Annotated in this window: 52 protein-coding genes, 1 tRNA gene and 3 pseudogenes (2 of these 56 cut by a window edge); 20 read left to right on the forward strand and 36 right to left on the reverse strand. The window is 33.6% G+C overall.

The features are described 5' to 3' along the window. The 3 genes from OPR29_RS02865 to OPR29_RS02875 form a co-directional block, all read right to left on the reverse strand. On the reverse strand, nt 1–1,078 hold the beginning of the coding sequence (locus tag OPR29_RS02865) for a lipase family protein (protein ID WP_265025431.1). 1,712 nt of this gene lie to the left of the window's left edge; 1,078 of the gene's 2,790 nt are visible here — the first part of the coding sequence; it begins with the start codon at nt 1,076–1,078; its stop codon lies beyond the left edge, outside the window. Nucleotides 1,079–1,213: 135 nt separating this feature from the next. Next, entirely contained in the window at nt 1,214–1,831 is a 618-nt protein-coding gene (locus OPR29_RS02870) for an RDD family protein (protein WP_265025033.1), read from the reverse strand. A 23-nt stretch (nt 1,832–1,854) separates the two neighbouring features. After that, nucleotides 1,855–1,937, reverse strand: a tRNA-Leu gene (locus OPR29_RS02875). A gap of 102 nt (nt 1,938–2,039) precedes the next feature. Between OPR29_RS02875 and OPR29_RS02880 the strand changes: the two genes are divergently transcribed. The 3 genes and pseudogenes from OPR29_RS02880 to OPR29_RS02890 all read left to right on the forward strand — a co-directional run bounded on the left by OPR29_RS02880 (nt 2,040) and on the right by OPR29_RS02890 (nt 5,868). Continuing rightward, the gene (locus OPR29_RS02880; protein ID WP_265025034.1) at nt 2,040–3,482 is read left to right on the forward strand and encodes a replicative DNA helicase; all 1,443 of its coding nucleotides are present in this window, start codon (nt 2,040–2,042) and stop codon (nt 3,480–3,482) included. 191 nt (nt 3,483–3,673) lie between these two features. After that, nucleotides 3,674–4,092: pseudogene (gene tnpA / locus OPR29_RS02885) on the forward strand (IS200/IS605 family transposase). A 276-nt stretch (nt 4,093–4,368) separates the two neighbouring features. Beyond that, nucleotides 4,369–5,868: a proton-conducting transporter transmembrane domain-containing protein gene (locus OPR29_RS02890; RefSeq protein ID WP_372436128.1), complete on the forward strand. Its 1,500-nt coding sequence runs from the start codon at nt 4,369–4,371 to the stop codon at nt 5,866–5,868. A gap of 14 nt (nt 5,869–5,882) precedes the next feature. Here OPR29_RS02890 and OPR29_RS02895 read toward each other — a convergent pair whose 3' ends face one another. The 5 genes from OPR29_RS02895 to OPR29_RS02915 form a co-directional block, all read right to left on the reverse strand. Next, nucleotides 5,883–6,533, reverse strand: a complete 651-nt coding sequence (locus OPR29_RS02895; protein ID WP_254229674.1) for a VirB8/TrbF family protein — start codon at nt 6,531–6,533, stop codon at nt 5,883–5,885. Nucleotides 6,534–6,562: 29 nt separating this feature from the next. After that, a complete protein-coding gene (locus tag OPR29_RS02900; protein ID WP_265025035.1) occupies nt 6,563–7,357 on the reverse strand; it encodes a hypothetical protein in 795 nt (264 codons plus the stop codon). 36 nt (nt 7,358–7,393) lie between these two features. Then, nucleotides 7,394–8,245 (reverse strand): DNA polymerase III subunit delta', encoded by an 852-nt coding sequence (locus OPR29_RS02905; RefSeq protein ID WP_214303400.1) that lies wholly within the window; start codon nt 8,243–8,245, stop codon nt 7,394–7,396. 17 nt (nt 8,246–8,262) lie between these two features. Continuing rightward, nucleotides 8,263–8,850 (reverse strand): L-threonylcarbamoyladenylate synthase, encoded by a 588-nt coding sequence (locus OPR29_RS02910; protein ID WP_006013379.1) that lies wholly within the window; start codon nt 8,848–8,850, stop codon nt 8,263–8,265. Between the two features lie 147 nt (nt 8,851–8,997). Continuing rightward, entirely contained in the window at nt 8,998–9,468 is a 471-nt protein-coding gene (locus OPR29_RS02915) for a hypothetical protein (protein WP_019236353.1), read from the reverse strand. Between the two features lie 75 nt (nt 9,469–9,543). On the opposite strand from OPR29_RS02915, the gene miaA reads away from it, so the two are divergent. After that, nucleotides 9,544–10,437: a tRNA (adenosine(37)-N6)-dimethylallyltransferase MiaA gene (miaA, locus tag OPR29_RS02920; protein WP_265025036.1), complete on the forward strand. Its 894-nt coding sequence runs from the start codon at nt 9,544–9,546 to the stop codon at nt 10,435–10,437. Between the two features lie 358 nt (nt 10,438–10,795). Here miaA and OPR29_RS02925 read toward each other — a convergent pair whose 3' ends face one another. The 5 genes from OPR29_RS02925 to OPR29_RS02945 all read right to left on the reverse strand — a co-directional run bounded on the left by OPR29_RS02925 (nt 10,796) and on the right by OPR29_RS02945 (nt 17,659). Beyond that, entirely contained in the window at nt 10,796–12,358 is a 1,563-nt protein-coding gene (locus OPR29_RS02925; protein WP_265025433.1) for a Mur ligase family protein, read from the reverse strand. After that, on the reverse strand, nt 12,327–13,559 hold the full coding sequence (gene metC, locus OPR29_RS02930; RefSeq protein ID WP_264376785.1) for a cystathionine beta-lyase: 1,233 nt from the start codon (nt 13,557–13,559) through the stop codon (nt 12,327–12,329). Before metC ends, OPR29_RS02925 begins: the two co-directional genes overlap by 32 nt. 7 nt (nt 13,560–13,566) lie before the next feature. Then, nucleotides 13,567–13,851: a BolA family protein gene (locus tag OPR29_RS02935; protein WP_012481743.1), complete on the reverse strand. Its 285-nt coding sequence runs from the start codon at nt 13,849–13,851 to the stop codon at nt 13,567–13,569. A gap of 72 nt (nt 13,852–13,923) precedes the next feature. After that, a complete protein-coding gene (gene dnaK / locus OPR29_RS02940; protein ID WP_052264747.1) occupies nt 13,924–15,837 on the reverse strand; it encodes a molecular chaperone DnaK in 1,914 nt (637 codons plus the stop codon). 73 nt (nt 15,838–15,910) lie between these two features. Further along, nucleotides 15,911–17,659 (reverse strand): Rne/Rng family ribonuclease, encoded by a 1,749-nt coding sequence (locus OPR29_RS02945; RefSeq protein WP_265025037.1) that lies wholly within the window; start codon nt 17,657–17,659, stop codon nt 15,911–15,913. Between the two features lie 149 nt (nt 17,660–17,808). On the opposite strand from OPR29_RS02945, the gene rpmG reads away from it, so the two are divergent. Beyond that, a complete protein-coding gene (rpmG, locus tag OPR29_RS02950; protein WP_012481745.1) occupies nt 17,809–18,009 on the forward strand; it encodes a 50S ribosomal protein L33 in 201 nt (66 codons plus the stop codon). Between the two features lie 549 nt (nt 18,010–18,558). On the opposite strand, the gene OPR29_RS02955 is transcribed toward rpmG, so the two are convergent. Then, entirely contained in the window at nt 18,559–19,434 is an 876-nt protein-coding gene (locus tag OPR29_RS02955) for a zinc ABC transporter substrate-binding protein (protein WP_007302707.1), read from the reverse strand. Here OPR29_RS02955 and OPR29_RS02960 point away from each other — a divergent pair. Beyond that, the gene (locus tag OPR29_RS02960; protein ID WP_019236357.1) at nt 19,426–20,157 is read left to right on the forward strand and encodes a metal ABC transporter ATP-binding protein; all 732 of its coding nucleotides are present in this window, start codon (nt 19,426–19,428) and stop codon (nt 20,155–20,157) included. The two genes, OPR29_RS02955 and OPR29_RS02960, sit on opposite strands and share 9 nt — an antisense overlap. Next, nucleotides 20,154–21,575, forward strand: coding sequence for a 2-polyprenylphenol 6-hydroxylase (gene ubiB, locus OPR29_RS02965; protein WP_012481747.1), 1,422 nt, complete (start codon nt 20,154–20,156; stop codon nt 21,573–21,575). Before OPR29_RS02960 ends, ubiB begins: the two co-directional genes overlap by 4 nt. A 144-nt stretch (nt 21,576–21,719) precedes the next feature. Here the strand turns inward: ubiB and OPR29_RS02970 are convergent, their stop codons facing one another. The 4 genes from OPR29_RS02970 to OPR29_RS02985 form a co-directional block, all read right to left on the reverse strand. Then, a complete protein-coding gene (locus OPR29_RS02970) occupies nt 21,720–23,375 on the reverse strand; it encodes a TomO hydrophobic C-terminal domain-containing protein (RefSeq protein ID WP_265025038.1) in 1,656 nt (551 codons plus the stop codon). A 91-nt stretch (nt 23,376–23,466) separates the two neighbouring features. Next, on the reverse strand, nt 23,467–24,414 hold the full coding sequence (gene trxB, locus OPR29_RS02975) for a thioredoxin-disulfide reductase (protein WP_213863721.1): 948 nt from the start codon (nt 24,412–24,414) through the stop codon (nt 23,467–23,469). Next, a complete protein-coding gene (locus tag OPR29_RS02980; RefSeq protein WP_007302702.1) occupies nt 24,401–25,000 on the reverse strand; it encodes a peroxiredoxin in 600 nt (199 codons plus the stop codon). The genes trxB and OPR29_RS02980 overlap by 14 nt, the downstream gene beginning before the upstream one ends. 157 nt (nt 25,001–25,157) lie before the next feature. Continuing rightward, a complete protein-coding gene (locus OPR29_RS02985) occupies nt 25,158–26,342 on the reverse strand; it encodes a hypothetical protein (protein WP_265025039.1) in 1,185 nt (394 codons plus the stop codon). A gap of 223 nt (nt 26,343–26,565) precedes the next feature. Between OPR29_RS02985 and OPR29_RS02990 the strand changes: the two genes are divergently transcribed. Next, complete coding sequence (locus tag OPR29_RS02990; protein WP_019078579.1) at nt 26,566–26,718, forward strand: hypothetical protein; 153 nt, start codon at nt 26,566–26,568, stop codon at nt 26,716–26,718. Between the two features lie 185 nt (nt 26,719–26,903). On the opposite strand, the pseudogene OPR29_RS06020 reads toward OPR29_RS02990, so the two are convergent. From OPR29_RS06020 to gap, 4 genes and pseudogenes are all read right to left on the reverse strand, one after another. After that, a pseudogene (locus tag OPR29_RS06020) lies at nt 26,904–27,056 on the reverse strand (IS630-like element ISWpi11 family transposase); the annotation flags it as partial. 189 nt (nt 27,057–27,245) lie between these two features. Next, entirely contained in the window at nt 27,246–28,406 is a 1,161-nt protein-coding gene (locus tag OPR29_RS03000; protein ID WP_265025040.1) for a WD_0033/WD_0034 family tandem repeat-containing protein, read from the reverse strand. A 155-nt stretch (nt 28,407–28,561) separates the two neighbouring features. Beyond that, nucleotides 28,562–29,320 carry a twin-arginine translocase subunit TatC gene (gene tatC / locus OPR29_RS03005; protein ID WP_149168864.1) on the reverse strand — a complete coding sequence of 253 codons (759 nt, stop codon included), beginning with the start codon at nt 29,318–29,320 and terminating at the stop codon, nt 28,562–28,564. Between the two features lie 3 nt (nt 29,321–29,323). After that, on the reverse strand, nt 29,324–30,295 hold the full coding sequence (gap, locus tag OPR29_RS03010) for a type I glyceraldehyde-3-phosphate dehydrogenase (protein WP_265025041.1): 972 nt from the start codon (nt 30,293–30,295) through the stop codon (nt 29,324–29,326). Between the two features lie 151 nt (nt 30,296–30,446). Between gap and OPR29_RS03015 the strand changes: the two genes are divergently transcribed. The 6 genes from OPR29_RS03015 to OPR29_RS03040 all read left to right on the forward strand — a co-directional run bounded on the left by OPR29_RS03015 (nt 30,447) and on the right by OPR29_RS03040 (nt 33,914). Then, nucleotides 30,447–30,806, forward strand: a complete 360-nt coding sequence (locus tag OPR29_RS03015) for a hypothetical protein (RefSeq protein ID WP_019236364.1) — start codon at nt 30,447–30,449, stop codon at nt 30,804–30,806. Nucleotides 30,807–31,015: 209 nt separating this feature from the next. After that, on the forward strand, nt 31,016–31,876 hold the full coding sequence (locus tag OPR29_RS03020) for a hypothetical protein (RefSeq protein ID WP_213863723.1): 861 nt from the start codon (nt 31,016–31,018) through the stop codon (nt 31,874–31,876). A 264-nt stretch (nt 31,877–32,140) separates the two neighbouring features. Continuing rightward, entirely contained in the window at nt 32,141–32,269 is a 129-nt protein-coding gene (locus OPR29_RS03025; protein ID WP_019078577.1) for a hypothetical protein, read from the forward strand. Next, nucleotides 32,244–32,453, forward strand: coding sequence for a hypothetical protein (locus tag OPR29_RS03030; RefSeq protein WP_012481750.1), 210 nt, complete (start codon nt 32,244–32,246; stop codon nt 32,451–32,453). Before OPR29_RS03025 ends, OPR29_RS03030 begins: the two co-directional genes overlap by 26 nt. Nucleotides 32,454–32,628: 175 nt before the next feature. Beyond that, the gene (locus tag OPR29_RS03035; RefSeq protein ID WP_007302694.1) at nt 32,629–33,162 is read left to right on the forward strand and encodes an HK97 family phage prohead protease; all 534 of its coding nucleotides are present in this window, start codon (nt 32,629–32,631) and stop codon (nt 33,160–33,162) included. Nucleotides 33,163–33,263: 101 nt separating this feature from the next. After that, nucleotides 33,264–33,914 carry a hypothetical protein gene (locus tag OPR29_RS03040; protein WP_265025042.1) on the forward strand — a complete coding sequence of 217 codons (651 nt, stop codon included), beginning with the start codon at nt 33,264–33,266 and terminating at the stop codon, nt 33,912–33,914. Here OPR29_RS03040 and OPR29_RS03045 read toward each other — a convergent pair. After that, a complete protein-coding gene (locus tag OPR29_RS03045) occupies nt 33,892–34,905 on the reverse strand; it encodes an IS110 family RNA-guided transposase (protein ID WP_264376686.1) in 1,014 nt (337 codons plus the stop codon). The genes OPR29_RS03040 and OPR29_RS03045 overlap by 23 nt on opposite strands. 276 nt (nt 34,906–35,181) lie before the next feature. On the opposite strand from OPR29_RS03045, the gene OPR29_RS03050 reads away from it, so the two are divergent. Further along, nucleotides 35,182–36,867, forward strand: a complete 1,686-nt coding sequence (locus OPR29_RS03050; RefSeq protein WP_265025043.1) for a coiled-coil domain-containing protein — start codon at nt 35,182–35,184, stop codon at nt 36,865–36,867. On the opposite strand, the gene OPR29_RS03055 is transcribed toward OPR29_RS03050, so the two are convergent. After that, complete coding sequence (locus OPR29_RS03055; protein ID WP_265025044.1) at nt 36,860–38,086, reverse strand: CCA tRNA nucleotidyltransferase; 1,227 nt, start codon at nt 38,084–38,086, stop codon at nt 36,860–36,862. The two genes, OPR29_RS03050 and OPR29_RS03055, sit on opposite strands and share 8 nt — an antisense overlap. Nucleotides 38,087–38,419: 333 nt before the next feature. Then, nucleotides 38,420–40,249, reverse strand: coding sequence for a translational GTPase TypA (gene typA / locus OPR29_RS03060; protein ID WP_007302691.1), 1,830 nt, complete (start codon nt 40,247–40,249; stop codon nt 38,420–38,422). A 222-nt stretch (nt 40,250–40,471) separates the two neighbouring features. Between typA and gltX the strand changes: the two genes are divergently transcribed. Then, the gene (gltX, locus tag OPR29_RS03065; protein ID WP_052264733.1) at nt 40,472–41,806 is read left to right on the forward strand and encodes a glutamate--tRNA ligase; all 1,335 of its coding nucleotides are present in this window, start codon (nt 40,472–40,474) and stop codon (nt 41,804–41,806) included. Between the two features lie 231 nt (nt 41,807–42,037). Here gltX and OPR29_RS06070 read toward each other — a convergent pair. The 6 genes and pseudogenes from OPR29_RS06070 to OPR29_RS03100 form a co-directional block, all read right to left on the reverse strand. Continuing rightward, nucleotides 42,038–42,973 (reverse strand): annotated as a pseudogene (locus tag OPR29_RS06070) (IS5 family transposase). A gap of 142 nt (nt 42,974–43,115) precedes the next feature. Next, entirely contained in the window at nt 43,116–44,135 is a 1,020-nt protein-coding gene (holA, locus tag OPR29_RS03080) for a DNA polymerase III subunit delta (RefSeq protein WP_007302689.1), read from the reverse strand. Nucleotides 44,136–44,140: 5 nt separating this feature from the next. Further along, nucleotides 44,141–44,323, reverse strand: coding sequence for a hypothetical protein (locus tag OPR29_RS03085; protein ID WP_007302688.1), 183 nt, complete (start codon nt 44,321–44,323; stop codon nt 44,141–44,143). A gap of 114 nt (nt 44,324–44,437) precedes the next feature. Continuing rightward, complete coding sequence (locus OPR29_RS03090) at nt 44,438–45,247, reverse strand: metal ABC transporter permease (protein WP_015588476.1); 810 nt, start codon at nt 45,245–45,247, stop codon at nt 44,438–44,440. After that, on the reverse strand, nt 45,241–45,558 hold the full coding sequence (locus OPR29_RS03095; protein ID WP_265025434.1) for an Mth938-like domain-containing protein: 318 nt from the start codon (nt 45,556–45,558) through the stop codon (nt 45,241–45,243). The genes OPR29_RS03090 and OPR29_RS03095 overlap by 7 nt, the downstream gene beginning before the upstream one ends. 34 nt (nt 45,559–45,592) lie before the next feature. Further along, nucleotides 45,593–46,459, reverse strand: coding sequence for a 4-(cytidine 5'-diphospho)-2-C-methyl-D-erythritol kinase (locus tag OPR29_RS03100; RefSeq protein ID WP_007302685.1), 867 nt, complete (start codon nt 46,457–46,459; stop codon nt 45,593–45,595). Between the two features lie 74 nt (nt 46,460–46,533). Here OPR29_RS03100 and OPR29_RS03105 point away from each other — a divergent pair, with 74 nt between their 5' ends. Continuing rightward, nucleotides 46,534–49,803: a UvrD-helicase domain-containing protein gene (locus tag OPR29_RS03105; protein WP_265025045.1), complete on the forward strand. Its 3,270-nt coding sequence runs from the start codon at nt 46,534–46,536 to the stop codon at nt 49,801–49,803. A 59-nt stretch (nt 49,804–49,862) separates the two neighbouring features. Here the strand turns inward: OPR29_RS03105 and OPR29_RS03110 are convergent, their stop codons facing one another. The 5 genes from OPR29_RS03110 to dnaG form a co-directional block, all read right to left on the reverse strand. Then, the gene (locus tag OPR29_RS03110; protein ID WP_010401557.1) at nt 49,863–50,264 is read right to left on the reverse strand and encodes a cytochrome c-type biogenesis protein; all 402 of its coding nucleotides are present in this window, start codon (nt 50,262–50,264) and stop codon (nt 49,863–49,865) included. Beyond that, complete coding sequence (locus OPR29_RS03115) at nt 50,248–51,261, reverse strand: hypothetical protein (protein ID WP_254229716.1); 1,014 nt, start codon at nt 51,259–51,261, stop codon at nt 50,248–50,250. Before OPR29_RS03115 ends, OPR29_RS03110 begins: the two co-directional genes overlap by 17 nt. A gap of 7 nt (nt 51,262–51,268) precedes the next feature. Then, nucleotides 51,269–51,616: a ferredoxin family 2Fe-2S iron-sulfur cluster binding protein gene (locus OPR29_RS03120; RefSeq protein WP_254229717.1), complete on the reverse strand. Its 348-nt coding sequence runs from the start codon at nt 51,614–51,616 to the stop codon at nt 51,269–51,271. Nucleotides 51,617–51,970: 354 nt separating this feature from the next. Continuing rightward, on the reverse strand, nt 51,971–53,269 hold the full coding sequence (locus OPR29_RS03125) for a Na+/H+ antiporter NhaC family protein (protein WP_254229718.1): 1,299 nt from the start codon (nt 53,267–53,269) through the stop codon (nt 51,971–51,973). Between the two features lie 98 nt (nt 53,270–53,367). Then, nucleotides 53,368–55,101, reverse strand: coding sequence for a DNA primase (gene dnaG / locus OPR29_RS03130; RefSeq protein WP_254229719.1), 1,734 nt, complete (start codon nt 55,099–55,101; stop codon nt 53,368–53,370). Nucleotides 55,102–55,246: 145 nt separating this feature from the next. Between dnaG and ubiG the strand changes: the two genes are divergently transcribed. The 3 genes from ubiG to tsaB form a co-directional block, all read left to right on the forward strand. After that, nucleotides 55,247–56,413 (forward strand): bifunctional 2-polyprenyl-6-hydroxyphenol methylase/3-demethylubiquinol 3-O-methyltransferase UbiG, encoded by a 1,167-nt coding sequence (gene ubiG / locus OPR29_RS03135; RefSeq protein WP_149168875.1) that lies wholly within the window; start codon nt 55,247–55,249, stop codon nt 56,411–56,413. Nucleotides 56,414–56,520: 107 nt separating this feature from the next. Continuing rightward, complete coding sequence (locus OPR29_RS03140) at nt 56,521–57,651, forward strand: cation:dicarboxylate symporter family transporter (protein ID WP_007302676.1); 1,131 nt, start codon at nt 56,521–56,523, stop codon at nt 57,649–57,651. Then, nucleotides 57,651–57,671 carry the 5' end (the start) of a tRNA (adenosine(37)-N6)-threonylcarbamoyltransferase complex dimerization subunit type 1 TsaB gene (gene tsaB / locus OPR29_RS03145; RefSeq protein ID WP_007302675.1) on the forward strand. It continues 585 nt past the right edge of the window, so only the first 21 of its 606 coding nucleotides appear in the window; the start codon lies at nt 57,651–57,653; its stop codon lies off the right edge, out of view. The genes OPR29_RS03140 and tsaB overlap by 1 nt, the downstream gene beginning before the upstream one ends.

A 57,671-nucleotide genomic window follows, 5' to 3' on the forward strand; every position in this document is an offset into this window, starting at 1 on the left:
ATGGTACCGGGTCTGATTGACAAGCTACCCTAATAGTCTTATTTCCAAGACACTTATCGTAAACGTCAGCTGCACCATTGTAGAATACTCTTGGGGAGCCAAAAGTTGCAACATGAACATCTTCGGCATCTTCTGTTTTATTAAGACATAAAGCAGCTATACTAGCAAGAGCACCTCCCATGCTATGACCTGTAACATTAATTTTCAAATCTTTGATTGCTAATCCTTTATCATTAGCATGCCCTTTTAATATCTTATGCACACTGGGCCAAGAGCGTTTGAATAAAGAGTAAAAACCAGAATGGACGCGATGATCTTCAGGTAAAAATAACAATTTAGCTAAAGATGCACGAAGATCTTCCTTTACATCATTTAAATCACGAGTACCATGGTAAGCTATAGTTACTTCCTGACCTTTAATAAAAACATAACCAGCATCTCGATTATATGAATTGCTACTCATTAAAGCATAACCGACATCTTGTTGCTCTAATTTATAATCAGTATCCGAGCAATATTTGTCTTCAATGAGTTCATTGTCGTAAAATTTTACAATTTGATAACCTTCTTCTTCAAATTGCCTTTTAGTTTTGTACTCATCTTGCTTTAATTTTCTGTCCACATTACCGTACGAAATCTTGCTAAAAGTACACATTTTTCGCAATTTTTCTTTATCAAATCCTGCAATTTCTCTTTTTATCAGATCAGCAAGATCAGAAGCATAGTTTAATTCAGCCTGTTTTGTATTTAAACCTAGAACTTCGCATAAAGCAGCATGATCTAAATCAGGTTCTTTATCTAAAGACTCTATTAAACTCTTATATATTTCATTTATAAAGAGAGGACCAGAGTTATCATTATCTACTTTACTAAGAAATAATTTTAACCGTTCAAGAGAATTTCTGTATTGCAGAGTTTTTGCTTTATTTAAAAGTAATTCTAAAGCGTTACGTGTTTTTTCTATTTCCTCATGATTAACATACTCAAAACTATTACCAATAGAATTCATTGAACTTTCAGCAACAGTTGATCCACTCAAAGAAGTATGTAGATCATTCTCTAGATTAGGAGGCGCCATATTTCTCATCTACTATAAGCTTAATTAATTTAAGTATACTACTTAGGTAAGTATTTAGTCAAGTAATGTATTTAATTTATTTAGTGAAATTACTAAAATTCTCTTATTTTTAACGATATAAGTAATACGTAAGACTTAATCCACTCTATTATGTTCTGAGACCATACATCTAAGACTTTTACTTGTTACAACTACTGTGTCTGCAATCTTATCGTGCCAAGTTTGGCAACGTTTGTCGAAGCTTGCCCATATGAAACCTAAGAATAGTGGTGCAGTTGACAATATAAAGGAAAAAAACCTCTTTATTGCTTGTTTTAGAGTCAATTTTTCAAAAGTTTGTGCATTTACAACTCTGAGTCCAAGTAATAACTTTCCAGGTGTAGCGCCAAATCTTATCCACATATATGCTACATAACTAAAAAGTATAATAAATTGAACTATCTGATTTAGAACTAGTAACTTTATTAGTTTACTCTGCATTGCTGTTTCCTCTGCAGATAGTGGCACCTGCATTTGATATTTTGCAGCAATTTGGCCTAATATTTTACTGCTCTCCGAGCTCATAAAGAGTTGATTTAAGGCCTGACCGCAAAACTGTAAAAATAAAACGATGATGATTAAATCAAGCAGCACTGACAAATAGCGTCTAAGTCCTGTTACATAGCATATTCCATTATCATCCTTTTTCACTTTTTGAATAGCATTTATAGAAGAAAGAATGGAAAATAAACGATTAAAAAATTTATGTAACATATATGCATTTTCCAATGTTTGAGTGCCCCTGGCCGGACTTGAACCAGCATGCTTTTGCAAGCAACAGATTTTGAGTCTGCCGTGTCTACCATTCCACCACAGGGGCCTACTTTAATGCTATAAGCAACACAAGATTAGTCAAATTTTTTATCTTTTAAGTAAGGACTGAATATTCTACAATAATCAATCATTACTCTGAAAACTTAAAATGAATGAATTAGCTAATCTTATTGATTCAAGAGAAGAAATATGTAAATTGCCACACAATTTAGAAGCAGAGCAAATGCTCATTGGTGCAATGATTCGTGATAATAGAATTTGTGATGCAGTTGAAGATATAATTGCAGCAGACAATTTTTATGATCCACTACATCAAAGCATTTTTACCCAGATATCTAAAACCAGAAAACACGGCATAGTTGCCAATGAACTAAGCCTTAAGATGTTTTTTGAAAATGATAAAGCATTTGCCGAATGTGGTGGAGTTGAGTACCTAGCAAAACTTGCAGCAAAGGCAAGCATTGCGCTTGATATCTATAGCTTGACCAGAATAATCCGTGATACTTATTTAAGGAGATGCTTAATCAAGCTCGGGCAGGAGATAGTTGACGATAGTTACAACTACGACATTGAAAATCCTGCACAGTTACAAATTGAGCAGGCAATGACAAAATTGTTCAACTTAGCAGTAAAAAAGCAAGGTGATAAGACATATATAAAGCTTGCAAGTTCAATTAAAGATGTGGTTGAGAAGATCAGCAAGCTGAAGAATAACCCAGAGGCTCTAGGTATTACAACCGGACTTCAAGATCTAAACCAGCTTCTTGGTGGTTTGCAGAAATCTGATCTGTTAATTATAGCTGCAAGGCCCTCAATGGGAAAGACAGCATTGGCACTGAACATCGCACTTAACGCTTGTAAGATTTTGCAAAAAAGAACAGATAAACAACATTACGTAGCTTTTTTCTCACTTGAAATGTCAGCAGAGCAATTAACCGCAAGATTGATTACTATAGATTCAGGCATTGGTTATTATAAGGCACTGACTGGGAGAATTAGTGATTTTGAATTACATGAATTCATTAATGCTAGTACAGATCTATCAGAATTACCTTTCATAATAGACGATACTCCTGCTCTATCAATTAGTGCCCTTCGTACCAGAATACGACTGCTATATCAACTATACAATGTAGAGGTGGTATTTATAGATTATCTGCAATTAATTCGAGGAACAACAAAAAGGAGTAGTGAAAATAGAGTGCAAGAAATCTCAGAAGTGACGCAGGGTTTAAAAGCAATTGCAAAGGAACTAAATATTCCCATTGTTGCACTATCACAGCTCTCTCGTTCTGTTGAGCAAAGGGATGATAAAAAACCACAACTTTCTGATTTACGTGATTCAGGAAGCATAGAGCAGGATGCAGATATAGTAATGTTCCTCTATAGAGAAGAATATTATGAATTAAGAAAGCAACCAAATGAAGGAAGTAATAAACATCGAGAGTGGCAAGAGAAAATGGAGAAAATTAGAAATATTGCAGAGCTGATCATTGCAAAACAAAGAAACGGGCCAATTGGCAGTGTGAAGCTACATTTTGACTCCAATAGAGGTGCATTTAAAGATTATACAGAAAGATATAGTCTGTAGCGGTTTTGAGTAATTCTGGAAGTGTTTAACAAACCATACGTGCCAAATTAAGAAGCTATCGTGAAACATAGCAATATTTAAGATTGGCATTTTATTTGTTACATTTATTGTCCCAAATTTGGGAGAAAAACCCTGGACTTGAAGTCCATCCTTTTAAGAATATAATTTTAAGGTGAAAAATCTGAAAGAATGTGGAATATTATAGAAAAAGCAGTCACTCTGTATATATATCACATAGTGTGGATAACAAAATATCGATATCCAGTACTAGTTGGAGATATTGGACAGAAAGCTAAAGAAGTTGTACAAGAAGTATGTGCAAATAATCAAGTAGAAATTATCAGAGGTAGAGTTGCGTCAAGTCATGTACACGTATACGTTTCTGTACCCCCATACTTAAGTATTAGTAAGTTAGTGCAGTTAATAAAAGGAAAAAGTTCCAGAAAAATCCAGCAAAACTTTCCAGAGCTAAAAAAGAGATATTGGGTTGTGGGCAGTAGGCTACTTTGTCAGGACTAGCGGAAATGTAACTGACGAAATGATAAAAAATTATATTGAAAATCACTCTAAAAAAGAAGATAAATTTGGTGACTTTCAAGTCGAAAGTTAGCATTCTATGCTCTCTCTCAATCTTTGGATTTTAATCCATAGTGGTTGAATTTTTTAGGAAATTCTTATCTAGGATAAGATGATTTTTTAGAAAGATCTATAAATTACTAACCTTATTACTTAATATATAAAATAGTTTTTTCTTATTTCCTTTCTTCCTTACGCCACTTTTTCTTAACTTGATGCGTATGGTTTATTTAACATTTCCGATATACAACTAAAAAATAGCAAATTCTCTATAACTTGAATATAATTTTAGCTTTACCTAAACAGAAAGATGAATTACTTAATGGATTTTGTTTTAATATCTCTTTCCTTGCCACTTTTTATTACTGAGAATTATTTGTTAATTACTGCGTTGATCCCACTTTTAAGTGCATTAGCTATTTCTTTTACTAGTAAATGGCCCAGAGTGAACAATAGCATTACTGTTGTTTCTTCTATGCTTCTATTTGCGTATACATCTCTATGCACTTTATATTTGGTGTATGGTGATCATTCTCAATTTATTCTCATGGACTTTGGTAATAATTTGCATATTAGTTTAAAGTTAGAGTCTAGTGGAGCAATATTCAGTTTATTAATATCATTTTTGTGGGTACTAACCAGTATATATGCAATATGTTATATGCGAAATAACTATGCTGATAGTAACTACTCGAGTTTTCTATGCTTTTTTTCAATAGCGATTAGCTGTGCAATGTTTATTGCTTTTTCTGGAGATTTGCTCACTACATTTGTCTTTTACGAGCTTCTAACTATTAGTACATACCCTCTGATTACTCACAACTCAACAAATGAATCAGTAATTGCAGGACGCTATTACTTTGGTTTACTATTTTTCTCTTCTTTAGTGTTATTTTTTCCTGCAATAGGTCTCTTATATAATGAATTCCATACTTTAGACTTTGTAAGAGGTGGAATATTCAAGTTTGATACTTCGTTCATAACTTTTATTGCAGTGTGTTTTGCTATGCTGATTTATGGAATAGGAAAAGCTGCATTAATGCCAATGCATTTTTGGTTGCCAAAAGCAATGGTTGCACCAACTCCTGTAAGCGCACTACTACATGCTGTTGCTGTTGTGAAATCAGGAGTGTTCATCATCATCAAAGTTATATTATACACTTTTGGCATCGATAATATGCAACGTTTTGCACAGCAAAGTTGGTTTGCTGGAGGATGGCTTCCGTACGCTGCTGGATTTACTATTATTACTGCATCGTTAATTGCATTAAAGCAAAAGGAATTAAAGAAATTGCTTGCTTATTCTACTATCTCTCAGTTGTCATATATTATATTGTTCGCTTCAATTTTTAGTGAATTTAGCATGAGGATTGCAATTTTTCAATTAGTTTGCCACGCATTTGCAAAAATCACTTTATTTTTCACTGCTGGAGCAATAATAACGAAAACAGGTGAGAAATACATAGATAGAATTCACGGTATAGGACGTAGTATGCCAATTAGTATGATAGCATTTACTATAGGTGCATTGTCCATGATAGGGGTACCACCTGCTCCGACTTTTTGGAGCAAATTTTTCATTTTTCAAGCTGTTTTTAACTCTAGTAATGTAACACTTTCTGTATTTGTAGCTCTGGTGTTAATTGTCAGTACTATACTCAACGCTCTATACTTCTTACCGATAATTTACAATGCCTTTTTCTTAAAACCTTCTAGAAATTATTTTATTAAAAAGACACCAATGCTTCTAATTTTACCTCCAGTTGTTACTGCTGTATGCACTTTAGTTATTTTTTTAGCTACCAAGTAATTTTTTAAATGTAATCAGCTGTATTTATAGCCGTTAACAATAAATTTAAATGGTATTATACCAGTTAGAGTTGCTTTCATGTTTGATAAAGTAAAGCTAACCTCCACAGCATAGTCTTTCATTTTCTTATTTTGCTCAGCTGCAAAAAGTACAGTGGCATTTCCAGCAAATTTAACTAAGTCCTTGATCGATCGGTCAATAGATAGTGTTGTTACGTTTATGTTGGTAATTTTTTTTGTGGATGAAACAGCTTCATTGTTTACTTTTTCCTGAAAGTCTTGATAGATTTTATATATAGAATTGTTTTTTATAAAATTTTCTTGATACTTTGATTCAACGATCTGAGAGGACTCGTATGCTTCGACGTATTGACTTACCAAGTACCTTGCTATGGAAGTGTATTCATCTTCTTTTTCACTAAAACTAAGTTTATGTATTGTAGAAAACTCATCTTCTGTGTGGTTCGTGTACTTCACAAAATTTAAATCTTTTTTAACAGGAAGTAATAGGTATATGTTTAGTAATGATAAAAATAAACATACTAAGAGAAGTAACGTTATTAACGCCATCCAAGATCTTTCTACAACGCAGAACAGGTATCTGTGGCAATACCATTCTACTGCTTTCCTGAAATAACTTTTGTTTTTTACTGATTCAACTTCCATAACCTAATTATAATAACTCTAAAAAAACTTTAAAATATGTCTAAATTTTCCAAAATAGTATGAATGATTATATCACCTTGTTCTGCAATAAGATGAAATTTATCAATTTTCTTCACATCTAAATTTATCATTTTTACACTGAAGCTTTCAGGATCATAAGTATTACTTTCTGCACTTTTGTGATAATTATAGTAGTGTAATTTATTTTGATCATCAAAATAACCAAATTCATCAGCAAGGGTTCCCACTTTTCTGCCTTTACCGTCTCTGACTAGCTCAAATAGATCAATTACATGGTTTTCAGATCCAGGCTCAATAAGACCTTCTACAGCAAAAAATTTAGGTGCATGACCAACATACTCCTTAAATTTTAGATTATTAGTCTTTTTTACACTACCAAAATCCACGAATTTATATTCATCTGAAAGATCAGAATATTGTGGATCATACTTTTTATATTCAAAAAACTCATTACCTAAAAAATTACAAAACGTTAGTTTATAGTTATCATGATTGAGTTTAATAACTTTAAGATAATGAAAATCTCTAGGAATCTTTACTTCTTCTTTCGTAATATGATTAAGTATGACTAACTCGCCACTGAGCATGCGATGGCCAATTTTTGGCAAAGTAGCTATATTGATTGCCTTATTGAGCTTAAAATTTGCTTCATAGATACCACTTGACAGCTCCTTCCCTTTTTCTAAAGTGACGTCTTGGTCTAAAGCTGTATTCTTGAGTAAACTCAATTCTTTCTGCATGTTCAATATGGTTTTTGTTAAAACTTCTATTGATTGCCATAAAGTTAATTTATTATCAGTCAAACTATATACTTTAAGTATTAAATTATCAGGATTTTATCATGAATTTATGTTAAAAGTATTATATTTTTGTGTCATGATGTTAACTACATTAGCTAAAACATGCTTTTTATCTAAGCGAAATTGCTTTGCAGCAACGAAAAGTTCATCTATTTCTTTCCATTGACTTAGCAAAATTTCAACATTATTTACTTCTTTCTTTATACTTTCTAAAATGGAGGTTTGAATGATATGTGATGCTAGTTCTAGCTCAATTTCACTATTAATTATTTTATTAACTATATCAGAATTATTTAGATTACGGAAAAATGTATAAAAATGCTTATGTGACTCATAAGCACCACTGTTTATTGCATTTATTATTACTCCCGGAGTTCCAGGAAACAAAGTAATGATCTCACTAAATATTTTATCGTCGAATTTACACTGAGATGAAACAACCTGCTTTGTTTCATCGTAAGTTAACGGAAGTAAATTCAGCTGAAAGCACCTACACCGGATGGTGGTTTGTATATCATATGGTTTATGGCTAATTATAAGTATTTTAGAATTTTGTGGCGGCTCCTCTAATATCTTTAATATTGCATTTTTAGCATTGCTAGTCATTGCCTCCAAGCTATCTATTATAGCTATCTTATATTCTGATTGAATGGGGCTTAGGTACAGAAAATTTTTCATTTCTCTCACCTTTTCCACTCCTATTGTATCACCTTCAACAATGTGTAAGTCTAATGCTACTTCATCGTAATTTTTGATAAGAAACCAATTAGAAAAGGATTGTGCAAGTGTTGCTTTTCCTATGCCTTTTTTACCACAGATCAGCCAAGATTGAACAGACAAGTTGTTCATTATCTTTTTTTTTGCTTGGTTGTGGCCTATCACCTTTTTCATTCTTTCTCCTATAGATCTTAGTTTGAAAATTCGTTATTTATTGTTTGTAATGAAATTTTACCTTTTCTTAAAACCTTAATCTTGTCTCCAGTTAAGTCAATAATAGTAGATTCTATACCAGAAACTAATTCATCATCTTCAATTACTGCAGATAAGTGTTGCTTAATAGACTGAGGTATATCTCTTGCTTTGCATATACTTTTTTCTCCTGAAATGTTAATACTAGTTGCAACTACTGGAGTTTTCAGTTCATTTAATATTGAAATCGCAATAGGATGATCAGGAATTCTTATGCCTATACTATCTTTAAAGAACTCATTTGGTAATATACTGTTATCTTGAAGTGGTAAAATATAGGTCATTGGTCCAGGAGAAAAATAGTTTATTAAATCGATATACTCTTCCTTTACCTTTGCTATATTTATCAAACTATCAATATTACTAACAAATACAGAGAGCGGCTTGTTTTGAGAACGCTTTTTTATTCGATATATTTTTTCTATAGATTCGTTACCTAGCGCATTACAAGAAAGAGCATATACTGTCTCTGTTGGAAAGCATGCTAACAAATTATTTTTTATTGCATTTATTACTTCAAATACCATATATCTAAAACTTATGTCTACAATAGCTCTGGGTTTACTGTTATCTCGCTATATGGTAGCAATTAAGATACCGAAATGGCTAGCACGCATCTGTTGTATACTTACAGTAAATTTTATTAGCAACTGCTCGTTTTTACAACAGATTTACTACAATCCGAACTCCTCATTGATTTTATCGACTATCGTCTGTGGTGGATCATCTCCCCATCCTGAATATAAAATCTCTCCATAATCTGCAACATCTATAGAGCCAGTTCTACTTTTTGCCAGAAACATTTCTCTTTTATCTTTATCAACTAATACATAGTGCCAAGCTGATCTTCCTCGATCTTTACCACGAACTAGATATATGAGATCTGATCTACTTCTTCTTGTTGCATCAGCAAAGGATCTTTCATTGATAGTTCTGCTTTTACTCTTTATGCCGCCACTTTCAGAAAAAGCTTCCTTGGCTTCAGCTTTTTTGTTTGCCAATTCAGAAATTTTTCCTTTTGCTCCTAGTGCATGTTCTTTGGTATTTTGAGATGAATACTTACTGGAAAAACCTCCTCTTGTCTCATTAGAAGTCCTATTTGTAAAACGCTTAGTAAACGAGTTATCGTTATCATTTTCTGCCATAAAAGTCTCCAAATTTTAGATTGTAGAATCCAAATTTTTACTACACCCTATCATAGGTTAGTTAAATTAATATAAATGAAAGATAATATAGTAATTATTACAGGAATTACAGCCTCAGGTAAATCAGAATTATGCGATAACTTGATAAAAAAGCATAAAAACATTAGCATAATAAACTGTGACTCAAAGCAGGTATACAAAGAGATTCCCGTAATTACTGCTCAACCACCAAAGCAGAAAGAATTTTATAGGCTATACGGTTATGTTTCAGCAAGAGAAAATTATTCCGTAGGTTTATGGATAGAGGATTTAAATAGGGAAGTTAACAACGCGCTGAAAAATTCACGAATACCGATCATCACTGGAGGAAGTGGGCTTTACATTAGCAGCTTAATCAAGGGATTATCATCGATTCCACAAATAAGCCAGGAAGTGAGAGAAAACGTAAATGAACTTAGAAAAAATTTAAGTAAAGAGGAATTCTACAAATTAGTGCTAAGCAAAGATCCAAGGATTCAAGGTAAAATATTTATTAATGACTCACATCGCCTCTCAAGAGCACTTGAAGTTATCACTGAAACTGGCAAGACAATCTTTGTATGGCAAGAAAATAGACAGCCTCCTTTGTTCAATAATTTTAAGGTATATACAATTCTACCTAAACGTGAGGATATATACCGAAAAATAAATTCTCGTTTTATTGAAATGGTTGAAAATGGAGCAATTGATGAAGTAAAAAACCTACTTAGCATGAACCCATCTCCACATTTGCCAGCTATGAAAGCACATGGAGTACCAGAAATTATAAGATACTTAAAAGGGGAGATTACTTTAGACGAAGCAATACAGATTGCTCAAACAAACACAAGACACTACGCAAAACGCCAGTACACTTGGTTTAAAAACCAGTTCCCAAGTTCTGAAGTAATTGACTGTGCAAGCAAATTGACAGAATTTGGAATATTTTGATTATTATGTATTATATTGCTATGCCTATGCAAACTTTTCTTGATAGTATTAAACTTTTTTCTTAAAGAACTTTCATCATTGCCTAAATTGTGATTATTAAATTCTTTGTAAAAATATTCTTACTTATGAAGCGCTACTATACCTGTAAGAGCCTTTATCACTAAATGAACTATATCACGCAATATTTCATCCTCAATTTTTCTATATTCTCTCACTAATCTTGTAACCACAATCTCCACTTTCATATCCTTGTATAGCTCTTCTCATAATAGTAGGAACAAGATAAGATAGTGATTTAGTGTAACAAGAAGGTAAAAATGCCAGCAGCGTACAGTTATGACTTAAGGAAAAAAGCCATTCAGGCATTGGATGAAGGAGAGAGCAAAACAGCAGTAGCAAATTTTTGGCCCTCTCTAATAACTTCAACATCACTAAATTCAAGGGCTTGGCCTTCTATTATTTGGAATCTTTCATGTCCTTTTCCTGCAACTAGCAGAATCATATTTTCATCATGTGCTATATTTATACCTTTCTCTATAGCTTTTTTTCTATCTCCTATCTCCAGTGCATCAGGGCAATGTAACAAAATATCGTGACGAATTTTCCCCGGATCTTCATCACGCGGATTGTCATCTGTGACTATAACTTTACCTGCAAGCATTTGTGCTATTTTACCCATCTCTGCACGTTTTGTTTGATCACGATTCCCGCCACAACCGAACACTAGAACTATCTTTTTATTGAAGTGCCATTTTAAAGACAACAGAGCTTGTTTGAGTGCACTTGGAGTATGAGCGTAATCGACAAATGCAAAAGTGTTCACTTTTTCCATTCTTCCAGGTGGAGAAGCGAGTTTATCTATACACATTCTTTGATAGTCCATACCAGATGAAATAACTATACCGATTGCACACAACAAATTATATGCTTGAAATTGCCCAAAAATCGGAAAAAATGCGTTATAAATTTCATCACCGATTTGAATTGTTAGGTATTGACCATTGGCAGTGGGTATCTGCTTTAATAAAGTAATGTCAGAGTTTTTTTTTCCATAGGTTATAACTTTGTTGCCACGCTTTTCAGCTATGTTGAGCAACTCTCCATATTCGCCTATATCTGCATTTAAAATCGCTGTTTTTTCTTTTGGCAATACCTCATCAAACAACCTTTTCTTGGCCTCAAAATACTCATCGATACTTTTGTGATAGTCCAAATGATCTTGAGAGAAATTAGTAAAAGCTGCAGCATTGAACCTGAGTCCATGGATTCTGTATTGATCGATTCCATGGCTTGAAGCTTCTAATGCTAAGTGTTCTACGTTCTTATTATTTATGTCACGCAATGTGGAATAAAGATCATCTGCACTTGGCGTTGTAAGGCTATTATCTTTTCTATTATTATTGACACATGTTCCCAGTGTTCCTATAGACGCTGCATTATCTTGCCAAATCTGGCGACAAAATTCCACCACTGAAGTTTTACCATTCGTACCAGTTACAGCAGCAACATATTTAGGTTGTTTGAATTGATAAAACCTGCTGACTATTTCACTGTATATTCCTTGAGGGTCCGAGTGGTAAAGCACTGCAAAACTTGGAGTACTTGTCATTCGAGTAGCGGACACTGAAATCCAGTTTTTATTATACAATTGCCTAGTGTGCTTGTTTACAATTAAATTTTCTGGATCCCAGTGTCTGGGCACTGGGATGACATCTTTCTTGGCCCCTTGTATCACAACGTCTACACAGTTGTGTACACATCCATTAGGAAGACATGTTACGTGTTCTTTACTCCTTTCTGACACACAAACAAAAAGGTAACCTTCTTTAACTCTCTTAGGATTACATGTGACGCCTTTGATTTCAATATCAAAGTCAGCATTTACAATGTTATGCAGTAGCTCTTTCAGTCTCACAATCATCTTTAACACTTGAACATGGCAGTCTTATTAATGCAGTATTCAAGTCAAAAATCAAATCTTCAGGATCTTCTAGTCCGCAAAATATTCGCACAAAACTTCCACCATAATCTGAATTCATTACAGATCTTGACATAGATCTATGTTCTATTGGTAATATCAAACTGTCACATCCTCCCCAAGAAGCACCGATGCCAAAAATTTTCATGTGATCAACCATGCAGCTTAGTTCCTCACATGAATATTCTCTATCGAGTACTATACTAAATACGCTACTTGCCCCTTTGAAATAACTTTTCCATAAATCATGCTGAGAATAGGAAAAAAGTGCGGGGTATAAGACTTTTTTGATTTTTGGATGTTTTTCCAGCCACTTTGCTACTTGCATTGCTGTACTTTGATGCTTCCTCATGCGTGTTTGCAGTGTTCTAAGTCCCCTGTGTGCAAGGTAACAGTCATGCGATTGAATGGTGACTCCATAATTTTTATAGCTCTCATAAAGCAATTTAAAAATTTTACCTTCAGCAACCATAGCTCCCATCACTAAATCTGAGTGACCGGCTAGATACTTTGTCACCGCATATAGTGCAATATCAATTCCATAATCAAGCGGCTTAAACAACAAAGGAGTGGCCCATGAATTGTCACAAACGGTTACAATTCCACGTTCTTTAGCAACTTTTACTATATGCTCTACATTCGAAATCTCAAACGTTATAGAACCAGGCGTCTCAATCATGATGAGTGAAGTGTTACTCTGAACTAAATCAGTTATATCCTGTGTCGGATCATAAAAAGTTACTTCTACTCCTCTTTTTGGTAGTTCATTTTCGGCAAATCTCTTTAGCCTATAATAACTATTATCTTGTATCAGAACATGCGAACCTGCTGTAGTGAAAGTCAAAATAGCAAAAGTAAGTGCAAATAATCCAGAAGGGTAGATGAGTGCTTGTCCCCTACCCTCAATTTCAGCCAGTGCATTTGAAAAATAATGAACAGTAGGCGTACCAACATTACTATAGCTGTAATCCCTTGCAACACCATCATTGATCACATCATATATACTCTCCCCATTCGCTGCACTTAAGTAATCCTTGTAAGTAGGAAATAATATGGTAGAAGAATGATAAACTGGTGGGTTCATCGATCCTTTATAATCATTAAATTTTCTTCCTGCTTTAACTAATAAAGACTCTTCTCTCACGTTTCTACTATTTATTTTTTAGATTGTATTCGCTTTGCGTATACAAGTGAAGAGAAATCGCATGTAATCGCTCTATTTCACTCTTTAATAATTCATAGATCAATTTATGCCTCTTTAAAGAGCTCATTCCAGAAAAGTCGTTAGATATTAATACTAATTTGATATGTGAAGGTAGTGTCGAAGAAGAAACAAAATAATGATCTACATGCTTTGCTGATTCATCGATAATATTAATATCAATTACACCTATTGAATCGCGTAATTTTTCTTCTATTGTCTTAATAATATCCACAATAGTTCCTTTAAGCAACAATACGCTCCTCTTGTCATCCCACAGTATCTGGGCACTGGGATGACAATCGAATTACTTATTCTCTTCTTTATTATCCATGTCTTGATAATCAGAATCTACTACTTTTTCTTCCTCATTATTTGTTGTGGATGAGCTTTCTCCACCTTGTTGTTGTTGAGATTCCTTATACATAGCTTCTCCAAGTTTCATAGATAACTGAGAGAGGTTAGTAACTTTCTGTTGTATTGAATCAGCATCATCAATGTTGTCAGATTTACTCACTTCCTTTAACTCATTAACTGCATTTTCAATAGCAGATTTATCTTCTGGAGAAATTTTATCACCATATTCTGTCAGAGATTTTTCTGTAGAATGAACTAAACTATCCGCTTGATTCTTCACTTCAATAAATTTCTTACGCTTTTCATCTTCTTGTGCTTTTTCCTCAGCTTCTCTCACCATCCGATTTATTTCATCCTCCGATAAACCACCTGAAGACTGAATACGTATTTTTTGCTCTTTTCCAGTAGCTTTATCCTTTGCAGAAACATGCGCTATTCCATTTGCATCTATATCAAATGTCACCTCAATTTGAGGAACCCCGCGAGGAGCAGGTGGTATTCCTTCTAAACTAAACTGACCAAGCAGTTTATTATCAATCGCCAATTTTCTTTCACCTTGATGTACCTTAATTGTAACGGCTGTTTGGTTATCTTCTGCAGTTGAAAACACCTGAGATTTTTTTGTGGGAATAGTAGTATTACGTTCAATAAGTGGAGTGAACACTCCCCCTAGAGTTTCAATACCAAGAGAAAGTGGAGTTACGTCAAGTAGTAACACATCTCTTACATCACCTTGAATGATTCCCGCCTGTATTGCAGCTCCAATTGCTACAACTTCATCAGGGTTAACCCCTCTGTGTGGATCTTTGCCAAAGAATTCTTTAACTTTCTCTATGACTTTTGGCATACGAGTCATGCCACCAACAAGAACTACTTCACCAATTTGACTAGCAGACAAACCAGCATCTTCAAGAGCTTTTTTGCAAGGAATTATAGTCCTTTCAATTAAATCATTCACTAAACTTTCAAGCTTTGCTCTTGTTAGCTTCATATTTAAGTGTTTTGGGCCACTTGCATCAGCTGTAACAAACGGTAGATTTACTTCTGTTTCCATTGCACTTGACAATTCTACCTTTGCTTTTTCTGCAGCTTCTTTGATTCTTTGCATAGCCATTGGATCGTTTTTCAAATCAATGCCATTACTTTTCTTGAATTCACCCAGTAAATAATTTACTACTGCATTATCGAAGTCTTCCCCTCCAAGGTGAGTATCACCATTTGTAGCCTTTACTTCAAAAACTCCGTCACCTATTTCAAGAACTGAAACATCAAATGTACCACCACCAAGATCATACACTACTATTGTGTGTCCGTGCTTTTTATCAAGACCATAAGCAAGTGCTGCAGCAGTTGGTTCGTTAATTATTCTGAGGACATTTAATCCAGCAATTTTTCCTGCATCTTTTGTTGCTTGACGTTGAGAATCATTGAAGTACGCCGGCACTGTTATCACAGCATCCTTTACTTCTTCCCCAAGATAAGCCTCAGCTGCTTCTTTCAGGTTTTGTAGTATAAATGCACCAATTTGACTAGGAGAGTATTCTTTACCATCAGTTGTTTTAACCCATGCATCACCATTTTTTGCTGCAAATACCTTATACGGTACACCTAGATTCTTCATTTCAGGATCGCTATATTGGCGACCTATCAATCTCTTAGTTGCAAAAAAAGTATTATTTGCATTGGTAGTTGCTTGCCTTTTTGCTGGAGCGCCAATCAACCTTTCTCCAGATGAAGTAAATGCAACTATAGATGGAGTAGTTCTTGCTCCTTCTTTATTCTCAATTACTTTTGTATCCTTGCCTTGCATTATTGCAACACAAGAATTTGTTGTTCCAAGATCTATACCTATTGCTCTTCCCATAATGAATACTCCCTTTTAAATATTATCTGATGTAAAATATATAAGTATAAAACTCGTTAATTACAAGTCCCGTTTAGTTGTTAGAGCCCAAAAGGCGCGAAAGCCATTTAGTTAACCAAAAGTTGCCCGGTAGTTTACCAGCTTCTTTATCCCTGCTATTCACAATTTGACATCCAGAATTCTGCAATGGCTTATAATCATTAAAATTAATATGGTCTCCTTGCTTTAAAATAAATGTATCTGCATCTAAACTATTATCAATACTAACATTTAATGTAATATTGAACTCTTTTTCGATTGTAGAAACCATATCACGCTTATTATTAAAAATGTGCGCTATAACTGCACTGCGTGCTATTAAATCAAAGGACTTATTTTGATTTTTATTAGCAATATGTTGCAAATCCCTTAGTATCGATGCAACAACCACTTCGTTTGATTTCACTCTTCCAATACCTTTACAGCGTAAGCACTCTGTAGTATTAATTTCCTGTATATTTGGTTTAATTCTTTGTCTTGAAAAGACCATTAAACCAAAGTCATTGATAAAGCTAAATTGAACTTTAGCTTTATCATCTTTAAACGCCTGCTTGATAGCAAATTCAACATTTTTGCAATACTCAAGTTTCAACATGTCAATAAAATCAACAACTATTAACCCTGATAAGCCCCTGAGATTCGCTTGCCTTGATATTTCAGATAATGCCTCCATATTAGTTCTATAAGCTGTTTCTTCTATGTTATCTTCTCCTGTCATTTTCCCTGAATTTACGTCTATTGAAACAAATGCCTCAGTTAAGGTTATCACCAAAGACCCACCAGATGGCAATTCTACTCTATTGCTATATAATTCAGAAATTTGATCTTCGACTCGATAGTAAGTAAAGATTGGAACAGAACCTCTATATAATCTAGGACGCAATTTTCCTTGTAACACATTTTTAGTGTATTTTCTTACCGCTTCACAAACTTCTCTATCAGATACTATAATTTCTGTATCATTACTACAAAAGTCACGTACAGATCTCATAACTACATCTGCTTCGTTGTAAATTAATGATGGAACATTTAAAGAAGAGAAGTTTTGCTGAATATTTTGCCATAATAAGGTCAAATTATTGTAATCTTGCTCAATTTCTTTCTTACTTTTTCCTGCACCAACAGTTCTTACTATTAAACCTGAGCCTTTTGGTAAATTTATTGAATTTAATATATCCTTTAACTGTTTTCTAACGTTGGTATCTTCAATTCTGCGAGATACTCCACCCCTACTTATGGAATTGGGCATGAAAACACAGTATCTACCGACCAAAGTTACGTATGTTGTAAATGAAGCTCCTTTATTTCCTCGTTCTTCTTTAGTTAATTGAACTAATAACTTTTGATTTACTGAAATCACATCTTGTAACTTATATTTTCTATGTAAAGGTACCCCCCTCACAAAACCACTGCTGGATTCATTACTAGCTGTAGAATCTAGGCCTTCTTCTGTGCAATTATCATTTGAACAGTCCACACCGCTCGAATAGTCTTCATCAGGGAAAATTTCCTTCTCTTTTTCTGGAATATTAAAGTAATTTAGAGATATCTCAGAAAAAGACAAAAAACCTTGCTTATTTTTTCCATACTCAATGAACACGGCCTGCAAAGCAGGCTCTATACGCTTTACATAAGCAACGTATATATTACCTCTTAATTGTCTTTTTTCCTTGAATTCTTGTTCAAACTCTACAACCCTACCATTAACTAGTAGGGCAACCCTTACCTCGTTAGAACAGGTAGTACTTTCTATCAACAATAACCTTTTGCCATCACTCGCCACTTATTTACCGTCTGCTTTTCATTCTGAAATCTTCTTATACTACTTAATATATTATTGATTGTCAAGAATTTTGCGACCTGCATTATTGGGTTGACTTTCAGTGTTTTGCGTTCTAAACTTGCATAGAGTTTATTATATCACTAACAATTATGGCGAAAAAAAATGCTTCTTTGCTTGTCAAGCTAGTTAGCACTGCAACTAAAACAACAAAAACTGGAGAAGAGAAACTAACAGGCTATTTTTGTGTAAAAAAACGTAATCCTAAGAACCTTCCCAAAAAGCTCGAGTTTAGGAAGTATGACCCAGTGGTCAGAAGACACGTATTATTTAAAGAAGAAAAATTAAAGTAAGTTTATTGTTATATATAGTTTATAATCAAGTTATACTCTAATAATAGAGCTCAGAGATATAATGGAAGGGAAGGTGAAACTCATAGTGTTGATCATTACACAATTAATAAACATAAAGTATAAAACACAGAAAACGCTCTAAAACCTAAAGTGTCACACGTTAGTAGGTCAAAAATCTAAGGGTTTTCCTTAGAGGGTTTATTGGACTAGATCGGATCAATATATAAACGTAAAAATAACCTGAGCTTGCCTAATATAAAAAGGTTCATGTAATTTGAATACAGAGTAAGCAGTAAAATGGCAAAATAAAATAGATAAAAAAATAGAAGTAAATGCAGACACTGATTTTTCATAAATCAAAAGGTGTGCTAAGAATTCCAGCATCACGTGTATAGCCGTGCGGACATTGTGGTAATTTGCGTAGTAGAAGGTGTCATCCCAGTACTTGATACTGGGATGATATACTTCTGGTAGATAATGTCGGTATAGTTGTGATTGGAATAGAAAGCACTAAGTTTGCAATGCTACCTGAATAGATAAAAGAACTCATTACTCAGTGAAACAAGACTTGAAATTTTGTGCAATGCTGCTGATTATATCTAGATATGCATCCTTTCCAGGCTCTACATCTGATCCAATAGGATCAAGAATCACCATTTTTACGTCACTAGAAAAGACATTAGGCTTTATGCTATCCTCTCGTGAATGAGAAACAATACATTTAACGTTTTCCTCTTTCATTACCTTTTTTAATTTCATTAAACTCTTCATACCTATGTAAGAATCTTCTTCTATAGAAAGAATGGCGCTTGGGTAACTTAAATCAAAATATTTTTCGAAATATTGATAAGCATCGTGAGTAACTATGTATTTTTGATTTTTTAACTCATCCAATTCTTTCGTAATTTTTTCTACTTCTTGGTCTATCTTTCTTATAGCCTCCTCTGCGTTAGTATTGTATCGATAGGCATTTTCTTTATCTATATTAGATAATGTTGCACTGATAGAAAGTATCATACTTTTTGCATTTTCAGGACTCAGCCAAATATGCAAATCTTTTTCATCTTGAATGTGACTAGAAAATGAATGTGTTCGAGCAGGAAGTAGATCGATTGCACTTGATAGCGGTATTAACTTCTTATTTTCTTTAGCGAAAGTTTTAATGAATGTTTCCAAAGAATCATCGATATAAAATATAATATTGCTAGATTCTAATTTACTTGCGTCTGAAGGCCTGAGCATGTAGTTATGTTCAGACACTACTTCGTACATTAGTAGTTCTGGCTTTGAAATTCCATCTGTAACAGAAGCTACAAGTGAGTGTATAGGTTTGATTGTAGCTACAATTTTTAAATTGGATGAAAAGGCACTATTGTAGTATAATGTAAATGAAAGTAATAGAAAAAAAAACAGTAAATGTCTCATATAAATGTTGAGAAGAAGTCAATTTTTGCCAAAAAATTAAGTAGTGTCAATAACTGCATTCTAAAAATAGAAAACCTTACTCTTTCATACGATAATAAAAAAGTTCTTGATAATATCAACATATCAGTACAAAGAGGAGATATAGTTACAATACTTGGTCCAAATGGCGGAGGTAAAACCTCTTTAGTGAAAGCAGTTGCTGGTATAAATAAAGGTTTTATTGGCAGTATTGTATTCGCTGACAATATAAAAATTAGCTATATGCCACAAAATTTTAGTATTGGTAATTTGATGCCAATAACAGTTGAGTCTTTCCTTTTCAATAGCTCCTCGAAGAAATTGAAGAAAAATCAACCCATTGTTACAGAAGCAATAGAATTGGTTGGTATCGGTAACATCCTAAAAAATCAAGTATTAGAAATCTCTGCAGGACAAACACAATTACTGCTGCTTGCACGCTGTTTAATTTCAGAATCTGATTTGATCATTTTAGATGAGCCAGTCAGTGCAATGGATATTAACGCACGATCTAAATTTTATGATATTATAAATAAAATCGCAAAAGAACGATCAGTGTCGATTCTCATGACTTCTCATGACCTTAACTCTGCTCTACCATCCTCAGATTACATAATTTGCATAAATAATACTATCTATTATCAAGGTAAACCTGATGAAATTATGGAGATAAATGAAATATTTGGCAGTTACGCAGCGAAATGATTCAAAATATTCTACGTCTTCTGCAAATAACTACAGTGCTAACACGTTACAATGTGTTACCTTATTTACTTCCACCATCAAAAAAATCAATAAATAAAATACAAGGTCATAAACTAAAGCGTGCTCTTGAAAGATTAGGTCCGGTGTTCATTAAATTTGGGCAATCCATTTCATCACGCACTGATATTTTAAATGAGGACATAACAAATAACTTGCTATTGATATGTGATAGATTGCCATCATTTTCGTATAAAATAGCAGTTAAAACTATAGAAAGTGAGTTTAATTGTAAATTAAGCGATATTTTTTCAAGTTTTTCTGAAAAGCCAATTGCAGCAGCATCAATTTCTCAGGTGCATAGAGCAGTTACAATTGAGGGTAAGGAAGTTGCTGTAAAGGTTTTGAGGCCAAATATTGAGAAAACATTCTCAAGGGATATAAAAATGCTTTCTTGGCTTGCAGAAATTGCAGAAAAATTTAGTGAACAATCAAAAAGGCTGAAGCCAGTTGAATTAGTCAAAACTTTTGCTGAAATTTGCCGATTAGAGTTAGATCTACGTTTTGAGGCTGCCCACTCTTCGGAACTGAAGGAAAATACTAAACATGACAGAGGTTTCTACGTACCTGAAATAGATTGGAGTAGAACTTCAAAAAAGGTTTTAACATTAGAATGGATGGAAGCTATACCAATATACGAAGTTGAAAAGCTGAATAACCGAAAGCAAATAGCTATCAATCTTATAGAATCTTTTTGTAATCAGGTATATAGGGATTGTTTTTTTCATGCTGATATGCATCCTGGAAATTTAATGATCGATAGTAATAACAATATTATTGCCCTGGATTGTGGAATCATGGGTAGAATAGATCGTGAGACATGCTATTACGTTATAGAGATACTCAAAGGCTTTTTAAATAGGGATTATGATCACGTTGCAAAAATGCACTTTAGAGCCGGTTATGTTCCATCACAGCATAGAAATTTTGTTACAGCTTGCAGAGCAATAGGTGAGCCCATTGTTGGACAGCCTATACAGAAGATTTCATTTGCTCGATTACTTACTCAGCTACTAAAAATAACTGGTGATTTTGATATGAAAGTTCAAACACAATTGTTATTGCTGCAGAAAACTATGATTTTATTAGAAGGAACATGTAGGAAAGTCTATCCAGAAATCAATATGTGGAAAGTAGTTGAAACATGGATAAACAATCAACATGAAAGTAAAATAGGGTATAGGGAAAAAATTAAAAGCTCTTATCCCATAAAAGCAATTCAGGGAATATTTAGCCTTATAGAAAAATTAAACCTAATAGCTGACAAAAAATTACAGGTGAAAAATAAATCAAATGGAAAAGCCTACTTTTTACTTTGGTCTGTAATTATAATTCTCATCGTTAAACTTTTAATTTCTTGAACTAAAAGATAATAAAAGCAAGTTTACAATCAACTATTTAAGTCTTGAAACCACTCAGGTTCACATTCACTCGAATTATCAAGGTATTTTCAGGATGTACAAAAATTTTCAGAAGAGTTTAGACAAGAAGTAAAAACCTTAACTCTATCTTAAACTGATAACATTACCAAATTCAGTGCTTATCACATCACTCAGTACTGTACTTGCTTTATATGAACAGTAGCATCCAATTGTAAGGAAGACAAATGCAGCTACAGCAAGTGAAATACATATTTCTAAATTCGATATTGTTAAACATGCACCAATAGCAAACGCTCCAGATAACACAAAAGAGGCAGAGGCATAGTTACTTTGCCTTCTATTATAAATGTTTGCTTCTGAAAGTTTTCTGTTTTTGTTCTTTAAGTCTTGATTTTGAGCTTGAAGTTCTAATCTCTCTTGCCTAAAATCCCTTTCTAACTGTGAAATTTTGTTAGTGTCTCTTTCACTTACAACCCTACCCAACTCTTGCTCTTTTTTTCTAAGTTGAGTTTTTGTTCTTTCAAGATCATCTCTAAGGTTTTCAAGTTGACTTTTTTCTCTAGTAAGTCGAGCTACTTGATCAGTGAAAGTGTTAATCCTTGTTTGCTGAGCTGATCTTTCCTGCCTAAAATCCCTTTCTAACTGTGAAATTTTGTTAGTGTCTCTTGTTCTTTCACTTACAACCCTACCCAACTCTTGCTCTTTTTTTCTAAGTTGAGTTCTTGTTCTTTCAAGCTCATCTCTAAGGTTTTCGAGCTGCTGCAATTCTTGAGCAATCAAATCGTCGTTTATTTCCGGGGCAACATTATGTACATTTGCTGAAGGCTGTTCCATACTTGCAGGAAATTTCTCATTGAGATAATTTTTAATAGATTCAATTGGATTATTAACATTCCTCAACAGAGCAATGACAATTTCACTATTTATGAAGCAGTTATCTTCCACTAATTCTTTTACATCATCCAAATCTTTTTTATTAATAACATCAGTTAATCGCTCCTTCATAACTTGCTCAATGATTTGCTTCAATCGTGAATTTTGCTCTATAGCTGGTATTGGTTTTATTTGACTAAAATCTAGCTCCTTATGTTTTAAAAGTTTAGTCAATACTTCCTCGTTATCTTGTGTTATTCCTTGTAAACATGATTTGATAATCAGGCTAAGTGGTGTTTCTATTTCTCCATTTAAATTTCTTTTCCAACAATTAGGGTTGAGTTTTTGATTTAATAGTCCTTTTGCTTGGTCAATATTTCTGTTAGAAAGAGCATTCAATAATTCTTTTCCTGTTTGTGCTTTTTGTATTTCTATTATCAAATGCTCAACATTATTTCTTCTAGCATGTTGCTCAAGATTTTGAAAATTTTTATTTAGTAGATCAATACTTATTCTCGGATGACTTAGTAAGAGTTGTAACACTTTCTGTTGTTGAAAGCACATTGCTAGATGCAAAGCTGTATTGACATCATCTTTTTTTTGAATATTAACATCTATGCTTCGGTGAAGTAGAAGTAACCTAATCATACTCTGATATTCTTTTTCTGCTTCAGAGTATACAGTTAAATTATTCATTATAGATATCAAAGGTGTGATGCCTTCTTCATTAAACGCATTAACATCCGCACCTTCTGCCAGAGCTCGCTTAAAATCCCCTAGATTTTCATCATCAATAGCTTTAAATAATTTTTTTGTTGATTGTCCTGAAGTTGTTTGATTTTGAGCTCGTAATCCTGTATCATTAACAACACTTCTTCTAGAACCTACATTATTTCTCGAAAGCATACTAAATTCTCCTCAATCTATAATTTATTAACATAATTATAAAAAAAACAAAGAAAATTGCAAGTAATTTAGTTAAAAATTTTAGAACTAATTATGATTCCAAAAATTTTTCTGCATCAAGTGCAGCCATGCACCCTGTTCCTGCGGCAACTACTGCCTGGCGATATACCTTATCTTGAACATCGCCAGCGGCAAACACCCCTGCCCTACTGGTTAGAGTTGTTCCAGGTTTCGTAATTATATAACCTTGCTGATCCATTTCAACAAAGCCCTTAAAAATACCTGTATTTGGCGCATGCCCAATTGCAATGAACACTCCATCCACTTTTAATTCCTGAACTGTATTGGTTTTCGTCGATTTAATTGTAATGCCAGTAACTTTTTTTGGATTTTCTTCTCCAAGAACCTGTTCTACGGTATGATTCCATATTACCTTTATCTTATCATTTTTAAAGAGCCTGTCTTGCATTACTTTCTCTGCTCTTAAGTTATCACGCCTGTGTATCAGTATAACTTCCTTAGCAAATCGAGTTAAAAATATTGCTTCTTCAACAGCAGTATTTCCACCACCAACCACAGCTACAACTTTATTTCTAAAAAATGCACCATCACAAGTTGCGCATGCCGAAACTCCGTAACCTTGAAATTTCTTTTCACTCTCCAGGCCAAGCCACTTCGCTTGCGCACCAGCTGCGATTATAATTGCATTCGAATAGTAGTCACTAGCATTACCACAAGATCTAAATCTATACTCATTAGAATCCTCAAGTTGTTCTACACTTTTTATCTCATCGTCTATTATTCTTGCTCCCGCCTTCTCTGCATGCAACCTCTTTTGTTCCATGAGTTCTGGACCTTGTATAGAAATAAAACCTGGATAGTTTTCAACATCCGTAGTAATTGTAAGCTGACCACCAGGTTGCATTCCTGTTACTACAATTGGCTCTAAATTTGCACGTGCTGCATATATAGCAGCAGCATAACCCGCTGCTCCAGATCCAATAATAAGAACTTTTGTACTCAATTTATAATTCTGCACTGTGTGAGTTTAGATAATCAGCCACTCCTTCATCGCTTGCCTGCATCGCAGGCTTGCCTTTTTTCCACCCTGCTGGACATACTTCACCATGCTCTTCATTATGTTTTATTGCATCAATGATTCTAATGAATTCATCGATATTACGCCCTAAAGGAAAATCATTTATCGATTGATGACGTACAACAAATTTATCATCAATAACAAAAGTTGCTCTTAGTGCAATTGAGTCATCATATAAGACCCCATAGTCTCTTGATATAGACTTTTTGATATCAGACACTAAATTGTAGCTAACCTCTCCAATACCACCATCATTAACTGGAGTGTTTCGCCATTTATAGTGTGAAAATTTTGAATCTATACTTATTCCTATCACTTCAACATCACGTTTTGAAAAATCTTCTATTTTGTTGCTAAATGATATCAACTCAGTTGGACAGACAAAAGTAAAATCAAGTGGATAGAAAAAAAGGACAGCATACTTATCCTTTATATGTTTACTTAAACAGAAATCATCAACTATTTTTCCACTAGCAAGAACAGCCGAAGCAGTAAAATCGATAGCGGATTTTGTTACAAGATTCATAACTAACCTATTCATTCTTAATATTTATAATTTTATACCTTGATACATTTACATGCAAGTTTTCTTTAGCCCCAATCTTATAAAAACTTCCTCTTATGGCTGTGAAAATGTTATGATAAGAGCTAATTTTCATGAGTAGGGAAATACCCAAATATTACTATCTTTCACCTTTTCTCCCTTCAAATTTTTTAACCATTTCTTTTACACTTACATTCGTGGAAGGTAAATTTTTGCTGGCAAGATGGTTGATCGAAGATTTTTTATTCCCTACTGGAAATGAACGAGATTGTTTTCTCTTCACACTGATATCCGTTTGTGTTACTGAAGCAGTTTTGTTTTCAGCAGGCAACACGTTCTTTACTTGATTTCGCTCAAATCTTTCTTTTAATGCCTTTACTTTACTACTCTCGCGAGTCACTTCTTTTTTCATAGCAACTACTAGTACTTTTGGTCCATCAGCTTTTTTTGCTGATTCTTTACCATCTTGATTTTCAGATTTTAGTGGTAGTGTAGGGTTACTCTCAGCTGATTTTTCCACTACTATTTTTTGCTCTGTGCTTACTTTTTCGCCTAAATCTTTAGGCTTTGGTGGTACTGCAGGTTTATCTTTTTTCGGTTCTTGTCTAATTTTTTGATTGATAGTAAACATTTTCTCTGGTACTGGTGGTACTCTTGGTAGTTTTGGTGGTGCAAGAGATTGAAGTTGTTGTTTCTTCCTATTTTCTCTTTTTGCTTCTATATGTTCTTTAGGAATTGTTGCATAAATCGGCTCCTCTTTAATTGATTGTAGATTACGCAAATCTTTTGTTAAAGATTTGCTCTTTTCCTCTTGATAATTTGATATTTCTTCATACTCAGGATCTTCGTTTAATGAACCTCCATAACCTGAATCTTCTCGCTCATATAAGAGATTTTTCTTTTGCTGTCTATTTTCTAAATTTATTCCATATGACCTATATTTATCTTGACTTCTTTCTATTCGCTCTAAATCTGAAATTTTTTGAATAACATCTGTATATTCGATTGCTGTTCTAGCAGTTGAAGGAGGCAATTTATCTTTTATAAAATTACTTATATTCCTAATCGAAACATCTCTTCCTAATATTCTATTGAATATCCTAAGAATTAATGGCTTTTTATTTGCCTTCTTTACACAATTATTCAAGTCATCACGTATAACAAGTTTAGCTACATCTTCTGCCTTATCTGTAAAACCCTCTAAAGCATGAGATAAATCTGTTACTGTTTTACCATATTGTTTCTCTGAATTCCCTAGCTTTATAGCTTTGATCAGAGAATCGAGATTTTTTTTATAATCCTCACTTTTAAATGGATCATTCATACTAATTGTAATATTTTATTGAAATATAGATCTAAAATATTAAGATCTAGTGAATATTACTTTTTTAGTTCATATATAGCTATAGTTATACGGCGATAATGCGTAGCAGAATAACGATTTCGTCATTCTAGTATCTGCTTTTACCCCTTATCTAGGTGTGTAAAAGTGAAATCTAGTTTCGCTATATAACACAGTCTCATACAAGTAGCTTCTCGATTGAGAGTTGTCTTCTGCATTGAGCTCAACATTATTTACTACTTTTTCAGTAATAATTTCGGCAAACTCAGGAGAAAGTTCTTTTGCAGAAAATGCAGCATGTACAGCATTTTTAACAAAGAAACACGTAGCAAGTGCAAATACTGCTGTTGGTACATAGCACCAATATACTAAAAAAAGTTGTAGAAGCTACTAAAGTAAATATTGATTGAAGCATAATATACTGTTTATCAATGCCAACATATTCAGCCATCAATTTTCTAACTTTGTTATTGCTGCCATATGGCAAAAAATATCTTAATAAAAGCTGTTACACTATTACTAGCAAGATATCAATCACGCTCTATTGGATCTACATTTTGATTTAAAATCGCCTATTTTCTTGCACCTTTTTGCCATTCATAGAATGTTAACTTTAAACCTCTTGGCTACAAATGCTCTACTTTCCCCTACATCCAATGCTTTTTTCCTTAAATCATAACTATATGCTGCTGGCATTTATATCTCCTCGCTACTTTACCTATTCCATCATGTTCACACTATTAGGAAAAGAGCTATAATTTTCAACACTAACAAAACTACTTCCTAATCTTTTACGCAGCAACCTATAGAACTTAATGCTGTGAATATATGATCAACAAAAAAAACTTTGAGAAAAGGAAGAATAGACTTCTTCCTTTCACTTAATTACGCTGTTATACTTGACCCTATACTAACTCCTTGCTCTACATTAGCTCCATCTAGATTCTTACTAGAATTTGACATTACATATGTAATACCACCAGCAACAAGTCCAGCTAATACAGCAGCAGCTACAGCTATACCAATTATAGGCAATACCGGTAATGCAGCACCAAAATACAATCCTAACCCAACTGCCAATGCAGCTATGGCACCACAAACACTACCAATGATTATTGGTTTATTAGTAGTTTTTACTGTATCTTTAGTTATATTTCCTTCAGTTTTAGGAACGATGCTTTCAGCCATTGAAGACTGTTCATTACTTTCACAATCGGACATAATACTTATTTCAGATGTACTACTTTCATCAGTTATATTTCCTTCAGTTTTAGGAACGATGCTTTCAGCCATTGAAGACTGTTCATTACTTTCACAACTAGATATACTCTTTGCAAGTATTTCTAGCCAACCATCAATTTTAGCTTTTTGCTCTTCATCTTGCTCTTGATTTTTTAGTATTTCTAAAATATTCTTAGTTTTGTCAGGATAATCTTTTTTTATACTAGCGAAAACTGCTTCTAACATATCATTATCTTGAGCTACATCTATAATAGCTTTAATACTTTCCTGACTAACTTCCTGATTATTAAGATTTATAGCACAGCTAAGCGGTGTTAGAGTATGTTCTTGATCACCTGAAGGCCTGATCTTTATATTCGCAGCAGTAAGAACTTTTTCTAATAACTCTTTATCTTTTTTGGCTATATTTAGAATAGTGTCAATGCCTATCTGATTATTAAGAATCATAGCATAGACAAGTGGTGTTAAAGTAATTTCTTGACCATCTAAAAACTTGATCTTTATATTCGCAGTAGTAAGAACTTCTTCTAATATATCTTTCTCTTTAGCTACACTTGGAATATTTTTAATATCTCCCAGACTATTTAACGAGTTCTCAAGATTTATAGCGTAGGCAAGCGGTGTTAGAGTATGTTCTTCACCATCTTTCAACTCTATACATTTCACAGTAGTAAGAATTTTCAGCAAATCCTCTTTTGAAAATCCTGTAAGAAGATCAATAATATTCTCACCTTCTTTCATCGCAGTCTGTAACTGATCATATAATCTTTGTTGTCTTCCGTTTAACTCTTCATATTTTGGCATATAAAACTCTCCTATTAAAAATAATAATATACTTTAATTATTATATATTTAAGCAAACAAGTCAATAAATTAATAAAATGCTGTGGTGCCAAAAACACTCAAACAAGAAAAAGTGCTCTGGTGCTCATTCTTTGTTTATAAATAATATTCTTGATTCAATCCTTTGCTTTCTTCTCAATATATCTACATATCAGAATAGACAGCTCATATAATACCAACATTGGAATTGCAAGCCCTACTTGGCTTAGTACATCAGGTGGAGTTAAGATTGCAGCAATAATGAAAATTACCACTATCGCAATTCTCCGTTTATTTGACAAACTTTGTGCAGTGATTAGCCCTACTCTCACCATTAAGGTTAGTATGACTGGAATTTGAAATGCAGTACCAAAAGCGAACGCGAATTGAAGAACAAGGTCTAAATATTCACTAACTGATGGCATAAACTCTATTGGTATACCGAAAGATTTACCGCTATGTTCAAAAGCAATAAAAAATTTCCAGGCTAAGGGAAATATGTAGTAGTAAACTACAGCGGCTCCCGTTACAAACAAAACCGGTGTTGCAATTAAGTATGGCAATAACACCGCCCTTTCTCTTTTATATAAGCCAGGTGCTAGAAACATATAGAATTGCCATGCAAACACAGGAAAAGAAAACAACAGTGCACTCATTATTGCAACCCTGAGATATACAAAAAACGCTTCTGTTAAGTCTGTATAGATTAGAGAAAAATCATCACTATCTTTTGTAACTTCTATTAAAGGTGCAAGTAAAAAGCGGTATATATTTTCTTTAAAGTAGTAACAAAACCCGAAGGTAACACAAAAAAATAGAAAGCAAAAAATAACCCTTTTTCTAAGTTCCGCAAAGTGCTCATAAAATGAAGCATATTTTTGTGAGTTTTCGTTCATACTTTACAATAAAGCTATATCTAACATTCTCAGTGAAAAAGCCCATTCATTATCGTACCACGCTGCAACTCTACAGATATCACCTGTGACATATGTACCATCTAAATCCACAATTGCACTATAAGGGTTATGGACAAAGTCTATTGAAACTAAAGGCTCGTTACATACGGAAAGCACATGATTTGCTGAATTCTTAAACATTTCATTTATTTCTCCAGCTGTTACCTTCTTATCAGTCGTAAATTTAAAATCAACCATAGAAACGTTGCTAACCGGAACTCTAATAGCAGTACCATCTAGCTTACCCTTTAACTGAGGAATAACAGAACCAATTGTTTTTGCTGCTCCAGTTGTAGTTGGCACCATAGAAAGGCCACAAGCTCTTGCCCTACGTAAGTCTCTATGGTTGCCATCAAGAATATTTTGATCATTCGTATAGGCATGTATAGTGGTCATAAAACCGCTTTTTATACCTAAATTGGAGTGTAAAATGTGTACAATCGGAGCCAGACAGTTTGTAGTACAAGAACCTGCTGAGATCACTTTATGCTCCTTTTTTAGCATATCGTTATTTACGCCGTAAACTACAGTTACATCAGCATCTGAAACTGGAGCAGAGACAATTACTCTCTCTGCATTATGCTTTGCTGCTTCCGCACGCTTGTTGAATGCACCAGTGCATTCAAGTACTACATCAACATTCCAAGGAATATTTTCAGGGCTACGTTCTCTATATAAAGAAAATTTCCTGCTATTTATAGATAGCCAATTTTCAGACTCGTTAAAATCAATATCGCCGTTAAATTTGCCATGAACAGAGTCATATTTAATCAAATGTGCATGCTGCTCAGCACTGAGTGACCCATTTACCGCCACAACTTCTATTTGCTCGCTATAGTTTTCTACTTCAAAAATAGCACGCAATACACTTCTGCCTATTCTACCAAGACCATTAATTCCTACACGAATTGTCATTTTTCCATCTTAAAAGTTTAATTATACGGAATATTGCCTGATATTTCATTCTATTCTTTTAGTTGTTAATCCTAATGTTATAATATATTGATTGACTAAAGAAACTGTATCACTTAATTAATAATGTCTAAATTTTAACTTGGAGTAGGTTATGCATGGATTACCAATGACAAATTCAGATAATCAGTATCAGCAAAGAAAAATAGAAGCATTGCAAAAAGAAAATAAAGGACTGTCAGAAAAAGTGAAAACACTACAGAAAATGTCAGTGCTGCAAAATGAAATGCTAGTAATGCTACAGTGGAAATCAATAACAGAGAAACTGCGCACAGAAATATTAAAAAAACTGCTAGAAGCACCTCAAGAAGCAGCAGCATTTCAATTAGAAGAAAGAGATGAAGATCAGCAAGTAATAGAAGACATACTGGATATGCAAGAAGAATTTGAATCTTTACAAAATTTGGAAAGTACTACTATTGAACAAACAAATATTCAAGGACAGAGCATATAAACTTGTAATAGTTTTAAACTATTACATATAACTTTCTCTACTTCCTTCTTTATCGTTATCCAGTGTTGTGGCACTGGGTGCTCCGCTCTTTTTGTATTTTACGACTAAGGATATCATTTTTTAGTGCTTATTTCTTAATATATTAATATAAATCTTAATTAAGTAATTATAGTACTATATTATTTAACTCAATATTAATGATAATTATTATGGATTTAAAAAACTTACAACTAGAGTTGCTTAGAATAATTTTTCTCATACTTGCACCAGCTAGTGCAGAAGAAGAAAGAGATATGAAGGAGCGAGCATTAGAGATTATAAGTATATTAAAAGATCATATTAATGATGATATAGAAATGAATAATCTGAGAATGACAATTTTAGACTACATTGTCTTTTGTGATAGTCAAGATAACGTAAGGTTAAATAACAGATCGTTATTAGACTTAGAAGATGCCGTCAAAAGTATTGGAGGGAAAACTTCACAAGAGTTAGGGCGAGTAAATCAGATTCCACAGCAACCAAATAGTATTGGGTTAGCGGTAGCAGAAGCTACAATACAATATGAGGCGCATGTGAGAGAAATGGAAGAGAGAAATGTAAGGATTATCACCTCAATTGGAGTATTAGGTATAACAGCCTTAGGAGTTAATCTAGGAGTTAATCTTGGAAAATCAAAAGTGAGTGAAATTATTGGTGCAACACTTGGAGGACTATTATCCATGCCAATAATGGTCATGTTACCAGCATCAATAGCAGTAGCGTTAAAAAACAGTAATTCAGAGCTTAGAGAAGTAGTACAATATTCTCTTGATGCAACAAGTAAACCGTCAAGGATTGGGTTAGTAGCAGCTTTAGGAGCAGGCGCGATGATGTTAATTAACAATATAACTAGCAGCAGCACTGAAACAAATATGGAATTATTAGGCCCTGGTTTTATAGCTGCAACTGGAGCTGGAATTGGTGCTGCATTGTCAACGGCTTTAGCGAGAAGGATGTTTGCTACTATCTCCACAAATTTGGAAAGTACTACTATTGAACAAACAAATATTCAAGGACAGAGCATATAAACTTGTAATAGCTTCAAACTATTATAAATAACTTTCCCTACTTCCTTCTTTATCGTTACCCCGGGTGTTGTAAAACTGGGGTAATACCTTCCGCTACGAAAATCACCTACAAAACACAATCTTTTTATTCCCCCAAACAATTAGTTGTGAATTTAAGCAATCATATTAATATAGTAAATATTTACTTAATATACTAGTATTTACCTTGACTAAACAATTATAGTGCTGTATAATTTGTACTTAAGCTTTAATAGTGAGGTGTTGATGGACGCACAAGAATTAGAAAACTTACAGAAAAGTTCATCAACAAAATCCCAAGATGCTGGGGAGAAAACATCAGAAGAGTTGGGAAGAAATTTAAACCCGAATGAAGCCAATAATGATATATTCTAAAATCTATCAAGAATACGAGGGAGAAACATGGACAGAGTCATTAATGAATGGTTTTATAGCCGCTGTTTCATTGGGATTTGGCTTCCTTCTAGGAAAAGCTACAAACGAAGCTGTTTCTACAAATCTGGAAAACGCTGCTGTTGAACAACCCAATGTGCAACAAACCCTACCCTTATGTATATAAAATGACAAATTTTATAACTAAAAAAGTACTTCCACATTTTCAAAGCACTGCATACAATAGAATTATATTGTAGTGCCTTATACTCATCCTGAGATATAGGAAAACAATCTATACAACATTTTAAGCTGGCTCAGAGCGCTGGCAAACCCAATACCATAATTTACAAGGAGGACTTATGAATAAGAAATTTCTCTATTCACCATTATCAATAAAAAGCATAGAAGAAAACGGAGTATTTTCTGGCTATGCAAGCGTTTTTAATATAGTTGATAAGCAAAATGATCTGATATTACCAGGAGCATTTAAGAATAACTTAAATAAAAGTCAGATAAAACTTCTTTGGCAGCACAATCCGAGCGAGCCTATAGGTAATATTACGGATATTTGCGAAAATGATATTGGCCTATATATAACTGCACATTTGCTTTTTGGTATTCAAAAAGCAGAGGAAGCATATTTAATGCTCAAAACTGGAACTATTAACGGGCTTTCGATTGGCTATATACCAATAGAGTATGATGTTGATCATGAAAGCGGAGCTCGAGTGTTAAAACAAGTGGAGCTATGGGAAGTTAGTTTGGTCACTTTCCCTGCAAATTTGGCAGCTCAGGTAATCAACGTGAAAAATCAGCACAATGAACAAGAAATGTTAGCAAGAGCAATAGAAAAAGCAAATTCTGTGCTTACGAACATGTGTATTTCTACTTAAAATCTATAAAAATTTTCACACAATTTAACATTTATATTATTATTTATTTAACAATTATATTAATATATATAACTTCAATACTTTAAAAATTAGGTAATTTTATGCTAAATGCTAACAATAAGGTTAATTACGAACCTAAACAAAAGGAAAAAAAATATAGCTTATCCACTGTGCTTGCTTGGCTATATCTAAAAACAATTGGACGAATGTTGCCAGAAAAGTGGAATCAATGGGCAAAGAGTATCCTACATTACAATATTGCAGATAATGTGGTTCAGACTGATGATCTTTTAAATTCTAACAGAGAAAAGGAATTGAAGGATGAAAATGAGAGATTAAAAGAAAAGTTGAAAGAAGGTAGTAAGAAGGAGGAAAATCAGTCAAATTTAAATCAGGAATTAACTAAAAAAGAGAAAGAAATTACTAAACTTAAAGAACAAGTAAAATCATTAGGAGAGGAAAAAGAAATATTTGCTAAATTTTTTGCAGCACAAGCACAGCAGATTGAAGACTTAGAATTAGAAAATGAAGAGTTAAAGTCTAAACTTGCAGGACTTAAAAAGAACTATAGTGAATTGGTAAAAATTGCAGAAAAAAGATACTGTCTTGCTAGTCAACAAAAAAATTACTCAAGCTGTATCATAAAATCAAAAAATACTTCTGATTGTGTAACAGTACACAGATTACAGTTAGTGAATATGTTGAATGGATTGGAAGCATTTTTTGATTTTAAACTACAGTCAACATCCTAGTTCTGTAATTCTTGATATGATTTGGATCAAAAGCACTTTTGGATGTCAGGATACCGAAAATGATATGGAGTAGCTTACGCATTGCAGCTCCCACAATTGCCATATTATGCTTACCCTTCTTCTTTAGTCTTTGGCAAAAACTCACAATGATAGGATTGTGATTCTTGGCTACTATGGCAGGAAAGAAAAGGGCCTTACGTAATGTTTGTGAACCTGATTTACTTAATCTTGGTTTAGAATGTACAGATGAACCTGATGTTATATTTTTCGGTATAACTCCTGTATATGCTGCCAATTGTCTGGCATCTCTAAAAGCTTTTATGTCAGGGATTTCAGCTAAAATAGCTACTGCTGATTCCTCTCCTATGCCTGGAATAGTCAGTAGAAGTTGAAAATTTTCCAACAACTCTTTGTGTTGCTTTAATAGTTCACGTACGGAGTTTTTTATTGTTTCTATTTTTTGAGCTATATTCATTGCAAGGTCTTCCCAAGCATTTGCAACTTCTTTAGGCAGTCTCTCTTTTTTTTCTAGGTGGTTATTTACTAATGCTAATTCATCTTTTAACGCAACTGAGCAACGATAAAGATGTTTTAATTTTTTCATTTCAGAAGAAGGTGGTGTCCAACGAGTTGGTTCCTGTCTTTGGCAATAATCAGCAATAATTTCTGCATCAGTCTGATCATTCTTTTGTCTTACGAGTTTACTCCTTGTATAAGATTTAATACAATAAGGATTTACAACACTAACAAAATGTCCAGCATTGTGCAGAAATTCAGCCAAAGCTTCGCTATAACAACCAGTAGCCTCCATGCATGACTTTACTTCTTCCACATTATGCTTTTGTAGAAAACTCAGCAGACCTTGAAACCCAAGATCATCGTTCTTAAAGCTTCTTTTCCTAGTTTCACGCTTTTCTTTTTTACTTATGAATGAAAGAAAAACATCAAAGCGATCTTTTGATACATCAATTCCAAGAAAGTTGTTGATCATATATAACCCCATACGTTACCATTTAAAACGAAAAGTAAGGCTAACCTTGTGGATACAGAATTAGAGCCATTTAGGTCTTTCTACGATACCGTCCAGCCTATACTTTTGAGGAGGGAACTCTTATCTTTCTTACAGATTTTATATCTAAGAGGGGAAACAGAGTTCTTCCCTCCTCCACCTAATGCTTAAGCTTAAAACATTAGATGCTTTTTACAAGATACAAGAGGAGAAGAATTTTTAGCACAGTTCAAGGAAAAGTCTGAGGAGATATTACATTTGCAGAAAGAATTAATTGAGTGCAGCAAAGAATTTGCAAATAAAATAGAAATGCTCTCAGTAAGGGTAGAAGAAAAAGATGGGGAAATAGGTAGTTTAACGGAATTAAATAAAACATTAGAACAAGAGAAAAAGGAAATGGAGAATAAAAATAATGCACAACAGCAAACTATATTTACAAAAGACCAAAAAATAAAAGAACAAGAGGATTTAATAAAGTCATTTCATGAAAATAAAGACATAAATGAAACTGTGAAGAAAGAGAATGAAAACCTACGAGTGCAAAAAACAGAACTTGAGAATGAAGTTAGTAAGTTAGAAGACGAATCTGATGCTAAAATAAAGGAATTAAAAAATCAACTTGAGGAGAAACAAGCAGAATTAGAACAAGCTAAGAAAAAAAATACTGAAGTAGAGGACCTTACAAGAGAATTGGAAAGTACTCAGCAACAATTAGAGCAAGAAAAGACTAATCTAAATACCATTGAAAAAAAGAAACAGGATTTAGAAAGTGAAATTAATGAATTGAAAGAACAAGCTAAGGAAAAAGATGCTGAAGTAGAGAATCTTAAACAACAATTAGAGAAAGAAAAGACTAATCTAAATACCATTGAAAAAGAGAAAAAAGAATTAGAAAGTGAAGTTGACAAATTGCAGGAAAAATCACAGAAATTAGAAGAAAGTAACGTTGAAATAAAGAAACAAAAGGCCGATTTAGAGAAAAAATTAGAGTTTTCACAAGGGGAGAATAAAAAGTTGCAAGAACAAGTTGAACATCTGAGTGCAGAACAAGAAAAAGCGAAAAGTGTTGCAGTATTATCTATTACGGATAGTACAAAAACACTTAATGAAAATTTGACATTAAAAAATCAACAGATTGAAAGTTTAATAGCTGAAGGTAGACAACAAAAGTTACAAAACAAGCAAAAAGACTCTAGTAAAAAGCCAGAAGATATTAATAAAAAAACTAAAGCAGATACAAAGAGTATTTTCTCTACTTCTGGTTCTATTAAGTCAAAATTTTCAAATGGTTTCTCTAAGCTTCGTGGGAATAAGAATCTCGATAAATTTTTATCTGATCAAAATGAAAAATTGAAAAAAAGTTTTCCTGAATTTAAAGGAGAACACTTTTGCCATAACGTGCTTGAGGAAACTATAAAGTCTCTATCAAATCAAGGTGATGGTAAATTTGAAAGTGATAAGTTACTTGCACTGTTGGAAGAGAATTTGATTAAATCTGGAAGAGCGATCATAGAAACTCAAGTTAACAAAGTTGTTACAGAAGTTGGTAAAAAACATTCTATCGAACAGGTATTTTTTGTTGAAGAGTGCGCAAAAGAGTTGTATTTAAATGAAGAAGATAGTAAAGCAATACTAAATTCTTTCAAAGAATTTTTGGCTCAGGGAAGTGTTAGCAATAATGATTCAGTCAAAAAATTTGTTGTGCAGAAGTTAACGAAAGCTGAAATGAAATGTTTTTCAGATAAGATTCAACAACTGGCATCAAGTATAAGAGATAAATTTTTATGCCCAGATCAGAAAATGTGCGTTCAAACTTCAGAAGAAAACAATGAATACCAATTAACAAAAAAAGCTAAAGAAAAATACAAATTAACACCTAATCCTTCCATGAGTCACACTAATAGCACTCCGGTAAGTGTGAAGCAAGAAGCAATGTCTAGATAAAACTTTTAGCATAAAGTATCAGCTCCTCCTTTGTTAAAGTGTAGGAGCTGTCTTCCCAGTGTTGTCGTAGCAATTCCAAGTTTCTACCTAAATTTTTTCCTGGTTGATGACCTATAGTTATTAAATCATCACCAGATAAAGGAAATTTTGGAATGTTAAACATCTTAGCAAATGAAATATACTCATCAACATTTATTCCAGACTCAATACCACAAATCTTCATTAAGTCACAATATAATTCCTTACCAAATAAAGATATGTATTTCTTTTGCTCTTTTTCTGAAAGCTCTGTTTTGATATTGTTTGATAATAAAAATAATATTTTTTTCTTTTGCTTATTTGAAAGACGTAAAAACTTGCTCACTTCTTCCCCAAGACTAACTCTATCTTCAGCAGTCCTAATAAGCAACGCTAATTTTGTTAGTGCATCGATTGTGGGATCTAGGAAAGGCGTATGGCCATACGCTGAGGGTTTTGTAGGAGGTTTAGTGTTGATAAGAAGTGGTGAAGATAAAATTTCGCATTTTACTTCTTTTGGAATAATTTTTTGTAAAACATCAGATTTTTGCATGCTCTTAAGTGTTGGAGCAGGATCATTGCATTCCAAGAGTTTAAATATTTCTTCTCTTATTCTCTCTCCAGAGAGGTTTTGAATCATGTGCGAATGCTTTTTGCACACATCCAATATTTCATCACTTAAATCTCCTATGCATATTTTAGCGTGAAAACGAAACGCTCTTAAAATACGTAGATAGTCTTCCTTAATCCTATCTTCAGCGTTACCTATAAAGTTTAACTTTCGTGCTTTTAAGTCCTGAATGCCACCAAAGTAGTCGTATATATGGCCATATTTGTCTGCATAAAGAGCATTAAACGTAAAGTCGCGCCTTGAAGCATCAGCTTGCCAATCATTAGTAAATTCTACCTTCGCATGTCTACCGTCACACTTTATATCATGCCTTAGCGTTGTAATCTCAAAGGATCTTTTATTTAAAATCGCAGTAATAGTTCCATGTTTTAAGCCAGTTGGAATAGTTTTTATATTACGGAGTTTTAACGCTTTAACTGCTTGATTAGGCAGCAGATTAGTAGCAAGATCGATGTCGTGAATGTCACGCTGTAAAATTGAATCTCTAACACATCCACCAACAAGCCTTGCCTCACCACCAAATTTCTCTATGGCCTCAATAATTACACTAGTTTCGTGATCAATTTGCATTTAGGTTACACATACTGAAAATCATGTTACAAAAAATGCGAAACTTTTGCAAAAATCCTCATATAAAAATATATAGGCAGGAGAGTGGTAAAATAAGAGGGTAAAGTGATAGAGTAAGTCTACAACAAATCCAGTGCCTAGAAACTTATAAGTATAAAAGTAATGTTAAAATACAATGTTTTCGATGATTATAAAAAAGCTGGATGAGCCACTTGCATGACACCTTTGTAGCCTTCTCTTGTCATCCCAATACCTGCTCAAGTAACTGACACTGGTTCCCTTTATGATGGTGTTATCCGAGTAGCTCATCCAGATTTTTATCAGGAACGTTGATTACTCTTTATTCTTCGCCCTTCCTGCACGTTTACGTTCATTTGGATCGAGGAACTTCTTACGCAAACGTATAGATTTTGGAGTTACTTCTACCAATTCATCATCGTCTATATATGCTATCATATCCTCCAGTGTCATTATTTTTGGTGGAGTAAGCTTTATAGCTTCATCGCTACCTGAAGCTCTTACGTTTGTTAATTGCTTACCTTTAAGTACATTTATTTCTAAATCATTGTCACGACTATGCTGACCGACAATCATACCACAATATACCTTATCTTGTGGCTTAACAAACATAATTCCCCTATCTTGCAGATTGAAAATTGCATACGCTACTGCTTCGCCTTTGTCTGTTGAAATTAAAACCCCATTACGCCTTCCGGAAATTGAACCTTTATGTGGAGCATAACTGTGAAATAAACGGTTGATTATACCAGTGCCGCGAGAATCAGTTAAAAATTCTCCTTGATAGCCAATTAATCCCCTTGATGGCACTAAAAATGTCAACCTAGTTCTGCCACTACCAGAAGGTCTCATGTCAGTTACTTCACCTTTTCGAAAGCTAAGTTTTTCCATGATGATTCCACTATACTCATCATCTACATCAATTACTACTTCCTCTATAGGTTCAAGTTTTTTGCCATCTTCTTCTTTAAACAGCACTCGAGGCCGTGAAACTGAAAGTTCAAAACCTTCCCTTCTCATATTTTCAATCAGTACCCCAAGCTGCAACTCACCACGTCCACCTACTTCAAATGCTTCACCACTTGGAGCCAAAGTTACAGTAATTGCAACGTTTGTTTCTGCTTCTGCATATAAACGATCTTTTATAACAGTTGAGGTAAGTTTTGTTCCCTCTTGCCCAGCAAAAGGTGAGTCATTCACGCTTATAGTAATCGCCATTGTTGGCGGGTCAACTGGAGTTGAGCTGATCGCAGTTGTAACTTCTGGTGCTGCTATAGTGTCTGAAACTGAAGCTTTCTCAAGTCCTGCAATGGCAATGATATCACCAGCTACAGCTTGCTCTACTGGAACGCGTTTTAAGCCAGAAAATGAGAGTAACTTAGTTAATCTCCCTCGCTCAACCACTTGACCATCAAGATCAATTACCTTAAGATCTGAGTTAACTTGCGCGATTCCTTGGTAAATCTTTCCTGTCAATATTCTGCCAAGAAATTTATCAGATTCAAGTAAAGTAACTAGCATAGCAAAAGGTGCATTTTGATCATAAACGGAAGGTTTTATGTAATCTATCACCGTTGAAAATAATGGGCTTAAATCTTTTCTCTCATCAGATAGCTCCTTAGCACACCAACCATTTCTACCTGAAGCATAGAGTACTGGAAAATCTAGTTGCTCGTTGGTTGCATCAAGGTTAAAAAATAACTCATATATTTCATTTAGTACTTCATCAATTCTGCTGTCTGGTCGATCAACCTTATTGATTATCACAATCGGTTTTAAATTTGCCTTTAGTGCTTTTGACAACACAAACTTAGTCTGTGGCATTGGACCTTCTGCAGCATCAACCAGTAGTAATACACCATCTGCCATGCAGAGCACCCTTTCCACTTCTCCACCAAAATCCGCATGTCCTGGTGTATCAATGATATTGATTTTCTCATCACCCCACATTATTGACGTACATTTTGCAAGTATTGTAATCCCACGTTCACGTTCTTGATCACCACTATCCATCACTCGTTCTTGAACTTCTTGATTCTCACGAAACGTGCCACTTTGTTTTAACATGTTATCAAGTAAAGTAGTTTTTCCGTGGTCAACGTGTGCAATTATTGCAATATTGCGGATTGATTTAAATTCACTCATTTCTTATCATTTCAAATTTAATTTAATAACAAGTATACGTATAATATATTTAGAGTAAATAACTAAAGCCGTGCTTTCAGAGTATTTTAGGCAGATCATGGAACTCTAACAAAAAGGTTTCATGTTCGCTGTACTTCGTAGCAACTAACACCAAGACAAAGAAGAATCTTGCTTTAGCAGTACATTTATATAAAATTAAAATAAACTAAAGTAATCATTTAAATGCTAACAAGATTCGCTCCAAGCCCAACTGGCTACCTACATGTAGGAAACATACGCACTGCACTCATTTGTTGGATGTACACACGTAATCAAAATGGAAAATTTTTACTACGTTTTGATGATACTGATCTTGAGCGTTCAGATATCAAATATGTAGATAATATCATAGAAGACCTAAAATGGATTGGCATAAATTGGAATTCAAGTTTTAAGCAATCAGAGCGTTTTGAGCGCTATAACGAGGTGTTCTTACAGTTAATGAAAGAAGGTCATATTTATGCATGTTATGAAACAAGAGAAGAATTAGACACTAAACGAAAATTGCAATTAAAACAAGGTCTTCCCCCTGTTTACGATAAAGGTGCGTTGCTTTTAACTGAGCAAGAGAAAATTCGTTATGAGCAAGAAGGACGAAAACCACATTTCAGATTTAAATTGGATAGAAATAAAACTGTAAAATGGAATGATGAAGTTAAAGGCGAAATAAATATTGCAACAATTCATATCAGCGATCCTGTAGTAAAAAGAGAAGATGGAATTTATACGTACATGCTACCTTCTGTTATTGATGACATTGACTTTAATGTAACCCATGTTGTACGTGGGGAAGATCATGTAACTAATACCGCAGTTCAGATTCAAATGATTCAAGCATTAAAAGCGAAAATTCCTATCTTTGCCCACCTTCCCTTACTACACTTTGATGATAGCAAAATATCGAAACGGAAAGGCGGGCTGGATATTAAGTCCATAAGAGAAGATGAGATTGAATCAATGGCGCTAACTAGCTATTTAGCAAAGCTTGGAACATCTGATCCGATAGAAGCTTATATTGATATGCAGTCTTTAATTGACTCATTTGATATCAAAAAATTTAGTTCAGCATCTTTACAATTCAGCTTGAGTGAAATGTATAAGCTAAATAGCAAAGTGCTACAACAAATGCCATTTGAAATGGTGCAAGATCGTTTAAGTCAAATTGGCTCAGAGTTTTGGTATTTTATAAGGAGTAATATAGAAAAGTTTTCTGAAGTGGCCAAATGGTGGAAAATATGCAAATTTGGTATAGAACCTGTGGTTCTTAATAAAGAGTTTATAAAAATAGCGCTAAGCACATTACCTCAAGGTGATTGTAATGAAAACACATTATCAGAGTGGGTTAAAAATATTCGACAGACAATTGATATAAAGGCAAAAGATCTATTTATGCAGTTGCGCCTCGCTTTAACAGGAACAGAAACAGGTCCAGAACTCGCTAAATTATTAATTTTTATCGGTAGAGAGAGCATTATTGCAAGGTTAGAAGAAAGCCAAAGAATTATACAAAAGGTTTAAATGCACCGAATGTATTTTGAATGACACCAATAAGCATTGTTCAGGAAATGTGAAAATATTAGATTTCTTGTCATTCCAGTTTCTGCTCCTGTCATTCAAGTAGCTAACACTGGAATCCATAATCTCGCCAAAACGTTGTATTTTAAAATAACTTCTATACATATCCCATATTTCTGGATCCCAGTGGGCTTTGTTGCATAACACTTCATGTAGTGGTGATTTACGACAAATTCATGTAACTATTTCAAATTTAGCCATACCAAAATCAGTAAATTTGTTAAGCAAATAACACTTGAGTAGCAGTTCCTTTTCACGATTAACCTCAGATTTGTTACGAAAATTAAATCCGAATATTTGTTTCAGTCGCGAGAAAAAACTTTCTATATAAGATCTTTTTCCGTAGTTTATTTGCCTTTTCCACATCTTTATATTATCTTTATCATATGACTTTATTAGTCTAATTGCAGCATTTCTCTCTGCCATATAGTCTAACTTTGGATGCTCTACTGCATTATTTTGCAGAGGAATTTTTGTCTTTATCCCAAGTTCATTGCACAATTTATATAATTTCTTTCGGTTATATGCCCTATCTCCATACAGTGTGCTTATATTGAGCTTCAACTCTTTCAATAAGATCACAGGTTCCGTAATGATCAGAATAAACTCCTCTACTATATTTTGCAGCTATGACTTTTTTGCTACCTATCTCCAGCATTACATGCAGCTTTCTTACCTGTTTATAACTGCGATACTTCGCTATTTTCCTTACTGTGACCAGGGGTATTATCTGATACTTGTACTATCTATGGCAATTTCAATACCTTCCGTATCATTTTTGTTAACTCTACAGTCACTGATCTTAATATTGAGTTTTCTAAACCTCCTTGAAGCTTGTGAATAGCTGATAATCTGCAAATTTTTTCCTATTTGCTGCAAATACCCTTCTATAAACCCTACCGTTTGTCTTAAGCCAATTCTAAAGAGATTAGCGACTATATGCACTAAAATCACAACTTTATCGCTATAAATATAGTTGCCACCAGCCATTTTTGGACCTTTTTCGTACCAATTCTCAATTGCTTCATTAATAAAATGAAAAATATTTCCCCTCTCTTGGAGAAATTTGTTATATTCATGGCAGTTACTGACTCTCATTTTTTGTGACATATTTTTCTTTCGTAGGTTAAATGCTTGTCTTATAGTGAATTTTGTCAGTAACTGCTAGCTCTTTTTACTTGAGTGATGCAACAAAGCCATCCCAGTGTCAGCTACTTTCATGACAACATTTAGTTGTTTTTTCTCGTCTACCTTATTTTACTACTCTGCTGAACGAATAACACCAATAGTTAATCTCATGCTGAAAGATCATTTTATGGTCCAAGTCAGTTCTTTTACAAGTCACTTCCAAGCTCATCAAATTTTCTAAGATCTTCTTAAGTTCTGAAAGTTGCAAACTTTTCAAATGAGATTTAAAACTCTGCAATTGTTTGAAGAACAATGGAGGACTCAGCTGGTCAATTGCAGCTTGTTCATTCATTCCATTTTGTATTAACAGCAAAACGCTTTCTAGCCGTAGAAAATAATTTGATATAATACGGATTAATGCTATCGGTGAAAAATTCTCTTGTAATATCAATACATCGGAAATTTTGATGAATTGTCCCATGTCTTTACTCACTATTGCAGAGCACAGATTATCAAGTGTAACATAATCATTGCCGGAGGTTGAAAAGCATAGATCTATATCAGCAAGTTTAAGATCTTTTCTTTTTCCTAGATATAAAACTAATTTTTCAAGCTCTGAATATATAGGCAGTTTGCTATGATTAAAATAAGACTGCAAGTGGTAGATTATCTCACTTGTGCACTCTATATCATTTTGTTTCAAGTAACTTGATATAATATCACAAAGATTACTACCGCTGTCCTTATAGCAGGTAATGACACCGAAAATTTTTGAGCTTTCCATATAACTTTTAGTTGTAGAACTATATGGAAGATCATTTGCTATCATTACTATATAATGATCGCCTATATTATGATCCAATATGTTTCTTAACTCTTTAGATATACTTCCACTGACATTTATCAGCTTAACTAACCTTTTTTTAGTAAACATCGAAATGTTTGCCAACTCGGAAAATAACAAGCCAGGCGACTTATTCACTACTGCAAAATCCATCACCTGAACTGAATACTCATTCAAGTTGGCAATTATTTCCTGTACAAAAATATCGACCTTACTATTGTCACTCCCATGAATTAATACACCACTTAAAGTATCGGGTTTCTCAAGGAATTTTTTAACTTTAGATGGCGTGATTCTCATGCCATCTATATTATATTATCACTATTTGGTGGTACATCATTTGATTGCACATCAGTTTCCAACAATTCTGAGCTTTCTTGATTTGCTGTATTCTGCATATCATCAGACACTTCTTTCTTTCCCGTAACATAATTATAAAAATTTTTTATAGGCTGTCCTATATATCTAGAAAAAAATCCTTCGGCCATATCTTTCACTCCACAAATTAACAATTAGCACATAAAAACAACGTAGCAAAAACTACTTTACGCTCAGATAGTTACACTCATTTGTTAATGAATTATGAACTTCCGAGACCAAAATTAAGTCGATCTACTTAACACCAATCTTATAAAATAAGCAATGATTAAATACACAGCTGCGATAAGTATAATTGCAGGTCCAGTTAATAAGTCAAAACTTGCAGATAATATCAAACCTGATACTCCAGAAATCACAGAAAAAACTGTTGCAACAATAATCATTTGCATTGGAGTTTTTGAAATGAGTCTTGCTGATGCAGCAGGTATTAACAAAAATGCAGCAATGAGTAATATTCCTATTAATTGAGCAGAAATTGCAATAAAGATAGCGAGTATAATCAAAAATTCTAGCCTAACAAAATTAACATTTACTTTCTCAACTGTTGCCAAATCTTGATTAATCGAAATCATCAGCCAATAGCGCCATCTAAATATTAATATCAAAGTAACTATTACGGAGGTTAGAAAAATTGATATTATATTACTTTGGTCAATCATTAATATGTCACCAAAAAGTGAGCTAATAATACTATTATTACCTGATGGAAGAAAAGACATAAGTATTAAACTCGATGATAAAACTACATTGGTAACTATGTTCAATATCGTATCAGCAGAGTATAATTTATTAAAATTAAGAGAAAGTAGTATAGCAAACATAATTGCAATGAGCATTATACTTACCGATGGGCTGATATTAAAGATCAAAGCAAGTGCAATACCAAGCAATGAAGAATGGGACAAACTATCACCCAAATACGATAACCTTTGCCATATCATAAATGACCCTAGAGCTCCTGTGACTAGGCTAATCATAATTACCGCAATTAGACTGTTTATAAAAAAACTCTGTGTAAATATCTCTAACATGCTATCAGATAACTGACAACAAATCTATCTTCAGATATTAAAACGTTATGGGTTCTGCATGCAGAACCCGTCGTCATAAATTCAAAATTTAAATTCTTTTGCTCCATAAGATAAGACTTCATTGAACAATCGCGTATCTTACCAGTACCTATTATCAAAATCTCTATTTCCTCTGTTAAAAAAGATTTAAAATACTCCTTGTTATTTATATCACTTTCTTTCAATTCAATCACCTTTTCAGGAAAAATTATAATTGAGCCATGATATTCTTGATTATTTACCCAAAATCTTTCTTCCCTGTAACCATCTATAAGATTTTTCTTCTTGGATAATTAAGGGCATAAATCAAACCATTAATTCCGTGTCGCACACCCACCATTCTGGATATTCCTTTTTGATATTTGCCGCTGCAGCTTTTGCACTTTCTTCACTATCAAACATTCCAAAACACCCTACACCACTACCTGACATACGAGAAAGTATAGAGCCTTCTTGTGACTCTAGTGTTGATATTACATTCTGAATTTCAGGTACAAGACTTATTGCTGCTTCTTGCAGGTCATTTTTTGTCTCTTTAAGAAGCTCTAACAAATTCTCCTCAGTGTTATCACTCCACTTAATTGGCTGAGAGAAATCCTCTTTATACTTGGAAAATACTTCTGATGTATTCAAAAACTTTTTTTTCGGTTTCACAAGTACCAGACTTGTGGGTAAAGAGCATTGTTTAATGGGGCATAATTCCTCACCAACACCTCTGACAAAAACTGGCTTACTATCTATACTTGCAGGTACATCAGCACCAACGCTTAAAGCTATATCATTTAAAAATTGCCTATCAATGTTCCAAAGCTCTCCCAGCATGCGTATCACAGCTCCAGCATCTGAGGAACCACTACCAAATCCCGCAGCAATTGGTACATTTTTTACAACCTTCACAGTGACTTTAGTGCGTACAGGAGCATGCCTAAGCAGTAGACTCACTGCTCTCGTTATAGTATTATATCGATAATTTATTCTAAACTCAGAATTTACAAATTCAACTGTAGAGTTATCATATCTAAAGTTTTTTTCTCCTACTTTTATCTCTAAAAAATTAGAAAGTTTAGCAAAGACAACCAAACTTTCAATTAAATGATACCCTCTTTCTTCTCTATTTATAATATGTAAAAAAAGATTGATCTTTGCAGGAGCCTTTACACAAAAACTTTCCATCTGTATATCTTCACTAACACTATCTTATTTACTATACTTGAAATGCCACTTCAGTCAAACTTTATACACTCCTAATGAGATCAAATGCCATAAATCCTAACTTCTCTGTATGGGTAAGTGCATCAGCTGGTACAGGTAAAACAAAGATCTTAATAGACAGAGTATTAAGACTTCTATTAGAGAATAAGAGAAATATTCTCTGCTTAACATTCACCAATGCTGCAGCAAATGAAATGGAGGATCGCATTTACAGTACACTTAGTAAGTGGGCAATATATCCAGAGGGTATATTGGTCGCAGATTTAGAACAATTAGCCCAGTGTGTGACCAGAGAAAATAAAGATTATTTAACAAGAGCAAGAAGGCTTTTTTCTGAACTGGAAAATCTTGGTCTTAATATTCAAACTATACACGCCTTTTGTTACAAATTAATCTCCAGCTTTCCTACAGAAGCTGGTATCGCTCCAAATTGTACGTTGAGCGAATGTAAAGAATTGCATTCCATCATATTTGAAAAAACGCTTCATAATGAAACTGTGCAGGACGATATAAATATCATTGCAGCTGAATTTGATGAAAACAAGCTGAGTGATTTGCTCTATACCTTATGTATAAAGAGATCAGCTCTAGAAAATAATTTAGGGTATATCAAAGATAAACTAAGTGCCCCAGATAAGATTCACGATTTACAGAGTGAAACGATTGAGCAGATAAAAAGATTAGCTAAAATATTAAGTGAGGGCAGCAAAAGAGATCAAAGTTACAGTGCGATACTTTATGATTGGTGTAATAGCAGAAAATCGTCCGTACCAAATGTTGTCATCCCAGTGCTTGACACTGGGACCCAAAAAAAAAGAAATATGGATCCCAGTGTCAAGCACTGGGATGACAACAAGATAGAGAACTTAGCTAAAGTATTTCTCAAATCAGAATCGTACGAAAAAAAGAGCATATCATCCATTATAACAAAGGGTGCTTTGGAAAAATTTGAAGACGTAGAGCAAATGATAGAAAGCATTCAAAATGCATTGTTTACCCATGTAAAGGATATAAATTCTTATCAAATATTCGCAAGAACCAGTAGTTTACTTAGTATATTTAAAGTATATGTTGATCTATATAATAGTGAAAAATCAAAGAATGCACTGCTTGATTATGATGATATCATCAATTTAGCAACAAATCTTCTTAGCAATCCAGGCGATAAAGATTGGATATTGTTTAATCTAGACCAAAAAATAGACCACATTCTTGTTGACGAGGCACAAGACAATAGTATTAGTCAATGGAAAATTATAACAAATCTCTGCGATGAATTTTTTACCGGCGGTGATGAAAAGAGAACTTTATTTGTTGTTGGTGATGTAAAACAATCAATTTACAGATTTCAAGGAGCAAATCCCCATCTATTTAATTACATGCAGCAGTATTTTTACACAAAAACTGGTAGTAGAGATTGGATATTATGTCAACTTGAAAAGTCATTTCGCTCAACTCCAGAAATTTTGATGCTTGTAGACAAAATATTCAACAATTTTCGTGAAGAAATATCTTTTGATGATAACGAGATAAAACATATTCCATATAGAGAAACCGATCAAGGATACATTGAAATTTGGCCGTTACTGCCAGGGTATGAAGAGAAAGAGCAGCAAGCCTTACAAATTCATTTAACACAGAGGAAAGAGTATGTAGTAACGGATCGATTACTTGCTCAGGCAATAGCCCAAAGAATTCACAATTGGTTAAACGAAGGGCGTATTTTAGTCGCCAAAGATCGCCATATAGAACCAAGGGACATTATGATTTTGGTACGGCAACGAAATGCGCTAGTTGACTACATAATAAGTGAACTAAAAAAAGTAAATGTACCAGTTATAGGCCGAGATTATTTTAGAATTATGGATTACATAGCTGTGCAGGACTTAATAGCTTTGGCTGAATTCCTCCTCCTTCAGGCAAATGATCTTGCTCTTGCAAATGTTTTAAAATCACCGCTATTTAACTTCACTGAGGATGATTTATTCAATATTGCATACGATCGTAAAGAACAGTCGTTGTGGGAAAAACTTCAAGATTATCAGGAGATTATCTCTAATGAATTAAACTATCTAATTAATTTATCTCAGACAAAATCCCCCCTTACACTATTCACTCATATATTGCGCACAGGCAGAAAGAAATTTGCTGCAAGGCTAGGTCTTGAGTGCTTCGAGATTCTAGACGAATTTATGAACCTCGTATTGCAATTTGAGCACCCATCTCTTCAAGCATTTGTTCAGTGGATCAAAGAAAATAATCCTGAGATTAAAAACGATATGCAATCAAAACTCAATGCTGTACGAATAATGACAATTCATAAATCAAAAGGTCTACAAGCTCCAATAGTGTTTTTAGTTGACACAAATACGGTACCAAGAAACAGCGAAAATATTTTGTTTGATGCAACGGAAGCACCATTTTGGTGTGGCAAAAATAGTAATGCTTATTGTAATCAAGTAAAAAGAGAGAAAAAACTAGAGGATTATAACGAATATTTGCGTTTGCTGTACGTGGCACTTACGCGTGCTGAAGATGAGTTATACATTTTAGGCAAAGAGCCAGTGCAAAAGGGCTCTTTGTATGATCTAGTTATTCAATATGGAGCATTATATGAGAGGAAAAAACTATACTTACAGCCGATATTTAAAGAAAAAGTTGAAGTGCTATGCATGAATGCAAACTACCCTTCTATTTATAAAAAACGTGATTATTTTGATGTTTCAGTGATTTCACCTCCATCAAACCTATCAATGTCATTGCAGCACGTGACGCTGGAACCTGGAGAAAAAAAGCCAGTGTCAAGTACTGGGATGACAGATGAGAATGCTGGAATGACAAAAAGGAGCATTGGGACGACAGACAGCTATGCAAGAGGCTTAATAATTCACAGTATATTGCAATATATGCCCAAGATAGAGAAAGACAGGAGAAAAAATTGGGTTAGGAAATATCTTGATAGCATAAACACTAGTGAAGATAAGGATGAAATTTACAGCAAAATATTAACCTTTAATGAAAAATATGATTACCTGTTCGACTTGGAGGGCAAATCAGAAATTCCACTTAGTGGAACAATTGACGGAAAACCAGTATTAGTGCGGCTAGACAGACTGTGTATAACAGAAGACAAAGCAATCATAATTGACTATAAATCACACCATAACGTTTCTATTTCCTCATCAAATGAAATAAAAAAGCAAATGTTGATCTATAAAACCTTAGTGCAAGAAGTCTACCCAGATAAGCAGGTAGAGTGCGTGGTTATTTGGATGGAAGATTTAACCTTACAATCTTTGATCTAAACTCAAATGTTCTTATAGTATCTACTTGCATTTGTTGTAAACTCACTTTTACTCTATAGTTATCTTTTTACTACTTTATCTATTTTCTGAACTGATTTTCGTATTAGAAAACATCCAATAAGAAGAATTATAAAAGGAATAAACCATAAAATGTAGGTACTAGATTTTACAGGTGGTACAATGATAATTGAATCTCCATAAGAATTTTTTAACTCTGAAACTATTTGCTCGTTAGTATATCCATCACTGATCTTCTTGCGAATTGTCTTACGCATACCATATGCAACTTGAGACTCAGATTCGGATAATAATTCACCAGAGCATACTGGACACTTTATTACTGCAAATAAGCTACTTGCTCGCTCTTCCATGCTTTCGTCTCTTAGTTTATCATCCAAAGTAAAAGCATTTATGCTTAAATGGAATATCAATGTAAAAAGTAAGCTAATTACTATTCTCATTCTTGGTGAATTGAGTGATAAAATCAGTAGTGGATAATTTTCCAATAAAGCCTGAACCTACATTATTGTCGTACTTTATTGAAAATTGAATGTCGTTATCAGTGATTTTTTCTGATAAGGAAGATATTGATTTTTCCAATTTATCTGCAGTCTTTGAATCATTAGTCATAAACGAAATTAATTCTTTATAATTTGATATGGCTACATTGATTTTATCTTCAAATGAAGATGTAACTAAATTGTAATTACTTACTCCACCATTCGCAGCAATAGAAAAGTTATTACTCTCAATCAAAAATTTTTCTATGTTGAAATTAATCTTAGAAGCTGAAACATGGTTTACAAATTCATAATCTAATTTAGCGTCGACACTAAGGTAATTTTCAGGACTTGCAGTATGTTTATAACGGTAAGTATAAAAATCAAATTCTAGTTTAGTATTTTCATTCAGTTCTTTATCAAAGTGAAATTGAATGTAATTACTTTTATCATTCACTTCAGTTATAACACTTTGCTGATTTTCTAAAACATCACATTTTAATCCATAATCTTCGTAACGAAATGTATCTATATAGTCTATTACAGTGCTATTTCTGTTGAATTTTAATGAAGATAGTAAATCATTTAGTTTAACAACAAAGTGGCTACTCACGTGTGTGTGACACTTTATATTCTTTTTCTCATCACTACGGACAGCAATGTTTACTTTATTGCTTGGTATATAGATATATACTGACTTATCAAATAATCTGTTTTTTATCACTAAAGCTTCAGATGAAACAGTTAATTGCTCATTAGAAAATTTTGGATTCGTTACACGAAAAACTAGGTTAAAAGGAAATCCCTTAAAATCATGTGAAATATCAACTTTTTCGTCATTAATGTAATCAGTTAAAAGACTTTTTACCTTAAATGCAGAAAAATACCAAAAACCACTATACGCTAGAGGAATAAACAAAGGTAAGGAGATGAGAATATAGATAAAAATTTTACGCATTATCCTCTTATTTATCTAATGATATATTTCTTGTACCTCTGGGCACGGTTACGCACAAACCGCCAATATCTTTTGTGATTTTTATTTGGCATCCAAGCCTCGATGTCTCTGTTAAACCGAAAGCTAGATCCAGCATGTCATTTTCCTCATCAGATATAGGATTATGTGTTTCTACAACATCATAAAATTTTGGATCAACAATCACATGGCATGTAGAGCAAGCAAGAGAACCTTCACATGCACCTTCAAGCAGATCTGGATCACTTCTATGGGCTAAATTAAGAAGAGTTTCTCCCTCTGCAGCTTCATAACTTTTCTTACTTCCATCAGGTAAAATAAAAGTAACGGATGGCATACTATTAAAATCTCTACTAATTTCTCTATATTCTACAAATAATAACTAATATTTGCAAACTCTTTGTAATTCCATTGCCTATCTTTTGTAATCTGTATTCCTATTAGGACCTATATTTACTATCATATCTCATATAGTATTTCCTATTGCATTTATAATAAATAACAAGTTCGTAAAGATCATTTGGTAGAGCAAAAAAACTCAAAACCCTTTATGAATTTATATGTTCCCAGTATTCCTGAATTATTAATACCAAATCCCTATAATGATACTCTAAAACCATATGTCTGTTAGTACTATGCAAGAAAGCCATCCATGGTTAGCATAATTTCCACAAAGCTACAGAAGAGTTGTTTATGGTAATTGAGGAGCTACAACCACATGACGTCTGTCATTAATCACTATTTCACCTATCGCAACTGCTGCAAAAACAAAACAATAATATACTTTTGTTAGTACGATGATAGGTGACAGAGAGGCAATGCTGCTTGCTAGTAATACGTGAGAACCATAAGGTAAGATACTTTTTGTGATAGAAGTAAATATCTCTAATAAGTACGCACTACGGTGTGGTGCAATGTTATATCTTTGCGCAAGCCTTTTCGCAATATTACTAGTTAATAAAATAGCAACAACATTGCTGGAAACTAAAATAGTAAACAAAGATGATATTCCTGCAATCATAAGTTCAGCTTGACTTCTTGTGAGATTCACCTCATCGGTGAATTTATCTATCTTTTTCTGACTGTATTCGTACATTAAGTGGCTTAATCCACTACTGAAGAGAATAAATATCATTACTTCATTCATCTTATAAAAACCCCTATATATGTCACGAGAATATTCAATAAGAGAATAATCAAAAAAAGCTATTCCTAATATCCCAGCAATAACCATATTAATAGCTAATGTTACCAGAGTGTTTATTTCAAATAAACCCATAATTATTAAAGATATATAAGGGATAATTTTGACTATGGATAAATAATTCAGACTTGAGATAGAAACAACTTCTGTACTATTTGAAATTATTACTAGATAAATAAGTATTATAAGACCTGTAACAGATCCTGTCTTGAAAGTGAGTTTTATTTTATCCTTTACTGAAGCTCCTTGTGAAGAAGTAGCAGCAATAGTAGTGTCAGATATCATTGAAAGGTTGCTGCCAAACATAGACCCACCTATCACAGCTCCAACACCCACTGCACAATCAAAAGCTCCATTTTGTGCTAAATTAACAGCTATTGGTGTTATAAGTGCAATAACTCCGATTGATGTGCCGATTGCACTTGAAATAAAAGTAGAAAGTAAAAACATTCCAGGAAGTAATAATTGTGCTGGAAGAAAGCAAATAGTTAAGCTAGCAATAACATTTATACTACCAAGCGATTGAGTAACAGTAGAAAATGCCCCAGCAAGGAGAAAAATCAAACACACGGTAAGAGTAGTTTTATTCCCCATACCTTTTATAAGAGTATCAACGCTATGCTGAATTTTGTTTTTATTAAATAGAATAGCAAAAAATAATGCTGGTAATAAGCAAACTAACGGTGAAATTTGATGAAGAGGATTACCAAGTCCGATAAAAGAAAAATAAATACCACTTCCAAGGTATAAGGCTAGAAAGATAATAAGAGGAAGAAATGAAAACACTTATCGTAGTTGAACAAACCAGAAATATACTAGAATAAGCTATTTTAAGCAAATACTAATACAGTGTTTTTCTAATAATTTTGAACATCTTAAGCCATCTACTTTTGAATAAATTCCATTTGCATTTCTTGTATACTATCCTCTATTTGCTTTATTTGTTCTATTAGCCTTTCCTCTAAGTCAAAATTACCGCCCAGCCTTGCTTTAATTTTTTCTTCTTGTAATACATTTAATTCTTTCCGTAATACTATGTTATTCCAGACAGTTTCTGCCGATCTCTTCTCACTTAATTGACTATTTAGTACGCTAGTTTTTTCAAATATAAACTTTATAACACTAGACTCCTGTAGCAGAATTTCTTTATTAAAGTTGCTCTCACTAGTTACCATATTAATTACGCACTGTTGTAATTTTTTCATCTCATTAGTAAATTCGAAATGAGAAAATTGCTCAAAAAATATAGGACGGTTCAAGATTTCAGGAAATTCTACGGCTATACGCAAAATTATGGCCTGATTTTGCTCTGCTTCAATTAGCTCTGGAGATTTATTGTAAAGATACTCACCTTTTGTTGCTTTGCTATTAAAAATCAGCTTTTTAAAGTTTCTTCTTAATTCACTGACCTTATTGTAAAAATAATCTCTATAATACCTTCTAATACTGCTGTTACCGATAGCATTGACATATTTCATGAACTTGTGCTCAAGAATTGAATATTTTTCCGGAGCAAATTTTTCATAATTTTGCAAATTGCTACCAATTATGTGATGCCATAAATATTCAGAGTGCAGTTCTGTTGAGCGGTTAAAAGCGGATAGTACATCTTCCGTCTTATATTCTAGTTCATTGCATATATCGTATGGGTCCTTGTTGCTTGGCAAAGTCACGAACTTCAATGTGTATCCAGGCTCCAGTATCGGCAGAACAAGTTCTGCAATTCGAATAGCAGCATGACATCCAGGACTATCGCCATCCATACAGATAGAAATTTCTTTAGCAAGTTTCCAAAGATTTTTTATCTGCTCTGCAGAAATTGCGGTACCAAGCGGAGCAACTGTATTGCTAATTCCCGCTTGATGTAGTGCTATTACATCCATATATCCTTCAACAACAAATAGATGCTGTTTTTTGCGTATTTCACTCAAAGCAAAGTTTAATCCATATAAATTTTCTCTTTTCTTAAAGAGCTGACTCTCTGGGCTGTTTAGATACTTCGGCTGTTGCTCAGAGTTCAGCGCACGTCCGCCAAAACCAATAACTTTGCCCGTGATGTTGTGTATAGGAAATATCAGCCGATCATAGAAATAATCACGAGAATTCTTATTTATTAACCCAACATCGATCAAAATCTCGTCTTTAATACCAGAGGAGTTCAAATATTCCTTCAAGCCAGAACTTGGTGCATAACCTATCTTAAATTTATCTATGATTTTGAGTGAGATCTTGCGCTGCCTTAAATAAGCCATAACACCTCGATTTTTCTGCGCGAACCAACTTGCAGCTAAATTCAGTGCTGAAAACAGTTTGTCATTTTCTTTAGCAAAGCTGAGGTTTTTGGGTAACTCAACACCTGCAACAGATGACAATTTTTCCAACGCTTCCTTAAAACTTAAGCCCTCAGTTTGTGAAATAAATTCAAACGCATCACCATGAGCTGAGCAACCGAAACAGTAATATAAGCCCTTAACATTGCTGACCGAAAAAGATGGAGTTTTTTCGTTATGAAATGGGCAGAGTCCAACAAAACTATCTCCTCTTTTTATTAACCTAACTTTTTTTCCTACTATGTCGGACAACAATAATTTTGACTTTATAATATCTATATGATCCATTTTACCGAATGAGTAGTGGTAGGATAAAAATTATATAGAATTTATGCATATCTGACTCGAAATTTATTCAGAAAGATCAGGAGAGCTTGACAAAAAGCTCAAAATAAATTACCCATATAAATACCCTTAAGTTGCAATTTCTTATATGTCAGATGTGATATCAGTTGCTTCAGACCACGCAGGTTATGAACTAAAATCAGAAATAAAGGCTTACTTGGAAACTTTAGATTATACAGTGATAGACCGTGGCTGCACTGCTGAACAAAAGAGTGTAGACTACCCTGACTATGCTGCTGAAGTTGTAGAAGATATAACAAACAAAAAAGCAAATTATGGAATATTAATTTGCGGTACAGGTTTGGGCATGAGTACTGTGGCAAATCGTTTTGAAGGAATCTACGCTGCTTTATGTAATAGTGTTGAGATCGCAAAATTAGCTCGCGAGCATGGCAACGCGAATATACTTTGTCTTGGTGCAGGGTTTACTGCGAGTGGATTAGCAAAAGACATAGTCAAACAATTCCTCGAAACAGAATTTTCAAAAGAAAGTAGACATAAAGAACGCCTTGATAAACTTAGCAATATTAGCAAGAAAAAAACCACAAAAACTTATAACGAAGATGAAATATCAAAATTCGCTAAAATAGCAGGTGAATGGTGGAATGAGAATGGCAAATTCAAGCCATTGCACATGATGAATCCTGTGAGAGTATCATACATCGTTGAGAAAATAAAAGAATTAAAAAAATGCGATTTAAAAGAACTATCATTGCTCGATGTTGGTTGTGGTGGTGGCATTTTGTCAGAGTCAATGGCGCGTATTGGTATTAGCGTTGCAGGAATAGATGTATGTGAGGAAAACATAAAAGTGGCACAATCACATGCGAAGAAAGTAGGGTTAAATATAGAATACACACACACTAGCATTGAAGAGCTAAGCAATGACAAGAAGTATGACGTGGTTTTGTTGATGGAAGTGGTTGAACATGTCGATAATTTAGAGTTTTTCATGAAAAAAGCAATAGAGCTGTTGAAGCCAGAAGGGCTAATTTTTATATCGACGATAAATAGAACTATTAAATCCTTCTGTCTTGCAATAGTCGGCGCAGAGTACATATTAAACTGGCTGCCAAAAGGCACACATAATTGGAATAAATTTCTCAAGCCATCAGAAATTGCAAATCATCTAAGGGAAAACAACGTAATACTGCAAAACATGGCTGGTATGGAATATAATGTAATAAAGCGTGAATGGAACTTGACCAAAGGTGTGGATGTTAATTATATACTTTGTGGAAACGTTGTAACTTGAAATCTCATTCAAGTACTAGAAGGTAATGCAAATATTCTAGGCAGTTTTACTTTACTTAGCAGCTAATTTATCATATGTATTTCCGTAGGGTATCGCTATATTAGAATATGTTACAATTACTAACCTTACTTGCTGTTATCACTTCGGTTGTATTCTTTGGTCATCTAGTTCCAATGGAAGTGAAAACCTTCTTGTATTCAATAAGCCTTAGTATAAAAGAGATCTTACTATTTATAATGCCTTTTATTGTTTTTGCATTAATCTTTAGTAGTGTTAACAATCTTAAGCAGTCGGCTATAAAGTTTATATTGTTACTTATTATAACGATTTTCTTGTCGAATCTAGCTTCAAGTTTAATAGCTTATTCTGTTGGGCATTTCATCACACAAAACACTTATTCAATACAAGATATAACATATGAAGAAACAATTGTTCCTTTATGGTCATTTAGGATACCTGCATTGCTTTCTAATTTTTATGCCCTTGCTTGTGGATTTGTGTTAAGCATATTAGTGTCCACAATATTACCAAAAAAAAGCAAAGAGCTCTCGAACAAAATGTTAGATTTAACTCTCTTTATTTTGAAGACATTTTTGACGCCAATTATTCCAATGTTTGTACTTGGTCTTGCTTTAAAAATGGAACATGATCAGGTTTTACCCATAATATTTAAGGATTACTCAATAATTTTTATTATTATATCATCTGCAACCTACCTTTATGTTTTTCTCTTATATGGAGCAGCAAATTCGTTCAAGATCACAAGCTGGATAGCTAGTATAGGTAATATGATACCAGCATTTATTACTGCAATGAGCACAATGTCTAGTAATGCAGCTATGCCGCTTACTCTTGAAGGAAGCAAAAAAAATGTAAAGCAGCATGATATAGCATCATCTGTTGTGCCAATAACCGCTAGCTTTCATTTAGTAGGTGATTGCTTTTTTATTATAATACTATCAATGATAATGACTTTTGGTGGTGCATTGTCTGCAACAGACTATGTGACTTTCCTTCTCTACTTTCTGTTATTTAAATTTGCTATTGTTGCAGTTCCAGCGGGAGGGATTATGGTAATGTTGCCCGTTCTTGAGAAGTATCTTAAATTCTCCCCAGAGATGCTTTCATTAATTACAGCATTGTATATAGTGTTTGACCCAATAATAACTTCAGCAAATGTTATGGGTAACGGTGCGTTCACTATGATGTTTACAAAGCTCTATGATAAGCTTAAGTGATGTCCATTCTAGCAATTAAT

It is taken from the genome of Wolbachia endosymbiont (group B) of Pammene fasciana (genome assembly GCF_947251495.1).
In the GTDB taxonomy this organism is placed as follows: Bacteria; Pseudomonadota; Alphaproteobacteria; order Rickettsiales; family Anaplasmataceae; genus Wolbachia.

What these genes read in the sequence shown, in the direction of transcription:
- OPR29_RS02870 (WP_265025033.1), bottom strand. Translation starts at nt 1,831, where the DNA reads ATGTTACATAAATTTTTTAATCGTTTATTTTCCATTCTTTCTTCTATA.
- OPR29_RS02880 (WP_265025034.1), top strand. Translation starts at nt 2,040, where the DNA reads ATGAATGAATTAGCTAATCTTATTGATTCAAGAGAAGAAATATGTAAA.
- OPR29_RS02890 (WP_372436128.1), top strand. Translation starts at nt 4,369, where the DNA reads ATGAATTACTTAATGGATTTTGTTTTAATATCTCTTTCCTTGCCACTT.
- OPR29_RS02895 (WP_254229674.1), bottom strand. Translation starts at nt 6,533, where the DNA reads ATGGAAGTTGAATCAGTAAAAAACAAAAGTTATTTCAGGAAAGCAGTA.
- OPR29_RS02905 (WP_214303400.1), bottom strand. Translation starts at nt 8,245, where the DNA reads ATGAAAAAGGTGATAGGCCACAACCAAGCAAAAAAAAAGATAATGAAC.
- OPR29_RS02910 (WP_006013379.1), bottom strand. Translation starts at nt 8,850, where the DNA reads ATGGTATTTGAAGTAATAAATGCAATAAAAAATAATTTGTTAGCATGC.
- OPR29_RS02915 (WP_019236353.1), bottom strand. Translation starts at nt 9,468, where the DNA reads ATGGCAGAAAATGATAACGATAACTCGTTTACTAAGCGTTTTACAAAT.
- miaA (WP_265025036.1), top strand. Translation starts at nt 9,544, where the DNA reads ATGAAAGATAATATAGTAATTATTACAGGAATTACAGCCTCAGGTAAA.
- OPR29_RS02925 (WP_265025433.1), bottom strand. Translation starts at nt 12,358, where the DNA reads ATGATTGTGAGACTGAAAGAGCTACTGCATAACATTGTAAATGCTGAC.
- dnaK (WP_052264747.1), bottom strand. Translation starts at nt 15,837, where the DNA reads ATGGGAAGAGCAATAGGTATAGATCTTGGAACAACAAATTCTTGTGTT.
- rpmG (WP_012481745.1), top strand. Translation starts at nt 17,809, where the DNA reads ATGGCGAAAAAAAATGCTTCTTTGCTTGTCAAGCTAGTTAGCACTGCA.
- OPR29_RS02960 (WP_019236357.1), top strand. Translation starts at nt 19,426, where the DNA reads ATGTCTCATATAAATGTTGAGAAGAAGTCAATTTTTGCCAAAAAATTA.
- OPR29_RS02955 (WP_007302707.1), bottom strand. Translation starts at nt 19,434, where the DNA reads ATGAGACATTTACTGTTTTTTTTTCTATTACTTTCATTTACATTATAC.
- ubiB (WP_012481747.1), top strand. Translation starts at nt 20,154, where the DNA reads ATGATTCAAAATATTCTACGTCTTCTGCAAATAACTACAGTGCTAACA.
- OPR29_RS02970 (WP_265025038.1), bottom strand. Translation starts at nt 23,375, where the DNA reads ATGCTTTCGAGAAATAATGTAGGTTCTAGAAGAAGTGTTGTTAATGAT.
- OPR29_RS02980 (WP_007302702.1), bottom strand. Translation starts at nt 25,000, where the DNA reads ATGAATCTTGTAACAAAATCCGCTATCGATTTTACTGCTTCGGCTGTT.
- OPR29_RS02985 (WP_265025039.1), bottom strand. Translation starts at nt 26,342, where the DNA reads ATGAATGATCCATTTAAAAGTGAGGATTATAAAAAAAATCTCGATTCT.
- OPR29_RS03000 (WP_265025040.1), bottom strand. Translation starts at nt 28,406, where the DNA reads ATGCCAAAATATGAAGAGTTAAACGGAAGACAACAAAGATTATATGAT.
- tatC (WP_149168864.1), bottom strand. Translation starts at nt 29,320, where the DNA reads ATGAACGAAAACTCACAAAAATATGCTTCATTTTATGAGCACTTTGCG.
- gap (WP_265025041.1), bottom strand. Translation starts at nt 30,295, where the DNA reads ATGACAATTCGTGTAGGAATTAATGGTCTTGGTAGAATAGGCAGAAGT.
- OPR29_RS03015 (WP_019236364.1), top strand. Translation starts at nt 30,447, where the DNA reads ATGCATGGATTACCAATGACAAATTCAGATAATCAGTATCAGCAAAGA.
- OPR29_RS03020 (WP_213863723.1), top strand. Translation starts at nt 31,016, where the DNA reads ATGGATTTAAAAAACTTACAACTAGAGTTGCTTAGAATAATTTTTCTC.
- OPR29_RS03025 (WP_019078577.1), top strand. Translation starts at nt 32,141, where the DNA reads ATGGACGCACAAGAATTAGAAAACTTACAGAAAAGTTCATCAACAAAA.
- OPR29_RS03030 (WP_012481750.1), top strand. Translation starts at nt 32,244, where the DNA reads ATGAAGCCAATAATGATATATTCTAAAATCTATCAAGAATACGAGGGA.
- OPR29_RS03035 (WP_007302694.1), top strand. Translation starts at nt 32,629, where the DNA reads ATGAATAAGAAATTTCTCTATTCACCATTATCAATAAAAAGCATAGAA.
- OPR29_RS03040 (WP_265025042.1), top strand. Translation starts at nt 33,264, where the DNA reads ATGCTAAATGCTAACAATAAGGTTAATTACGAACCTAAACAAAAGGAA.
- OPR29_RS03045 (WP_264376686.1), bottom strand. Translation starts at nt 34,905, where the DNA reads ATGATCAACAACTTTCTTGGAATTGATGTATCAAAAGATCGCTTTGAT.
- OPR29_RS03055 (WP_265025044.1), bottom strand. Translation starts at nt 38,086, where the DNA reads ATGCAAATTGATCACGAAACTAGTGTAATTATTGAGGCCATAGAGAAA.
- typA (WP_007302691.1), bottom strand. Translation starts at nt 40,249, where the DNA reads ATGAGTGAATTTAAATCAATCCGCAATATTGCAATAATTGCACACGTT.
- gltX (WP_052264733.1), top strand. Translation starts at nt 40,472, where the DNA reads ATGCTAACAAGATTCGCTCCAAGCCCAACTGGCTACCTACATGTAGGA.
- holA (WP_007302689.1), bottom strand. Translation starts at nt 44,135, where the DNA reads ATGAGAATCACGCCATCTAAAGTTAAAAAATTCCTTGAGAAACCCGAT.
- OPR29_RS03085 (WP_007302688.1), bottom strand. Translation starts at nt 44,323, where the DNA reads ATGGCCGAAGGATTTTTTTCTAGATATATAGGACAGCCTATAAAAAAT.
- OPR29_RS03090 (WP_015588476.1), bottom strand. Translation starts at nt 45,247, where the DNA reads ATGTTAGAGATATTTACACAGAGTTTTTTTATAAACAGTCTAATTGCG.
- OPR29_RS03100 (WP_007302685.1), bottom strand. Translation starts at nt 46,459, where the DNA reads ATGGAAAGTTTTTGTGTAAAGGCTCCTGCAAAGATCAATCTTTTTTTA.
- OPR29_RS03105 (WP_265025045.1), top strand. Translation starts at nt 46,534, where the DNA reads ATGAGATCAAATGCCATAAATCCTAACTTCTCTGTATGGGTAAGTGCA.
- OPR29_RS03110 (WP_010401557.1), bottom strand. Translation starts at nt 50,264, where the DNA reads ATGAGAATAGTAATTAGCTTACTTTTTACATTGATATTCCATTTAAGC.
- OPR29_RS03115 (WP_254229716.1), bottom strand. Translation starts at nt 51,261, where the DNA reads ATGCGTAAAATTTTTATCTATATTCTCATCTCCTTACCTTTGTTTATT.
- OPR29_RS03120 (WP_254229717.1), bottom strand. Translation starts at nt 51,616, where the DNA reads ATGCCATCCGTTACTTTTATTTTACCTGATGGAAGTAAGAAAAGTTAT.
- dnaG (WP_254229719.1), bottom strand. Translation starts at nt 55,101, where the DNA reads ATGGATCATATAGATATTATAAAGTCAAAATTATTGTTGTCCGACATA.
- ubiG (WP_149168875.1), top strand. Translation starts at nt 55,247, where the DNA reads ATGTCAGATGTGATATCAGTTGCTTCAGACCACGCAGGTTATGAACTA.
- OPR29_RS03140 (WP_007302676.1), top strand. Translation starts at nt 56,521, where the DNA reads ATGTTACAATTACTAACCTTACTTGCTGTTATCACTTCGGTTGTATTC.